The following is a 53,240-nucleotide window of genomic DNA, read 5'->3' on the forward strand; positions in this document are numbered from 1 at the left end:
ATGCGGCTCGCCCTGCGCGGCGGCGAGGCGGTACCATTCGAGCGCGCGCTTGGGGTCCTGCTTGGTGCCGAGGCCCTGGTTGTAGAGTTCGCCCAAGAGCGTCATCGCCGGGGCGTCCTTGGGGTTCGCCTCGATGCGCTTGGTCGCCTCGCGGAAGGCCGTGACGTAGCGCCCGCGCTGATAGGCGCCGTAGGCCGCATCCGGGTTCGGACTGGGCCGGGCCGGCAGCACCCCGTCGGATTTCGCGCTGTAGGGCGAGGGCAGCTCGCGATCGAGGCCCTGGCCGGGCTTTTTCGGTGCAGCCGCTTCCTTCGCGGGCGTCTCGGCGGGTTTAGGGACCGCGAGTGCCGTCACCGGCCATACAGCGAGGCCAGCAGTGAGAAGCGCCGAACGCCTCATCCCGCCGCCCCGCCCACACGAGGGTCCACCCAAAAATCCAATAAGAATCATCGAGCCTTGTCGAGAACCGCCTGTGCCGTGCGCACGCCCTCGGCATCGCCCAGCCAGAGGGCGCTTTCGAGGCCGACGAACTCGGCCCCCGTCGCGGCGAGCGCCTCGACTTCCCCGGCCTCAGCGGCGACCGCGATGCAGGGTGTCTCGAAGATCTCGGCCCACCACGTCGCGCGCTCGCGCACTTCTTGCGGGTCGGGCGCGGCGCCGTCGGGAAACAGGCCGCCGAACAGCAGGTAGTCGGCACCGGCCTCGCCCGCGAGCATGGCGACATCGCGCGAGCCGAGCACGCCGCCGGCCCCGAGGATGCGGCCGTCGCGCAGGCGCCCGCGCAGGTCGCGCAGAGTCTCGTCGTCGGCGCGATCCACGTGCACGCCGTCGGCCCCGCCGCGGGCCGCGACCGAGACGAGGTCGCCGTCGAAGTCGGGCACCGCGACGACGACCGCCGCGCCCTGACCTTGCGCCGACGGGCAGAGCTTCTTCAGCAGCGCGACGAGGCTGCGCTCGTCGCTGGTCGCGAGCCGCAGGATCACCGCCGCCACGTCGCCCGCCGCGCAGGCGGCTTCGAGCGCCCGCGCGGTAGCCTCGGCCTGTTCGGCGCCGAGACCGTAGGGGGACAGGAGGGCGAGGCGGGGCTTGGGGCCCGCCGCTTGCGGCTCGCTCACTGACAAAACCTCAGGCGTCGATGCGGGGATCGAGAGAGCCGTTGGCGTAGCGCTTGGCCATCTCGGCGACCGAGATCGGGCGGATCTTCGAGCCCTGGCCGGCCGTGTTGAACTCCTCGAAGCGCTGCTTGCACAGCTTGGTCATCGCCTCCATGGCGGGCTTCAGGTACTTGCGCGGATCGAACTCTTCCGGGGTCTCGGTGAGGACGCGGCGGATCTGGCCGGTCATCGCCATGCGGTTGTCGGTGTCGATGTTGATCTTGCGCACGCCGTGCTTGATGCCGCGCTGAATCTCTTCCACCGGCACGCCCCAGGTCGGCTTCATCTGGCCGCCGAACTTGTTGATGATGTCCTGCAGCTCCTGCGGCACCGAGGACGAGCCGTGCATGACGAGGTGGGTCGTCGGCAGGCGGCGGTGGATCTCCTCGATCACGTTCATGGCGAGCACGTCGCCGTCGGGCTGGCGGGTGAACTTGTAGGCACCATGGCTGGTGCCCATGGCGACCGCGAGCGCATCGACCTTGGTCTCGCGCACGAACTTCACCGCCTCGTCCGGATCGGTCAGGAGCTGGTCGTGGGACAGCTCGCCCTCGGCGCCGTGGCCGTCCTCGGCCTCGCCCGTGCCGCTCTCCAGCGAGCCCAGCACGCCGAGCTCACCCTCGACCGAGACGCCGGCCCAGTGGGCCATCTTGGTGACGTTGCGGGTGATCTCGACGTTGTAATTGTAGTCGGCCGGGGTCTTGCCGTCGGCCTTGAGCGAGCCGTCCATCATCACCGAGGTGAAGCCGTACTGGATCGCGGTGGCGCAGGTGGCTTCGTTATTGCCGTGGTCGAGATGCATGCACACCGGGATGTGCGGGTAGATCTCGACGAGGCCGTCGATGAGTTTTGCCAGCACCACGTCGTTGGCGTAGGCCCGCGCCCCGCGGCTCGCCTGGAGGATCACCGGCGAATCGGTGGCGTCGGCGGCCGCCATGATGGCGAGCCCCTGCTCCATGTTGTTCAGGTTGAACGCGGGCACGCCGTAGCCGTACTCGGCGGCGTGGTCGAGGAGCTGCCGGAGGGTGATGCGTGCCATGGTCTCGTCTCTGTAGTTGGTAAAGCGGGACTGGTGGCAGCCTTAGCGTGGATGGGGAACGGAGCGAAGGCCCATAGAGGCCTGTCACCCGAAAACCGGGCCGTCACTGCAAGGCTGAACTCTGTGTCGCATGGCGCTTCGGTCGTGCGATCCACCAGAAGATCGCGCCACCGAGCATCCCGTATGTGAACGTTTTTCCCGTGTTGGCGGCGTAGTCGCGCCAGCCGTAGGCTGTTCGCGCACCGTCGAGGTAGATCGATCCGACGGCGTCGGCGAACGAGAATCGGCTCTCCGGCGCCGGACCCATCAGGTCACGTAGCCCGATCCAGATATCGATCGGTATGGCGGCCAGACCACCGGTCAGCAGACACGCGATAAGCAGCGCAGGGGAGTCACGATGAACTCGCCCAGCGAGGATCGCGTAGATAAGCCCGCCGACGAAGATGGCCGGAACGATGCGCGTCAGCCCCGCCGTCATCCAGAATGCGAACAGGACAACGAACCGACCGAACGGCATGTCGCTGTGATGCCGAATGGGCAGCAGGAACAGACTGACGAACAGGGCGGTCGGAACCAGGGCGGCGACGAGCAAGGCGATGGCGACGCGCTTCCGCGACGGCTTGGCCCAGAGGGGCTCGGCCGCCGCTTCGATCACTTGCGCCGTCATCGCCCGACCACGCCTCAGCCCTTGCCTCAGCCCTTCGCCCGCAGCGCCTCGACGCCGGGCAGCTCCTTGCCTTCCAGCCATTCGAGGAAGGCGCCGCCCGCGGTCGAGACGTAGGAGAACGCCTCGCCCACGCCCGCATGGTTGAGGGCCGCCACCGTATCGCCGCCGCCGGCCACGCTGACGAGCTGACCGGCCTTGGTGCGGGCCGCCGCGTGCTTCGCGACCGCGACCGTGCCGGTGTCGAAGGGCGTCAGCTCGAAGGCGCCGAGCGGACCGTTCCAGACCAGCGTGCGGGCTTCGTCGATGGCGCCGTCGATGGTGGCCATGGAGGCGGCGCCGACATCGAGGATCATCGCATCCGAGGGCACGGCATCGACCGGCACCGTCTCGTTCTCGGCGTTGGCCTTGAACTCGCGCGCCACCAGCGCGTCGGCGGGCAGGATGATGGTGCAGTTCTTCTCCTTGGCCGCCGCCATGATGCGGGTCGCGGTCTCAGAAAGATCCTTCTCGCACAGCGACTTGCCGACATCTTTCCCTTGCGCGTGCAGGAAGGTGTTGGCCATGCCGCCGCCGATCACCAGCATGTCGACCTTGGCGACGAGGTTTTCGAGGAGATCGATCTTGGTCGAGACCTTGGCGCCGCCGACGATGGCGATGACCGGACGCGCGGGAGCTTCGAGCCCCTTGGTGAGCGCGTCGAGTTCGGCCTGCATTAGGCGCCCGGCATAGGCCGGCAGCACGCGGGCGAGGCCCTCGGTCGAGGCGTGCGCGCGGTGGGCCGCCGAAAAGGCTTCGTTGACGTAGAGGTCGCCGTTGGCGGCGAGTGCCTTGGTGAAGTCAGGGTCGTTCTTTTCCTCGCCCGCGTGGTAGCGGGTGTTTTCGAGAAGAAGCACGTCGCCGTCCTTCAGGGTGTTGACGGCGGAGGCAGCAACCTCGCCGATGCAATCCTCGCCGAAGGCGACCGGCTTGCCGACCTTTTCCGAGAGCGTCGCCAGGATGGGCTTGAGCGAATCCTTCGGGTCCAGCTTGCCCTTGGGACGGCCGAAATGGGCGAGCAGGATCACCTTGCCGCCCTGATCGGCGATTTCGCGGATCGTCGGCACCACTCGCTCGATGCGGGTCGCGTCGGTGACGCGGCCGGCTTCCATCGGCACGTTGAGGTCCACGCGCAGGAGCACGCGCTTGCCCTGGAGCGGGCCGGCATCGTCGAGGGTGCGGAAGTCGGGCATGGCGCTCTTACGGGTTGGAGGTCGTCTGCGGCTGGCCGCCGAGGCTCGGCGGGAGCAGCTTGTCGAGGTTCGCCCGCTGCACCGCGACCATCAGGGCGACGGTGAGCACGGCGGTGATGAGGGCGGTGAGCACCAGGGCGCCGGTGCCGGGCAGCCGGTTGATGCGGTCGGCCATGCCGCGGACTTCGCTGCGCAGAGAGGCGAGATCGGCCTGACGCGCGGCCTCGTTCATGCGGGAGGACGCGTTCTCGACCTTGTCCTCGACGCGCGAGAGCAGCGCCTCGGAGCGGGCGTACTTGTCCTCGATCCGCGCCGCCTTGTCCTCGATGCGGGCGAGCTGGTCGGAATGGTTGACCGGCGCGGCGGGCCCTTCCGCCTTGGCGAGCGAGGGCGCCGGGGCAGGCGCGGGCGCCGCAGAGACCGGCGGGGTGGTCGGGATGAAGTCGGTCCCGGACGACTTGGTCGGCGAGGTCTCGGTCATCGCGTGCACACCGTTTTTTCTGAAGGGAGGCGCAAGGCCCCGTTCATGCGTGAGGCGGCCAGCAAGCCGGCCGCCTCGTTCAGGCTGATCTAGGCGATCAGATCAGCTTGGCCATGGCCACCGCGGTGTCGGCCATGCGGTTCGAGAAGCCCCACTCGTTGTCGTACCACGACAGGATGCGCACGAAGGTGCCGTCCATGACCTTGGTCTGGTCGAGGTGGAACGTGGACGAGTGCGGATCGTGGTTGAAGTCGATCGACACGTTCGGCCGGTCGGTGACGCCGAGCACGCCCTTGAGCGGGCCGGCCGCCGCCGCCTTGATCGCGTCGTTGATCTCCTGAACCGAGGTCGCGCGCTTGGCGGTGAAGACGAGATCGACCGCCGAGACGTTCGGGGTCGGCACGCGGATCGCGGTGCCGTCGAGCTTGCCCTTCAGCTCCGGCAGGACGAGGCCGACGGCCTTGGCCGCACCCGTCGAGGTCGGGATCATGGACAGAGCCGCGGCGCGGGCCCGGTACAGATCCTTGTGCATCTGGTCGAGCGAGGGCTGGTCGTTGGTGTAGGAGTGGATCGTCGTCATGAAGCCGCGCTCGATGCCGACGGTCTCGTTGAGCACCTTGGCGACCGGAGCGAGACAGTTCGTGGTGCAGGAGGCGTTCGACACCACGAGATGGTCGGCGGTGAGCCCGTCGTGGTTGACGCCGTAGACGACCGTGAGGTCGGCGCCGTCGGCAGGCGCCGAGACGAGGACGCGCTTGGCGCCCGCGTCGAGATGGGCCTTGGCCTTGTCCTTCGAGGTGAAGATGCCGGTGCATTCCAGCGCGACATCGACGCCGAGGTCGCGGTGGGGCAGCTCGGCCGGGTTGCGCACGGCGGTGACGCGGATGTGCTTGCCGTTGATCACGATGGCGTCGCCCTCGACGGCGACTTCGGCCGGAAAGCGGCCGTGGACGGAATCGTAGCGCAGCAGGTGGGCGTTGGTCTCGACCGGCCCGAGATCGTTGATCGCCACGACCTCGATGTCGGTGCGGCCGGCCTCGACGATGGCGCGCAGCACGTTGCGGCCGATGCGGCCGAAGCCGTTGATGGCAACCTTGACGGTCACGGCGTGACTCCTTGGTTCTGAGGCGCGCCTTCGCGCCGACGGGGAAGCGGGGATGCGGCGCGAGAAGACCGCGCGGACGAGTGCCGGACCGGTCCAAGCGGGGCCGCACTGAACCTGGGATGAACCGCGACGCGACCCGCGCTCGTCCGGACGGCGGACGGTCTGCGCGGGGAGCCGGAGAGAGGCAAGGTCGGGTTTCCGGTGGGCGGCGGCGCGCGGAGGGCGCGCGAGGGGCCGGGCGCGGGCTCTCTAACATGGCCGTGGGGGCTGTCAAAGATCGTGGGTGCACCTGCGAACAGGCTGGAATTTCGAATGCGCTTGGCTGAAACTTTTTCGGATTTCTCCGGGCGGGCCCTCGCTCGAACTAGTTGAGTGTGCCGTATGTCCGGGTGCGACGGGCGGCACGAGGCGGCGGACGCGGTCGCCGGCATCCGAGGTCCAAGAGGAAGTAGTCCACAGGCATGGCGAAGGCGGGTGACAGAGTGGCGGCGGTGTCGCTGGAAGAGGCGATCGGCCGGCTCGATGCGGCGCTGGCGCTGCTGGAGACCGCAGTGGCGCGGCGGCTCGAGGCGGAGCGCAGCCGCGGTGATCGCGAGACCGAGTTCGCCCTGTTGGAGGAGGACCGGGCGCGGCTCGCCACTGAGCTCGACGCCGCGGGCGCCCGGCTCGCGCGGATGAACGTCACCACCGGCGAGGTCGGGCGCCGCCTCGATCGCGCCATCGAGACCGTCAAGGATGTCCTGTCCGGCCCGTCCGGCTCGTGAGGAAGAACAGCGTCCCATGCCCCATGTCAGCGTCACCATCGCGGGCAAGAGCTACCGGATGGCCTGCGGCGAGGGCGAGGAGCGCCATCTCGAAGCGCTCGCGGGCGATCTCGACAGGCGCGTCGCCGACATGCGCGGGGCCTTCGGCGAGATCGGCGACATGCGCCTGCACGTCATGGCGGCGCTGACGCTCGCCGACGAGTTGCAGGAGGCCCGCCGCCGCATCGGCGAGATGGAACGCGACGCCGCCCGCGAGGCCGGCGAACAGGCCCGCCTCGCCGCGGGCGTCGGCGTGGCCGCCGAGCGCATCGACCGGCTGGCGCGGGCGCTGTCGGGGCATGCGGCGGGCTGAGCGCCCCCGCTTCCCTACGCCTCGACCACGGCTGCGAGCGCCGACTCGATCAGCCCCGAGCGCGTCAGCCCGCGAGACTCGGCGGCCTCATCAGCCAGACGCAGCAATCCCTTGTCGATGGTGATGTTGACCCGCACGCGCTCGCTCGGGATCAGGCGCGGCGTGACGAGGTGGATGTGCGCGCCGCGCGCGTCCGCCATGGCCTCCGCGTCCTGTTCCAGCGCCTGTAGCGAGCGCGGAACCGGCATGGGGTCGCCGTCCGCCCGGAGCGCCGCGAGATGCCCGGACAGGGCCTCGCGCGCCGCCTCGGCGGCTTCCTCGAAGCTGTCGCCGACCGAGATGCAGCCGGGCACATCGGGGAAGGTCACGCCCCAGGTCGAGCCGTCTTCCGGCGGATGGAGAAAGGCGATGTAGGCGGTCATGGTTTGCCGCGTCCCCTGTCGTTCAGCATCGGCGCCTCACAGCCCTGCGGCCTTCCGAATGGACTGCACGGTCTTCGGATGCATGTCCTTGCGCGGATGAGGAACCGTCACCTTTCCGGGCTTCGACGGATGCTTGAAATGGCGATGGCTGCCTGTCGTCGAGTGCCACTGCCAGCCGGCCGCTTCCAGCTCGCGGATGAGGTCCCTCGAATCCATCCGCGGCATGGCTCGTTAGAAAGGTGCTTGCGATCGAAGTGTGTATGACATGCACACCCTGTCAAGCACTCCCTGCCGCAGCGTCGTTACGCCCCGCCGGGCGTCGACCGCGCGTTTTCCCCCTAGCGCCGGAGCCGTGCCGGCTCTACATCTCTCGGGCGGGGCTGCAGGGTTCGTCAGGAGAACTTTCCCCGGGGCCTTATCGACTCCCTAGGGAGCTGTTCCTGGCCTCGTCCGTGGACTTGGCCAACACGGCGCCCACCTACTCTGTAGGTTTCCCGGGATCGACACTCCGACGGCTCAGGTGGCTCCGCACTCTTCCCCCCTTCGCGCCCACAAGGCGCAACTCCGCGCCGAGGTTCTGGCCCGGCGCGACGCGCTCTCGCCTGAGGCCCGCGCCGCCGGCGCGCAGGCCGTCGCCGAGACGATCGTCCAAAAAATTCCCGAACTGGCCGAGGCGCCGCTCGTCGGCGCGTTCTGGCCGATCCGCAGCGAGATCGATCCGCGCCCGCTGATCGAGCGGCTCTTTGCCCGCGGCCAGCGCGTGGCGCTGCCGAAGGTGACGAAGGAGGGCCTCGTCTTCCGCGAGTGGCGGGCCGGCGAGGCGCTGGTTCAGGGCCGCTTCGGCCTGTCGGAGCCGCGCGACGACCTGCCCCCGCTCGATCCGACCGCCCTGATCGTGCCGCTCGCCGCCTTCGACCGGGCCGGCCAGCGCATCGGCTACGGCGCGGGCTACTACGATCAGGCGATCGAGCGGCTGTCGCGGAACGGCCCGGTGCTGACCGTCGGCATCGCCTTCTCGGTGCAGGAGATTCCGGAAGTCCCGGCCGAGCCGCACGACCGGCCCCTCGACCACATGGTCACCGAGGCAGGCCGCGTGCCGCTGCGACAGAGCTAGACGCATGCGCATCCTCTTCCTCGGCGACATCGTCGGACGCCCCGGCCGCCACGCAGTTGCGGAGCGCCTGCCCCGCCTGCGCGAGCGCTGGCGGCTCGATTGCGTCGTCATCAACGGCGAGAACGCGGCGGGGGGCTTCGGCATCACCGAGTCGATCTGCGACGAGATTCTTCAAGCCGGCGCCGACGCGGTGACGCTCGGCAACCACTCCTTCGACCAGCGCGAGGCGCTCGTCTTCATCGCCCGCCAGCCCCGGCTGATCCGGCCCGCGAACTACCCGCCGGGCACGCCGGGCCGGGGCGCCACGGTGATCGAGACGGCCCGCGGCGCCCGCGTCCTCGTCGTCAACGTGATGGGCCGCATCTATCTCGACCCGCTCGACGACCCCTTCGCCGCGGCCGACCGCGAGTTGGAGGCCTGCCCGCTGGGCGCGGCGGCCGACGCCGTGATCGTCGACATGCATGCCGAGGCCACCAGCGAGAAGCAGGCGATGGGCCACTTCCTCGACGGGCGCGCGAGCCTCGTCGTCGGCACCCACACCCACGCGCCGACCGCCGACCACCGCGTCCTGCCCCACGGCACCGCCTACCTCTCCGACGCCGGCATGTGCGGCGACTACGATTCGGTCCTCGGCATGCAGAAGGAGGAGCCGGTGCGCCGCTTCCTCCAGAAGACGCCGGGCTCGCGGTTAGAGGCCGCCACCGGCCCCGGCACGCTCTGCGGCGTCGCCGTCGAGACCGACGATTCCACCGGGCTCGCGAAAAGGGTCTGGGCGGTTCGGCTCGGGCCGCATCTGGAGGAGAGTTGGCCGCGGGAGTGGGATTAGTGCCGAATGTGTCGGCGCATCTTCTGATCGTCCTCGGCCTCACGCTCTCGGCAACGAGCCCGTCGCTTGGTCAGGAGCATGCCTCCGCGCAAGCCCCCTTCGACGCCGGCGTCAGGGGCGCTACGGCAGAGGTTTCCTTCACAGTCCCATCGAAGGCTCGATATTCGTTCTATCTCGATCTCTACTTTCAGGATGGCGATGCACGCGATCCGGATCGCCGGGAGGATCGTGCCCGTGTCGGAGCCCTGGCCGGAAGCGGTGCCTACGACAGCAACACGATGCGCCGCCGCGACAACGGCGTGCCGATCCCGGTGCGCTTGACCGTGACCAGAATCGGTGGCGCGGATCGGGACATCGTTTTCTCCGAAGTGTTTCGCGAGCATGTCAGAGAAGGTTTCACGGCGAATTACTTTTCGAAATTGATCGTGCGCCGCGAACTCACCGAGGGCCGGTATCGAGCGAAGATCGAAGCCTTGGAAGACGTGCCATCGTTGCGGACGACACCGATCCGCTTCGACGTCCATGTCGCCTTCGATCGATCGTGAGGTGTCTCGGCTGAAAGCGAGCTGAGCGCTGCGGAACCCCGCCCGCCTTCCGACTTGATCGCGCACGGCCAAGTCGCCAGAGTGCCGCCGCTGATCCCCCGCGCGGTGCCCTCCTCCCGGCGCGGCCGCAAACACGAGCTTGGACCCGATGGCGGCCCGTCCCGCGTCTTCCCCAGACAGCCCGCCGCTCGCCAAGCCCGGCATGACCATCGTGCGGATGCTGGTCTTCCTCGTGCTGGTCGGCTTCCTCGCCTTCGTGCTCTATCGGCAGATCACCCCGGCGTTCCTGGCCAATCCCGGCCTCAATGGGCTGATCCTCGGCGTGCTCTTGATCGCGGTGCTGCTCGCCTTCGGGCAGGTGACGCGGCTGTTTCGCGAGACGCGCTACGTCAACGCGCTCGCGGCGGGCGAGAAGCCGAAGGACAAGCCGGTGCTGCTGGCCCCCCTGGTGCCGGCGCTCGAAGCGCGCCGCGAGGGCGTGACGCTGACGGGCACCCGCGCGCTGCTCGATACCACCGCGGCGCGGCTCGACGAGGGCCGCGAGATCCTGCGCTACAGCGCCGGCATCCTCATTCTGCTGGGCCTGCTCGGCACGTTCTGGGGCCTGATCGAGACGCTGTCGGCGGTGGGCTCGGTGATCGGCGGGATGCGCGGCGGGGGGGACGCCGCGGTGATGTTCGACGAGTTGAAGAGCGGGCTCGCGGTGCCGCTGTCGGGCATCGGTCTGGCCTTCTCGGCCTCGCTGTTCGGCCTCGCCTCCTCGCTGGTGATCGGCTTCCTCGATCTCCAGGCGGGGCAGGCGCAGGCGCGCTTCCACAACGAGCTGGAGGATTGGCTGATCTCCGGCGAGGAGCAGGCGCCGGTCTCCGCCGCGCGGCCCGCGCCCGAGCACGATCCGGCGGTGGCCCGCGAACTTCAGGCGGCGGTCGAGCGCCTGAGCGGCGTCATCGCCGAGGGCGGCGGCGGGCGGGCCGCGACCCAGGCGATGACCAACCTCGCCGAGGGCATCCAGGGCCTCGTCCAGCACATGCGCGCCGAGCAGCAGATGATCCGCGACTGGGTCGAGGCCCAGGCCGCCCGCGAGCGCGAGCTGAAGCAGGTGCTGGATCGTTTGGCCGCCCGCGAGAAGACCCCGTAATGGCGTCCCGGCGCGTCCGCGCGCATCGCGGGCTCAACGTCTGGCCGGGCTACGTCGATGCCCTGGCGACCCTGCTGCTCGCCGTGGTGTTCCTGCTCACCGTGTTCGTGGTCGGGCAGTTCTTCCTGTCGCAGGAACTGACCGGGCGCGATGCGGTGCTCACCCGCCTCAACCGCCAGATCGCCGACCTCACCGACCTCCTGGCGCTGGAGCGCTCGAACCGGCGCGCCCAGGAAGAGGCGGTGGCCGGCATGCGCAACACGCTGACGGCGACGGAAGCCGAGCGCGACCGGCTCCAGGCGCTGGCGGACGCCGCCACGGCCTCGCAGGGCAAGACCGCCGACGTGGACGCGCAGCTCGCCGCCGAGCGCGGCGCCACGGCCCGCGCGCAGAATCAGGTCGAATTGCTCAACGAGCAGATCCGGGCCCTGCGCCGCCAGCTCGCCGCCCTGGAAGACGCGCTGTCGGCCTCGGAATCGCGCGACCGCGAGAGTCAGGCCCGCATCGCCGAACTCGGCAGCCGGCTCAACGTGGCGCTGGCGCAGCGGGTGCAGGAACTCGCCCGCTACCGCTCGGACTTCTTCGGGCGGCTGCGCCAGATCATCGGCTCACGCTCGGACATCCGCATCGTCGGCGACCGCTTCGTGCTGCAATCCGAGGTGCTGTTCGCGGCGGGCTCGGCCGCGCTCAAGCCCGAGGCCGGGCCGGAGATCGACCGGATCGCGGGCGCGATCCTCGACATCTCGAAGGAGATTCCCGCCGACATCCCCTGGGTGCTGCGGGTCGACGGCCACACCGACGCGCGGCCGATCCAGTCGCCGCAATTCCCCTCGAACTGGGCGCTCTCTGCGGCCCGCGCCATCGCCGTGGTGCAGTACCTGCGCACCAAGGGCATCCCGCCCCAGCGCCTGCTCGCGGGCGCCTTCGGCGAGTTCCAGCCGCTCGATTCGGGCACGAGCGAGGAGGCGTATTCGCGCAACCGCCGCATCGAGATGAAGCTGACGGAGCGGTGAGTCCGCTCCGAGTCGAGCCTGTCGGACCGGCCGATCCATTCAAATCCCCTCATCCTGAGGTGGGGAGCGAAGCGTAGCCTCGAAGGAGGGCTCCAGGGATCGCGCGCGAACTGGAGCCCTCCTTCGAGGCTGCTTCGCAGCACCTCAGGATGAGGGGGATGGGTGGGAAAATCGGCTCGCCTCACCATGACAGGGGTGAGCCGGACACCGAAAAGAAATCAGCGCATCCGGCGCCAAGTCTGGCGCTTGCAGATGACGCTCAGCACGCAGCCCGCGACCTCGACGGTGTCCGGGCCCTTCGGCGTCAGGCTGCCCGAATAGGTCTTGCCGTCCTTCGGGTTGTAGAGGCTGCCCTCGAACCCCTCCCCGCTCGGGGTGCCGGCCTGCATGATCTGCACGCCGACGAGCTTGCGCGAGCGCAGGGAAGCGTCGGGGTTCTGACTGTCGAGGCCGGGGCCGGGGGTGGCCGCGATGGTGCCGCAATAGCCGGCGCCGCAGCGGGCGATGCGGACGGTCGAGCCCGCCGTCTCGGTCTGCCACACGCCGGAGAGGTCGCCAGCCTTCTGGGCGAGGGCGGGGCCGCCGAGCGTGCCGAACAGGAGCGCGGCGAGCGCGGCGCGGCGGCGGGGTGAGGCGAGCGCGACCATGCGGACAACAACTCCGGATGAGGCCGCTTGCGGCGGCCGGGGCGGCAGCGGTATGGCCGCCGCGATCCCGGCGCAAGCGGCTCCCTCGCGCGATTTTTTAAGGGGCGCCGCCTTGACTTCGCCGCCTTGGGCCGTCTCAAGCGGCGTCAAACGCCCGCCATGCGGGCCGGCCGCGCGGCGGGGGGACGGAACGGATGCAGGTCATCGACACGGAGATTCCGGCGGTCAAGCGGGTGGTCCCGAAGCGCCACGGCGACGACCGCGGCTGGTTCTCCGAGACCTTCCGGGCGGACGTGCTGGCGCGTGCCGGCATCGCCAACGCGTTCATCCAGGACAACCAGTCGTTCTCGGCGCCCCAGGGCACCGTGCGCGGCCTGCACTTCCAGACGGCGCCGGCCGCGCAGGCCAAGCTGATCCGGGTGCTCGCGGGCGCGATCCTGGATGTGGCCGTCGATCTCCGCTCCGACTCGCCGAGCTACGGCAAACACGTCGCCGTGCGCCTCGATGCCGAGGGCGGCGAGCAGCTGTTCGTGCCGGCCGGCTTCGCCCACGGGTTCTGCACGCTGGAGCCGAACACGATGGTGGCCTACAAGGTCGACGCCTATTACAGCCCCGAGAACGACCGCAACCTGCGCTGGAACGATCCCGCCATCGGCATCGACTGGCCGGTGACCGAGTCCGAGGCGACGGTGTCGGGCAAGGACAGGACGGCGCCGCTGCTGGCCGATCTCGGCCGCGTGTTCTGATCGCGCCGCCCGCTGACTGAACGAAATCGACGGAGAGACCTCGCGATGCGCATTCTGGTGACCGGCGGCTGCGGCTTCATCGGCTCCGCGCTGGTGCTGCACCTCGTGCAGGACCTCGGCCACGAGGTGCTGACCCTCGACGCGCTGACCTATGCGGCGAACCCCATCTCGCTCGAGCCCCTGAAGGACGACCCGCGCCATCGGCTCGAACAGGCCGACATCTGCGACCCGGCCCGCGTCCACGCCCTCTACGCCGACTTCAAGCCCGATGCCGTGATGCATCTGGCCGCCGAGAGCCACGTCGATCGCTCGATCACCGATCCGGGCGCCTTCGTGCGCACCAACGTCATCGGCACCCAGGTGATGCTCGACGGCGCGCGCACCCACTGGGAGAGCCTGGAGGGCGAGGCGAAGCGGAACTTCCGCTTCCTCCACGTCTCCACCGACGAGGTCTACGGCTCGCTGCCGCCCGATGGGTTCTTCACGGAAGAGAGCCGGTACGATCCGCGCTCGCCCTACTCCGCTTCGAAGGCGGCCTCCGACCATCTGGCGCGGGCGTGGCACGAGACCTACGGCCTGCCGGTGCTGGTGACGAACTGCTCGAACAATTACGGGCCGCGCCACTTCCCGGAAAAACTGATCCCGCTGATGATCCTGGCCGCGCTCGACGGCAAGAACCTCCCGGTCTACGGCGACGGCATGAACGAGCGCGACTGGATCCACGTCGAGGATCACGCTCGCGGCCTCGTCGCGGTGCTGGAGCGGGGGCGGCTCGGCGAGACCTACCTGCTCGGCGGACGCTCGGTGCGCAACAACCTCGCCGTGGTCAAGGCGCTCTGCGCCGCCTTCGACCGGGTCCGCCCCGAGCACGGCCCGCACGAGCGGCTGATCACCTTCGTTGCCGACCGCCCCGGCCATGATCGGCGCTACGCCATCGACCCGTCGAAGGCGGAAGCCGAAGTGGGTTGGGCACCCACCAAGGTGTTCGAGGAGGCGCTGGTCGAGACCGTGCAATGGTATCTCGACAACGAGTCGTGGTGGCGCCCGATCCGCGAGGGCCGCTATTCCGGCGAGCGCCTCGGCCTCGCGAAGTCGACCGCCTGATGGACATCCTCATCCTCGGCGGCGCCGGGCAGGTCGGCACCGAGCTGCAGGCCTATCCCTGGCCGGACGGCGTGCGGGTGCATGCCCCCGACCGCCAAAACCTCGACATCACCGACGAGGCGGCGATTGCCGCCGCGCTCGACGCCCGCGCCTACGCGGCGGTGATCGTGCCGGCTGCCTACACCGCGGTCGACAAGGCCGAGAGCGAGGTCGCGGCCGCGTGGCGGCTGAACGCGCTGGCGCCCGCGATCCTCGCCGCCGAGACCAAGCGGCGGGGCATCCCGCTCGTCCACGTCTCGACCGATTACGTGTTCGAGGGCACAGGCGAGGGTTTCTACGCCCCCGACGCCCCCGTGAACCCGACCAGCGTCTACGGCGCCAGCAAGGCCGCGGGCGAGATGGCGGTGCGCACCGGCAACCCGCGCCACGTCATCGTCCGCACCGCCTGGGTGGTCAGCCCGCACCGGGGCAACTTCGTCAAGACGATGCTGCGGCTCTCGGCCGAGCGCGATGGGCTGACGGTGGTGGACGACCAGCACGGCTGCCCGACCTCCGCCGCCGACCTCGCAGGCGCGCTCGCCGTGATCGCCCTGCGGCTGGCGCAGGACGCGGCGGCGCCGACCGGCACCTTCCACTTCGTCAACGACGGCGCCACCACGTGGTGCGGCTTCGCCCGCGCCATCGTCGAGGGCTCGGCCCGACGCGGCGGGCGCAGCATCCCGGTCGAGGGCATCCCGACCTCCGCCTACCCGACGCCGGCCCGGCGCCCGGCCAATTCGCGGCTCTCGACGCAGAGCCTCACCGACGCCTACGGGATCGCGCCGCGCCCCTGGACGGCGGCGCTCGACGACATCCTCGACCGTCTGGTCGGGCCGGCGCATTGAACGAATAGGGTTATTCCGATGAAGGGCATCGTGCTCGCCGGCGGCTCCGGCACCCGGCTCCATCCGGCCACGCTGGCGATCAACAAGCAGCTGCTGCCGGTCTACGACAAGCCGATGATCTACTATCCGATCTCGGTGCTGATGCTCGCCGGCATCCGCGAGATCCTGATCATCTCCTCGCCCGAACACCTCGGCAACTACCAGCGCCTGCTCGGCACCGGCGAGCAGTTCGGCGTCACCTTCACCTACGCGGTCCAGCCGCGGCCGGAGGGACTGGCCCAGGCCTTCATCATCGGCCGCGATTTCGTCGGCACCGACGACGTGGCGCTGGTGCTCGGCGACAACCTGTTCTTCGGCAACGGCATGAGCGCGCTGCTGGAGCGGGCGCGCGTGCGGAAGTCCGGCGCCACGGTGTTCGCCTACCACGTCGATCACCCGGAGGCCTACGGCGTCGTCACGCTGGACGGCGAGGGCCGCCCGGTGCGCCTCGTGGAGAAGCCCAAGACCCCCGAGAGCCCGTGGGCGGTCACCGGCCTGTACTTCTATGACAACCAAGTGCTCGACATCGCCGCCGAGGTGAAGCCCTCCGAGCGCGGCGAGCTGGAGATCACGAGCGTCAACCAAGCCTATCTGGAGCGCGGCCAGCTCCACGTGGAGCGGATGAGCCGCGGCTACGCGTGGCTCGACACCGGCACCCACGACAGCCTGCTGGAGGCCGCCGAGTTCGTCCGCGTGCTCCAACACCGCCAGGGCCTCCAGGTCGCCTGCCTCGAAGAGATCGCCTATCTCCAGGGCTTCATCGGCAAGGAACAGCTCCAGGCCCGCGGCGAGCTTTTTGCGAAGACCCATTACGGCCAGAACCTGCTGCGCCTCGCCCGCGAGGGTCGGCGGGTGGATCAGGCATTCTGATTTCTCTCGTCGTAGCGCTCCTCCACCCCTCATCCTACCCAATCCCCTCATCCTGAGGTGGCCGCGTCAGCGGCCCTCGAAGGAGGGCTCCAGCGGATCGCGCGATCCCTGGAGCCCTCCTTCGAGGCCTCCGCTGCGCTCCGGCACCTCAGGATGAGGGAGTGGGTGGGAGAGGCCGGCAGCGAAGGGCCGCACCCCACAAGCCTTTCGCCGCAGCCCGCGCAACCGGCCCTCCGCGCGCCATATCCCCGGCATGGCCGCCCCCGCGCTCCTCGACATCGACCGCATCTTCCTCGAACCGGCGGTCGCGGATTATCCCCGCGGCCGAGAAATCCTGGCGCGCTTCCCCGAGGCGGAGCGCATCGAAGTCCCCTCGCACTGGAACATCCCCTCGCTCCACGGCAACGCCGGCTCGGTCGAGGATTGGGTGCGGATCAAGCGCTCGACGCTTGTGCTGGGAGTCAAGAAGGGGCTCGCGATGCGCCCCAACGGGCGCTCGGCCCACTTCATCGCCCCGTCGATCTCCAACGGCTGCGCCATGGCCTGCGCCTATTGCTACGTGCCGCGGCGCAAGGGATTCTCGAATCCGATCTCGCTGTTCGTGAACGTCGAGGCGGTGGCCGCCGCGATCACCCGGCACGCCGCCAAGCAGGGCCCCCTCCCCCGGCCCGATCAGGTCGACGACACGGCCTGGGTCTACGATCTCGGCGAGAACGGCGACCTCTCGGTCGATGCCGGCGTCTGCGACAACGTCCGCGACCTCGTCGCCCTGTTCCGGGACTTACCCAACGCCAAGGCGTCGTTCGCCACCAAGTGGGTCAACCGCGACCTGCTCGACTACGACCCGCAGGGGCGCACCCGCATCCGCTTCTCGCTGATGCCCGCGAGGATCGCCAGGATCGTCGATGTCCGCACCGCGCCGATCCCCGAGCGCATCGCCGCCATCGACGACTTCCTGGCCGCTGGCTACGAGGTCCACGTCAACTTCTCGCCGGTCATCCTCTACGAGGGCTGGGAGGCGGATTGGGCCGAGCTGTTCACCGAGATCGACGACCGGCTCTCGGACGCGGCCAAGGCCCAGCTCAAATGCGAGATCATCCTGCTGACCCACAACGCGGGTCTGCACGCGGTCAATCTCGGCTGGCACCCCAAGGCCGAGGCGCTGCTGTGGCGCCCCGACATCCAGGAGGCCAAGCGCTCCGAGGGCGGGGGCGACAATCTGCGCTACCGCGCCGGCTGGAAGGGGCAATGGCTGACCCGCTTCCGCGCGTTGCTCGCCGAGAGGCTGCCGTATTGCACGGTACGCTACGCCTTCTGATTCACGGCAAAGGATCGAGCATGAGCGAGCATGAAGGCTACCTGCGCGAGGCGGTCGAGATCGCGCGGGCGAACGTGGCCGAGGGCGGGCGGCCCTACGGCGCCGTCATCGTGCGGGGCGGCGAGGTGGTGGCGCGCGCTGCCAACGGCATCCATGTCAGCCACGACCCCAGCGACCACGCCGAGATGGCGGCACTGCGCGCGGCGAGCCGCAAGCTCGGCACGCCGAAGCTCGACGGCTGCATCGTCTATGCCAGCGGCCAGCCCTGCCCGATGTGCCACGCGGCGATGCGGCTCGCCGGCGTCGAGCGCGGCTACTACGCCTTCACCGCCGTCGAGGCCGAGGCCGAGGGGCTGTTGAGCGCCGGCATCTACGCCGAACTGTGCCGCCCGGCCGAGGAACAGCCGATGCGGGTGAGCCACCTGCCCCTACCGAATGAGGCGAGCCCGCTGCGGGCCTGGGGCGAGCGGCAGCGGGGCGGCTGAGGGAAGCCTGGCGGGAAGGATCACGCCTTCCCGCCGCATGCTCAGTGCGTCCAGGGCGCGGTGCGGTTGAACTTGAAATTGTCCGAGTAGGACAGGCCCTTGCGCAGCACCGGGGGCTTGGCCTCCTCGACCCGGTAGGCGATGCCCTGCGACTGCGCGTAGGCCACCGCCTCCTCGGCGGTGTCGAATTCGAGCCGCACCTGCTGCAGCATGTCGGACGAGCCGGTCCAGCCCATCAGCGGGTCGGTCTCGCGCGGGGCGGTCTGGTCGAACTCCAAGAGCCATTGCTTGGTGCGCGCGAGCCCGGACTGCGACGGGTCCTTGGCGGGGCGGTAGATGCGGGCGCTCGACATCGGACGGTGTACGACTCCGGGAAGGGCATGGTCGGGGCGATAGGATTCGAACCTACGACCCTCTGCTCCCAAAGCAGATGCGCTACCAGACTGCGCTACACCCCGACACCCTGACGGGCCCGATGGAGATACGATCTTAGGCCCGTTCCAGCAAGCGGCGGTGGGACACCAACGGCATTGCCGATGCGTCGTCTTTAGACTACTCTGCGATATGCTGACGGTCCAACGCACTGCCCGCTTCCAAGCCTGGATCGACGGCCTGCGCGACATCCGGGCCGTCGCCCGCATCGCGAAGCGGATCGACCGGCTTGCGCTGGGACAATACGGCGACGTCAAGCCGGTGGGCGACGGCGTGAGCGAGATGCGGATTGATGTCGGCCCCGGCTACCGGGTCTACTTCACACAGTGGGGTCCGGAGATCGTGCTGCTGTTGTGCGGTGGGGACAAGGACTCGCAGGATCGCGACATCCGCACGGCCAAGACCATGGCGAAGGAGCTTTGACGATGCCGCTCGAAACGTTTCCCTACGACAGCGCCGAGCATCTGAAGACGCCCGAGCACATCGCGGCCTATCTCGATGCCGTGCTGGAGGACAACGATCCGGCGTTGCTCGCCCACGCCCTCGGCGTGGTGGCCCGCGCCCGCGGCATGGCGCAGATCGCGCAGGATGCCGGCCGCTCTCGGGAACAGCTCTACCGAACCCTCTCGGACAAGGGCAATCCGCAGCTCGACACGCTGATGAGTGTGTTGAAGGTGCTCGGCCTGAGGCTCAGCGTCCAACCCATTGAGGCGTGACGCCGGTCGCTCGCATGCCGACACGTCGCGGCGCCCGTCGAGCTTGACCGGAGGCACCGCGGTTCCCACCTCGCCGCCACCGAACCCCGCGCAGATGCGAGGCACATCCATGATCGACCTGCACTACTGGCCGACACCGAACGGCCACAAGGTGACGCTGTTTCTCGAAGAGACCGGCCTGCCCTACCGCATCCATCCGGTCGATATCGGCAAGGGCGCGCAGTTCGAGCCGGCCTTCCTGAAGATCGCGCCCAACAACCGCATGCCGGCCATCGTGGATCACGAGCCGGCGGATGGCGGCGCCCCGGTCTCGCTGTTCGAGTCGGGTGCGATCCTGCTCTATCTCGCGGAGAAGACCGGCCGCTTCCTGCCGGGCGATCTGCGCGGGCGGGCCGAGACGCTGCAATGGCTGTTCTGGCAGATGGGCGGCCTCGGGCCGATGCTCGGCCAGAACCACCACTTCTCGCAATACGCCCCGGAAAAGATCCCCTACGCGATCGAGCGCTACGTCAAGGAGACCAACCGGCTCTACGGCGTGCTCGACCGGCGGCTCGCCGACCGCGCGTACGTCGCGGGCGCCGACTACACCATCGCCGACATGGCGGCCTATCCCTGGATCGTGCCGTGGGAGAAGCAGGGCCAGAGCCTCGACGACCACCCGCACCTGAAGCGCTGGTTCGACGCCATCGCCGAGCGCCCGGCGACGAAGGCGGCCTACGCCCGGGCCAAGGAGGCCAATCCGAATTACGGTCAGCCGATGAGCGAGGACGCCAAGAAGGTGATGTTCGGCCAGGACGCCGCGAACACGAAGCGGTAGCCGCCGCGCGAGCCTGTGTCCTGCGCGCCACCATCGGGAAACGGTGCGCGGGGCACCCCGGCGACCGGGTTGTGTGCCCCGCCGCACGCTGCATAGTGATTGTGTTGAACGAACACCCTCCCGTCACGAAGGCCCCGCGGCTCACGGGGCTTACGGCGGCGTAGCCGACCGCCGTCATCCGAGTAGGCAGACGGGAAGGGGGTGAGCGATGTGCTGATGTTTCCGCTTCTGCGGATCACCGTCACGAAAAACCCGAGCGGTGAGTGGTCGATGACCATCACGCTCGGGCTGATGCTGTAGTTCAACAAGAGGGGCCGCAGGTAGCCGCCTGCGGCCCCTCACCACGAATATGGAGCGCCCATCGCGCGATTGCAATCAGCGCGCGTCGCCCGTCCTCATCGCCCGCTGCGCCGCGCCGCCACCGTGGCGAGCGCGGCGAAGTCCCGGTCGCCGTCGCCGTGGGCGATGGCGTCGAGGAGGTTGTCGCGCAGCACGCTGGCGAAGGGCATCGGCACGGACGCCGCCTCGCCGGCTTCGAGCGCGAGGCGCACGTCCTTGAGGCCCAGCCGCAGAGTGAAGCCCGGCGGCTCGTAGCGGTTCTCCATGATCATCGCGCCGTAGTTCTTGTAGACCGGCGCGGCGAACAGCGTGCCGGTGAGCATGGCCAGCACGTCGGCGCCGGGGATGCCGTGGCCCTCGGAAAAGGCAGCGACCTCGCCCATCGTCTCGATCGCCGAGACGATCATGAAGTTGCCCGCGAGCTTGACCGCGTTGGCCTTCTCCGGCTCCGTGCCGAAGCGCCAGGTCTTGCTGCCCATGGCGTCGAGCAGCGGCTGGACCCGGCCGATCGCCCCGTCGTCACCCGCGGCGATGATGTTGAGCGCGCCGCTGGCCGCCGCGTCCGGTCGACCGAAGACCGGGGCGGAGATGTAAGGAACGCCCGCCCGCTCGTGCACGGCGGCCAATTCCCTGGCGAGCGCCACCGAGACCGTGGACATGCCGACATGCACCGCCGGGCGCGACGGCCCGTCGAGCAGCCCGCCCTCGACGATCACGGCGCGCAGGGCCGCGTCGTCGGCAAGCATCGTGAAGGCGGCGTCACCCGAGAACGCCTCCGCGGCGCTGCCGACCGGCTCCGCCCCCTCGACGGCGCGTGCGGCCTCGGGCGAGCGGTTCCACACCCGGACCCGATGGCCCGCGGCGACGAGGCGAGCCGCCATCGCCCGGCCCATGCGGCCGAGCCCGATGAATCCGACGTCCATATCCGTCTCCCGATTCGGAGTGCCTCACGAAACGCCGGTCACGCCGCCGCGTTCGATCGGACGTTTCGTGAGCGGCACTCAGTTGCGGTCGAGGAAGTCGAGCATCAGCCCGTTGAACATGCTGGTCGCCTCCATGTGGACGAGGTGGCCGACATTGTTGATCACCTCGGCGCGGCCGTTCGGCATGCGCGCGGCGAGCGCGCGGGCGTGGCCGGTGTTGTCGCCCATGGTGGCCCGCAGCTCCGGCGGCGCGAAGGCCTTGCCCGGCGCGTTGCGGTCGTTGGCGCCCATCACGAACAGGGTCGGGGCTTTGACGAGCGGGATCTCGTGGACGACCGGTTGCCCCCAGATCGCTTGATACGATTGCACGAACGAGCGCAGCCAGCGCGGATACTCGCCCGAGCCCTTCACCCGCTCGCGGATCTGCACGAACGGCTCGATGGCGGAAGCCGGCAGCGACAGCGAGTAGCTCGTCATCAGCTGCTTGCGGTAGGCGTCCGCGGTCAGCTCGCCCTCACGCGTGAGTAGCAGGTCGTCGGTGACCGGCGGCACGGTGAAGCGGTAATCCTCCAGCCCGATCGGCGCCTCCAGCACCAGCGCGTTGACCCGCTGGGGGAAGTTGCGCGCGATCCGCACCGCCAGCATCCCGCCCATGGAATGGGCGACGATATCGAAGCGCTGCAGCCCCAGCGCGTCGGCCAGCGCCATCGTCTCGGCGGCCATCCGGTCGAACGTGAACGGCTTGACCGGCTTCGAGGACTTGCCGAATCCGAGCTGATCCGGGACGACGACCCGGTACCCGCCCTCCGCCAGCGCGCGGATCACCGGCTCCCAGTAGCTCGAAGGAAAGTTGCGCCCGTGCAGCAAGAGGACGGTGCGGCCGTTGCCGCCCTCGGTCGGGGCGACGTCCATGTAGGCGAGGCGCTGCGCCTCGTGATCGCGCGTCAGCGGCAGGAACTTCACCGGATAGGGATAGGTGAAGCCTTCCAGCCCGATGCCGAGCGGCGTCATCGTGCCCTCCTGGGCGGGGGCCGGCGCGGCGGTCAGGGCCAGCGCCAGCAGCGCCAGGATGGGGGCGGATCGCATGGGAACTCCTTGGTCGACCGTATAAGGATAGGACAGCGCGGCCGCCTGCGCGCCCCTGTAGCGCATTTCAGCGGAGCGCGACCGTAATGGCGCCGGTCGGGCCCGACGGGCTGCCGCCGCGGGAGCGGGCGCTGGCCTTCTCGGCGATGGCGCTCGCCATGGCGATGGCGGTGCTCGACGGGGCCATCGTCAACGTCGCGCTGCCCGTGGTCGCCCGCGACCTGAACGTCCCGGCTTCCGAGGCGATCTTCGTCGTCAACGCCTACCAGATCGCGGTGACGGCGGCCCTTCTGCCGCTGGCCACGCTCGGCGAGAGCCTGGGCTACCGCCGGGTCTATCTGTGGGGGTTGGCGGCCTTCACCGCGGCCTCGCTCGCCTGTGCGCTCGCGCCCGACCTGCCGAGCCTGATCGCGGCGCGGATCGTCCAGGGGCTCGGCGGGGCCGGGATCATGAGCGTCAACACCGCGCTCGTGCGCTTCATCTACCCCAACCGCCTGCTCGGGCGGGGCGTCGGCAACGTGGCGCTCGTCGTCGCGGTCTCCTCCGCCGCCGGGCCGACCCTGGCGGCGGCCGTGCTGACGGTCGCCGACTGGCCGTGGCTTTTTCTCGTCAACCTCCCGGTCGGGCTGGCGGCCCTCGCAGTCGGCGCCCGCACGTTGCCGGAGACGCCGCGCTCGGCCCGCGCGTTCGACTGGACCAGCGCCGCCCTCAACGCGCTCACGGTCGGCCTGCTGATCGTCGGGCTCGACGGGCTGGGCGATCCGAACCGGCGCCCCTACGCGCTCGCCGGGCTGGCGGCGGCGCTCGTCGTCGGCGCGGTGTTCGTGCGCAGCCAGCTCGGGCTCGCCCGGCCGCTGCTGCCGCTCGATCTCCTGCGGATTCCGGCCTTCGCCCTGTCGATGATCTCCTCCGTCTGCGCGTTCGCGGCGCAGATGGCCGCCTACGTCGCCCTGCCGTTCCACTTCCACGACGGGCTCGGCCTGTCGGTGGCCCAGACCGGCTTCCTGATGACGCCCTGGCCCCTCGCCATCGCGGTCGCGGCGCCGCTCTCCGGGCGGCTCGCCGACCGCTACCCGCCGGGGCTGCTCGGCGCGCTCGGCCTGCTGCTGCTGGCCTTCGGCATCACGGCGCTGGCGCTGCTGGGGCCCGAGGCCTCGACCCTCGACATCGTCTGGCGGCTCACGCTCGCCGGGCTCGGCTTCGGCCTGTTCCAGTCGCCCAACAACAAGATCATCATCACCAGCGCCCCGCGGGACCGCAGCGGCGGCGCCAGCGGCATGCAGTCGAGCGCCCGGCTCGTCGGGCAATCGCTCGGCGCGGCGCTCGTCGCCGTCGCCTTCGGCCTCAGCGCCGGAGGGCCCGCCGCCGCCTTCGCCCCGACGCTCTGGTGCGCCGTGGCGCTCGCGCTCGTCGGCGCGCTGGCGAGCGGCCTGCGCCGGACGAAGCCGTGAGCGGTTTCGCGCGTTGACCGCACGGGGCGCACACGACGGACGACACCCATGGACATCGACCTGAAGGGGCGCAGCGCCCTCGTGACCGGCTCGACCGGCGGCATCGGCTACGCCGTCGCCAAGGCGCTCGGGCAGCTCGGCGCCACGGTGGCGGTCAACGGGCGCACGGGCGAGCGGGTCAACGCCGCCATCGAGCGGCTGCGCGGCGAGGTGCCGGGCGGGGGCTTCATCGCGGGCATCGGCGATGTCGGCACCGAGGAAGGCGCGGCCGAACTGGTCGCGGCGCTGCCCAAGGTCGACATCCTGATCAACAACGCCGGCATCTTCGAGCCCAAGCCCTTCTTCGAGATTCCCGACGGGGAATGGCGCCGGTTCTTCGAGGTGAACGTGATGAGCGGCATTCGGCTGGCCCGCGCCTACGGGCCCGGCATGGTCGAGCGCGGCTGGGGCCGCATCGTCTTCCTTAGTAGCGAGTCCGGCATCAACATCCCCGTCGAGATGGTCCATTACGGCATGACCAAGACGGCCCAGCTCGCCGTCTCCCGCGGCCTCGCCGAGACGGTCGGCGGCAGCGGCGTCACCGTCAACAGCGTGCTGCCCGGCCCGACGCTCACCGAGGGCGTGGCGGACTTCCTGGAATCCATGGGCGGCGCCGGCGGCGACCTCGAAGAGAAGGGCCGCGCCTTCATCGCCGAGAACCGCCCGACCTCGCTGCTCAAGCGCCTCGCCCAGCCGGAGGAGGTGGCCAGCATGGTGGCCTATCTCTGCACCCCGGCGGCCAGCGCCACGACCGGGGCGGCCTTGCGGGTCGATGGCGGGGTGCTGCGCAGCATCGCGTGAGAAACAGCCATCCCACCCATACCCCTCATCCTGAGGTGCCGCGAAGCGGCCTCGAAGGAGGGCTCCAGTTCGCGCACGATCCCTGGAGCCCTCCTTCGAGGCTCCGCCTTCGGCTGCGCACCTCAGGATGAGGGGGATGGGTGGGAGGGGCCGGTGGAACGATCGTAGAGGCCTCCGCCTCACACCGTCATTGCGAGGCGGAGCCGAAGCAATGACGGCGAGGGTCCGCCGGACCGGGCGTGCCTTACGAAAAACAAAACCCGGTCCGCACGAGCGAACCGGGCTTGAAACCTCGGCGCGTCATGCACGCCGGAACCGTCTCGAAAAGAAGTCAGCCCTTCAGATGGGCGGCCAGGTGCTTGTTCATCTCGAACATCGAGCACTTGTCCTTGCCGAAAATCTTCTTGAGCTTGTCGTCGGCGAGAATCTCGCGCTTGTTCTCGGGGTTCTGGAGGTTGTGCTTCTTGATGTGTTCCCACACCTTGCTGACCACCTCGCCGCGGGGGAGCGGCTTGTCGCCGACGATGGCGGCGAGGTCGGCGGAGGGCTTCAGCGGCTGCTGCAGGGCGTTCGGCTTGGCGCCGGCTTCGGCCTTGGTGGCGGTGGCCTTCTTCGGGGCGGCCTTGGCGGCGGGCTTCTCGGCCTTGGCCTCGTCCTTCTTGGGGGCGGCCTTCTTCTCCGTCGTCTTCGTTGCCATGGTGTCCCTCCGTTCTGCGATCCGGCAGCAATTTCGAAACGAGCCCGGGGGTTCCGGGGCGCTAGGGAGCAACAACTAAGCGGTACCGCGCCCGTTCCAAGAGCTCGAGCGCGCCGTTCGCGTGTCCATCCACAGATCAGGAGCGGTTTTCGCCAGCTTGTGCAAGCCTTCGCGCCCCGAGGGCGTCGTTCGGGGGCCGGCATGCACAGGCGTTTGCCGTGGGGAACCGCTCACGCTGCACCGCATTCAACGCAGGATCCCGTGTCGAGGGAGCAAGCGAGGAGACCCGGATGCCGACGGACCTGCCCGCCGAGCGCAGCTTGCGCAAACCCGGAAGCCTGGAACTCGACCCCGCGGGCGGCGAGGGCGTCGCCATCGACGAGACGCCGCGCCTCATCGCCTCGGACAAGGTCGAGGGCACGCCGGTCTACGACGGCACCGGCCGCCATCTCGGCACCGTGCACAACTTCATGGTCGACAAGGTCTCGGGGCAGGTCGCCTACGCGGTCCTGTCCTTCGGCGGCTTTCTGGGGATCGGCGAGACCTACCATCCGCTGCCGTGGTCGGCGCTGACCTACTCGGTCGAACTCGGCGGCTACGTGGTCGATATCGACCCGGCCGATTTGGAGGGCGCGCCGAGCCAGGGGCCCGGCGAGGATCCGTTCTCCGATCCGAGCTTCGGCGGTCGGCTCGACGACCACTGGGGCGGTCGCAAGGCGCCGACCGCCTGAGCCAGCCTCAAGTGTCAGAACTTGCCGCCGAGGCCGACGCCGCCGGCCCCGACCGACGGGGACAAGCCGCCCGACGACGAGCGCCCGCCCTGGCCGGCGCCCTCGAGTTCGTCGCGGCTGATCCGGCGGGCGCCGGCATCGGCGGCGCGGGCCTCGCCGCGCACGTTCTTGGGAAGGTCGAGGCGCCGGGTCGGGGTCGAGGGCAGCGGCGCGCCGTCGTCATCGACCTGCGCGGTCCGGGCGGCGCGGCCCGGAAGGGTGCCGCGGGCCGAGGGCGGCGGGCCGATCTCGGTCTCGGGCATGACGCCCGCGCCGCCGCTGAAGAGCTGGCAGCCGCCGAGGCTCGCGGCCAGCAGCGCCGCGGCGGTGAGTTTCGGCAAGGAGTTTGCGAAGGCCGCGGTGCGGAACATCGGCGGAAGGGGCATCGGTGTCGTCCTCGTCGCGGCCGCGTCCAGCGGCGGCCCCGCTTCACTCGCGTCTTCTCCTGCACGGCTCTAAGGCAGGGTTGGGGCGAAAACCAGACGGCGGGCGGGAGGGGTGGAGCCGCGATCCACCGCCCATCCTGCGCCGGCTCTGCGGTTTGCGGTTCTTCACCCCGCCCCGGCGGGTCCATAACTTCGCCGCGGTTGCCGCGCATCGCTGCGACATCCGCGCGCTTCGCTCCGACCGGCCGCGGCCCGTCCACGGTACGACGATGACGATTCCAGGCGGCGAGAGGGTTTTTGGGGTGCGCAGACTGATCCGGACGATCGTGGCCTCGGCGATCGCCCTCCTGCCGACGGTGGCTCTGGCCGGAGACGCCAGCCCCAACGGCTCCGGTGAGGCGCCGCCCGCGGCCCCGGCCCCCGCCCCCGCGGCGCCGCCGCCGGTCCAGGGCGGCACGCCCGCGACCGTGCTCGACACCCAGGATTACGAGAGCCTGCTCGGAAAGAGCGTGCGCGCCATGAACGGCGACGACCTCGGCCGGATCATCGACGTGATCATCGACCGGGAGGGCCGCCCGCGGGCGGCGGTGATCGATTTCGGCGGCTTCCTCGGCGTCGGCTCGCGCAAGATCGCGGTGGACTGGCGCGTGCTGAAGTTCACCACCGAGGGCAAGGTCGGCCGCCTCGTGCTCCAGCTCAACCGCAATCAGGTCCGGGTCTCGCCCGAATACAAGGCCGGCGAGCCGATCGTGGTGCTGGGCGCCGCGAGCCCCGCCACCGCCGCCGCGCCGGAGGCCGATCCGGCCGGCACCACGCCTGCCGCGACCCCTGCTCCTGCGCCGGCTCCCACGCCCGCGGCGGCGCCCGCTCCGGCCCCGGAGAAGCCGGCCGAGACGGCCAGACCTGCCGAGCCGGCGAAGCCCGCTGAGCCTGCGAAGCCCGCTGAGCCTGCGAAGCCGCAGGACAACAAGACGCCGGACGGTAAATGACGGCGATCCCGGTGACGGAGAGGCGGGCGGTCCTGCCCCGCGAGCGCGACGTCCCCCGGCCCGATCCGCGGGACCGGGCCGGCTGGCGCCCCTCCCGCCGCCCGGGTCCCGGCACGGGCGGACCGACACCGGCCGCGCCGCCGCCCAGCGCCGCGCGCGGGCTCGACGCCTTCACCTTCTTCATCGCCAACCTTCAGACCGGCTTCGGCCCGTTCCTCGCGGTCTACTTCACCCAGCAGAAGTGGACGCAATCCGACATCGGCCTCGCGCTGACGGTGGGCAGCCTCGTCAGCCTGCTCGGGCAGATGCCCGGCGGCGCCTTCGTCGATGCCTCGCGCTCGAAGCGCTTCGCCGCCGGCTTCTCGGCCTTCTGGGTCGGGATGAGCGCGGTGATGCTCGCGGCCTTCCCGACCTACCTCATCGTCATGCTCGCCATGGCGATCCACTCGGCGGCGAGCTGCGTGCTGACGCCGGCCATCGCGGCGATCTCGATCGGCCTCGTCGGCCACGCCAACGCGGGCGCCCGGCTCGGCCGCAACGCCAGCTTCTCCGCCATCGGCAACGCGCTGGGCGCGGCCAGCATGGGCGCGGTCGGCTACTACCTATCGAACGACGCGGTGTTCTACCTCGCGGGCGCGCTCGTCATCCCGGCGCTGATCTCGCTGCGCTTCATCCCCTCGCGGCGCACCGAGGCGGCCCGTCCTGCGGCTGCCGGAGAGGCACCGACGCCGCCCTCGGCCGGGGGCATGGCCGCGCTCCTCAAGAACCGCGCGCTGCTGTGCTTCGCCGCCTGCATGGTGCTGTTCTTCCTCGCCAACGCCGCGATGCTGCCGCTGGTCGGCTCGGTGATGACGCTGCGCGCGAGCGAGACCGCGACCGCGCTGGTCGCGGCCTGCATCATGGTCCCGCAGGCGGTGCTCGCCGTCACCGCGCCCTTCGTCGGGCGCCTCGCGCAGAGCTGGGGCCGCAAGCCGCTGCTCGTCATCGGCTTCGCCGCGCTCCCCGTGCGCGGCCTGCTCTTCGCCTTCGTCAGCGACCCCTACTGGATGGTGGCGATCCAGGTGTTCGACGGCATCTCGGCGTCCGTGCTCGGCGTCATGGTTCCGCTGATCGTCTCCGACCTCACCCGCGGCACCGGCCGCTTCAACACCGCGCTCGGCGCGGTCGGCACCGGCATGGGCATCGGCGCCGCGCTCTCGACGGCGCTCGCGGGCTTCATGGCGGACAACCTCGGCAGCCAGAGCACGTTTTTGGGATTGGCCGTGATGGGCGCGGTCGGCCTCGTCCTCGTGCTGCTGATCATGCCGGAGACGCGGGGCAAAGGCTCCGAAGATCGCGCAAGCGCTTGATGAGTCCCGACCCGGCGCGCAGGAGCCTTGACCTGCGCCCCTCGACGCGCTTGGAGTGCATGCTGCGCCGCACGGTCGCTCAAGTCCCGTTCAGCTTGGCCGCGATAGTTCGCGGGAAAGCGGCCCGTGCTTGAAACATAAGGCGACGCTTCGCGTTGCGGTTAACGGGCCCAGCCTGCGCCTGCCGCGCTGACGGCATGCGCCTCGCCGCCCTGCGGGTCTGATCGAATCGGGATTGACGGTCGCGATGGAAGATCTCTGCCAATACGCCAACCGGCCCTTCGCCTTCGTCGGGCGCTATCTCAAGCGCCGCATCATCCCCCACCTCGTCATCCTGTTCGCGGTTCTCGGCGCCGTCACCTTCTCGGTCTCGACGGATTACGCGCTGAAAGGTGTGGTCGATGCGCTGGGCAAGGGGCCGAGCGCCGGTCAGGTCTGGACGGCGCTCGCGGTGCTGATCGCCTTCATCGCCGCCGACAACCTGCTCTGGCGCGTGGCCGCGCTCGTCGGCGCCTTCACCTTCGTCGGCGTGACGGGTGATATCCGCCGCGATATGTTCCGCCACATGACGGGCCACGCCCCGTCCTTCTTCGCCGACCGGCAGCCGGGCACCCTGGCGTCGCGCATCACGGCGACCTCGAACGCGATCTTCACCGTCGAGAATATGTTCACGTTCAACGTGATGCCGCCCTGCGTCGCGGCGGTGCTCTCGATCATCTACATCGGCACCGTGAACCTCACGATGGCGCTCGTGCTCGCCACCATCTTCACCGCGGTCGTGGTGCTGATGTTCAAGATGGCGTCCGCCGGCAAGCCGCTGCACCACGACTTCGCGGCGAAAGCCGCGAGCGTCGACGGCGAGATGGTCGATCTCGTCGGCAACATGCCGCTGGTGCGCGCCTTCTCGGCCTTCAACCGCGAGTTCGTCCGCTTCGACGGCACCATCGGCACCGAGATGCGGGCGCGCCGCTCCTCGCTGATCTACCTCGAGAAGCTGCGCATCACCCACGCCATCCTCACCGTCGTCTCGATCCTCGGCCTGCTCTACTGGTCGATCAAGATGTGGGAGGCGGGGCAGGCCACCACCGGTCAGGTCGTGCTGGTCTGCACGCTCGGCATCCGCATCCTCGCCGCCACCCGCGACCTCGCCGTGGCGCTGGTGGACGCGACCCAGCACACCGCCCGCCTATCAGAGGCGCTGCACACCCTGCTTCAGCCGCACGAGCTGGTGGACCACCCGGAGGCCGAGACGCTGATCGGCCAGACCGGCGCCGAGATGCATTTCGACCACGTCGCCTTCAGCTACCCGGACGGGCGCACCGTCTTCTCCGATTTCGACCTGCTGATCCCGCCCGGTCAGACGGTCGGGCTGGTGGGCAAGTCCGGCGGCGGCAAGTCGACCCTGTTCTCGCTGATCCAGCGCTTCTACGAGGTGCAGGGCGGGCGCATCCTCATCAACGGCCAGGACATCAACCGGGTTACGCAGGAGAGCCTGCGCGAGGCCATCACGGTGGTCCCGCAGGACGTCTCGATGTTCCACCGGAGCCTACGCGAGAACATCCGCTACGGCCGGCCCGACGCCAGCGACGAGGACGTGTGGAAGGCGGCCGAAGCCGCGCATTGCACCGACTTCATCCAGGCGCTGCCCGAGGGCTTCGACACCATCGTCGGCGACCGAGGCGTGAAGCTCTCGGGCGGCCAGCGCCAGCGCATCGCCATCGCCCGCGCGATCCTGAAGGACTCGCCGATCCTGCTCCTCGACGAGGCGACCTCGGCCCTCGACGCCGAGTCGGAAGAAGCGATCCGCGCCGCGCTCGCCAACCTGATGAAGGGCCGCACCGTCATCGCCATCGCCCACCGCCTCTCGACGCTGAAGGACTTCGACCGGATCGTGGTGCTGGAAGGCGGCAAGATCGTCCAGGACGGCTCGCCGGAAAAGCTCACCCATCTCGACGGCTTCTACCGCGAGCTGATGAAGAAGGAATCGATGTCGATGGCGCTCGCGGCGGCGTGAGCCGGAGCGTTCGACACGATCCTTCATCCCCCTCGTCCCACCCAACCCCCTCATCCTGAGGTTCTGCGCAGCAGCCTCGAAGGAGGGCTCCAGGGATCGCCGAGACTTCTGGAGCCCTCCTTCGAGGCCTCCGCTTCGCTCCGGCACCTCAGGATGAGGGGATTGGGTGGGAGTGGCCGCCACCCACCAAAGCCCGAGCGTCCGGTTGCGGGAGGCCGGCCCGCTTCATAGGTTAACCCGCTTCAGGCGGCCCCACCGGTCCGGTCCCGCCCTCCCCCATGGCAGGAGCGAGCCGCACCGTGCCCGACCAGCAATTCGCCAGCGACAACTATGCCGGGATCTGCCCCGAGGCGATGGCAGCGATGGTGGCCGCCAATGCCGGTCACGCCCCGGCCTACGGCGCCGACAGCTGGACCCAGGCCGCCGCGGACGGCTTCCGGCGGCTGTTCGAGACGGACTGCGAGGTGTTCTTCGTCTTCAACGGCACGGCGGCGAACTCGCTGGCTTTGGCCTCGCTCTGCCAGTCCTATCACAGCGTCGTCTGCGCCGACTCGGCGCACATCGAGACCGACGAGTGCGGCGCGCCGGAGTTCTTCTCCAACGGCTCGAAGCTCCTCACCGTGGCGAGCCCGAACGGCAAGCTGACGCCGGAGTCGCTGCGCGCGATGGCGGGCAAGCGCAGCGACATCCACTTCCCCAAGCCCAAGGCGGCGACGATCACGCAGGCCACCGAGACCGGCCGGGTCTACCGGCCGGACGAGATCGCCCACCTCGCCGAGACCTGCCGCGCGCTCGGCCTGCACCTGCACATGGACGGCGCGCGCTTTTCCAACGCCTGCGCCTCGCTCGACGCCGCCCCCGCCGAGTTGACGTGGAAGGCCGGCGTCGACGTGCTCTGCTTCGGTGGCACCAAGAACGGCATGGCCATCGGCGAGGCGGTGGTCTTCTTCGACACCGCCTTGGCGGAGGACTTCGACTACCGCTGCAAGCAGGCGGGCCAGCTCGCCTCCAAGATGCGCTACCTCTCGGCCCCCTGGGTGGGGATGCTGGAGGACGACGCGTGGCTGCGCCACGCCCGCCACGCCAATGCCTGCGCCCGCCGCCTCGCGGCTGCCATCGCCGACGTACCGGGCGTTTCCTTCGCCGCCCCGGTCGAGGCCAACGGCGTGTTCCTCGACCTGTCGACCGACGCGCAGGAGCGCCTGCGGGCGCGGGGCTGGCACTTCTACGGCTTCATCGGCGGCGCATCCCGCTTCATGTTCGCGTGGGACTCGCACATCGAGCGGGTCGATGCGCTGGCCCGCGACATCCGCGCCTGCGCGATGGCGGCGGCGGCGTAGGGGAATCTACTTGGCCTGGCCGGCGACGGTGGCGACGTAGAGCGCGACGGCCTCGACCTGTTCCGGGGTCAGATCCTCGAAGGCCGGCATCACGCCGATGCCGTTGGTGACCGCGGCGGCGACGCGGGAGGCGTCCGGCTTCAACGCGTCGAGGACGGGTCCGACCTCCCCCTTCGTGCCCGCATCCGCCAGCGTATGGCACGCGCCGCATTGCGGCTCGGCGATCTCCGTGAAGACGCGCTTGCCCAGTTCGAGCCGGGCCGGATCGGCCGAAGCCGCCCCGGCGACGAGGAGACCGCCCAGCAGGGCAAGAGCGGGGAAGAGGGACATCGAGGCGGCCCGCGGCATCAGCCGATCTCCACGGTGATCGCCGGCCCCCGCCAGCCGTTGTAGCTGTAGCCGCCGCCGTTCGGGGGCGTGCTGTCGGGCTGGATGTTGCCGGCCGCATCGGTCGCCCGGCTCGCCAGGACGTGCGTACCGGGGCCGAGATCGATCGGCAGGGCGAAGACGCGCCACGCATAGGGCCCCAGGTCCGGGCCGACGAAGGGCGCGCGCGTCCAGGTCTTGCCGCCATCGGCCGTCACCTCGACCTGCGCCACCGCGTGCAACCCGCCGAACGCGACCCCCGAGACGACGGTGCGGCCCGCGGACATCCCCGTCAGCGGCGCGTCGATCCACGATCGCACCGGCTGCTCCCAGACCGACGGCTGGCTCGGCGCGGCCTTCTCGCCGACGCCGTGCATGCGGTAGCTCGTGGCCTGGATCTTGGCGTCCGTCTCGGCCTCGGTGAGCGCCACCGTCTTCACGTACTTGATGTTGTTCACGCCGGAATAGCCCGGCACGATCATCCGGAGCGGCCCGCCATGGGCAAGCGGGATCGGGGCGCCGTTCACCCCCCAGGCCAGAATCACCGTGTCGAGGGCGGAGAGCGGCACCGAGCGCTCGACGACGATGTCCCTGGGCTTGAGCCCGGGGGGGAGACTCTCCCCGCCGGTGCCGGTGACGAACTTCACCCCCGCGGCCGGCCCGCCGAGGGACTCGACCACCGCCTTCAGCGGCACGCCGGTCCAGATCACGCAGCCCGCGGCCCCCACGGTCCAGGGCGTGCCGGAGATCTTCTGGCCGGGTTGCAGCATGTCCTGCATGTACCGGCGGCCGTTGCCCGAGCATTGCAGGACGGTGGCGACGCTGGCCAACCCGATCCGCTTCAGGTCGGCCACGGTCAGGGTCGCGGGCTTGGCGACGCCCGCGATCTCGACCTGCCACGCGTCCCGGTCGGCCACGATGGATTCGGGCGGCGGGGCGACGTTGTTGCGGATGAACAGGCGGTCGATGGGCGTGATCACCCCCTCGGCCAGCCCGCGCTTGGTTTCGAGCGTCTGGTTCGAGTGGACGGTGAACGCCTCGGCATCCTTCCAGGCGACGTAACCCGGCAGCTTCGATCCCGCCTTGGGCGGTTCCGCCCCGGCCTTGTTCGGCTCCGTCCCGGGCTGTCCCGTCTCGAAGGCGGAAGCCGTCGAGGTCAGACCGGCGGCGACCGCGGTCGCGCCGACGGCGAGGAGGTGACGGCGATGCAGAATCGTCGGCTCAGACACGCAGGACGTCCCCCCATTTCGGTATTCTTGAGAAGAATCTTCTGCCGAGCGGGCACCCCGTGGTCAAGCGTTCCAACGTCACGATGACTTTACGGCGAGGGAGGGCGCGTGCGGATCGCGGAGCGGCAAGGGTGTGCGACGCCACGGGTCATACCGGTCGACATCGCGTTCGTGACGACCCGGCTCGGCCTAGAGCATCGTCCTTTTCAGACAGCCGGAAACCACCTTTCGGGACGATGCTTCAGAACGACGGTGTCCGGTCTGCGAGTTCCGCCGGCTGCACGGCTCCGCTGCGAACGACCGTCCTGCGCTATGCGCTTGCCGGGTCCGACGCACCGCGCGCATTGCGCCGGATGACCTGCGGCGGCTGGCCGAACGCCCGGAGGAAGGCCCGGCGCATCCGGTTGCGGTCGGCGAAACCGGTCTGGTCGGCGACGGCGTCGATGGGATGGCGGCTGCGCTCCATCAACACGCGGGCCGCCTCGACGCGCAGGTTCTCGACCGCCTTGGCCGGCGATTGTCCGGTCTCGGCATGGAAGACGCGGCTGAACTGGCGCGGGCTGAGACGGGCGGCCTCCGCCAGTTCCTCGACCGAGAGCGGGCGGTGGAGGTTCTGCTTGGCGTAGGTCAGGGCGGCCTGGATGCGATCCGACTTCGCGTCGAGGTCGAGCAGCGTCGAGAACTGCGACTGTCCGCCCGCCCGGCGGTGATAGAGCACCAGTTTCTTGGCGACCGCCTTCGCCACCTCTTCGCCGAGATCGGCTTCGATCAGGGCGAGCGCGAGGTCGATGCCGGCGCTCATGCCCGCCGATGTCCAGATCGGCCCGTCGTTGACGTAGATCCGGTCCGCCTCCGCCGCGCAGTTCGGGAACCGGTCCTGCAACTCACGCGCATGCATCCAATGCGTCGTCACCCGCCGGCCGTCGAGCAGGCCGGCCTCGCCGAGGATGAAGGCTCCGGTGCAGATCGCGGCGACGCGCCGGGCTTCGGTGGCTGCATGCCTGACGAGGGCGACGAGACCCGGCGTCGTCGTCTGGACGAAGCTGCCACCGCCGACGACGAGCGTGTCGAAGGCCGTCTCGCCGAGCGCCTGCGTCTCCATCGTCATGCCGGCCGAGGTGCGGACCGGCCCGCCCCGTTCGGAGACGAAATGGATGTCGTAGGTCGCCTCGTCGGCCACCGCGTTGGCGATCTCGAAGGCCGAGACGGCCGCCAGCGCCATGACCGAGCAATCCGGATAGACGACGAAGCCGAGGCGCTGCATGACCGTTTCCCGATGTCTTAAATCGACGCAACTATGACATTTGCGTCGCATCCCGGCAACGGTAGCTTTTCTCCACCGAACGCCGCCGGCTTCCGGCGCTCAGCGAGGACAGCGACGATGACCACGCATTCCAGCAGCATCCCCGCCACCAAGGGCCTCGCCGTCGTGACCGGCGCATCCGCCGGCATCGGCGCGGTCTACGCCGACCGGCTCGCCAAGCGGGGATACGATCTCGTACTGGTCGCCCGCAGCGAGGAGCGCCTGCAGGCGCTCGCCGACCGTCTCACCCGCGAGACCGGGCGCCACGTCGAGCCGTTCGTGGCGGATCTCGGCCGAAAGGACGATCTCGCACGTCTGGAGGCACGCCTGCGCGAGGACGCGCGCATCACCCTGCTGGTCAACAACGCCGGCATCGGCTCCGTCGCCTCGATCCTAAAGGCCGACGTGGACGAAATGGACGCCATGATCGGGCTCAACATCACCGCGCTGACCCGCCTGACATACGCGGTCGCGCCGGCCTTCGCGGCGCGCGGGTCGGGGACCATCGTCAACATCGCGTCCGTCGTCGGCATCGCGGTCGAGATGCTCAACGGCGTCTACAGCGCCTCGAAGTCCTACGTCCTCAGCTTCGGCCACTCGCTCCAGAAGGACCTCGCGGACAAGGGCGTGCGGGTCCAGACCGTTCTGCCGGGCGCGACGGCCACCGAGTTCTGGGATGTCGCGGGCTACGCGGCGCAGAAGACGTCGGCGATCACCATGTCGGCGGCCGATCTGGTCGATGCCGCGCTCGCCGGCCTCGACCAGGGCGAGATGGTCACGATCCCGGGCCTGCAGGATGTCGGCGACTGGACGCGCTGGGAGGAGGACCGCCGCGCCATCTCCGCCAAGTTCAACAACGCCAAGCCCGCGCCGCGCTACGGCCTCGACACGGCAAGCGCGGCCTGAGCCTCAAGGAACGCCCATGCCGTATCTTCAGCTCGACGTCACCGGCACGTATTCCGTGGCCTCCAAGCAGCGCCTCGCCGCGCTGATGAGCCGGACCTACGCGGAGATGATGTCGGTCGATATCCGGCGGATCAGCGTCGCCATCCGCGAACTCGGCGCGGGCGGCGTCTGGCGGATACCGGAGACCGGCGGTGAGCCGGTTCCGGTCTCCGTGATGATGCTGGACATCCGCAGGGGGCGCTCCGCCGAGTTGCGGATGGCGGTCGCCAAGGCGCTCTGCGCCCATTGCGTCGCGGTGCTCGGCCTGTCCGAGGACCGCCTCAACGTGGAGTTCACGCAGCACACGGGCGACGAGATGTATCATCCGGCCCTCGGGGGATCAGTCCCGAATGGTCGCCGGATGAGCGGTGACCCGCGATACGGACGATCCTGAGGAACCGACCCTTCACCGCGGCGTCGAGGACACCCCCGAGGCGTCGATCGAACCCGGCAGCCACGCCACCGGCTCGCCCGCGGTCACGGATGCCATGCCGGTCACCCGCCCCTGATGCAGCTCGGCCAGTTCCACGGCCTGCCGGGTGTCGTCCTCGGTGAGGAAGAGACCGCGGGCCTTGGAGCCGAGGCCGAGGCGGGTCGAGCTGGTGAGCACGCTCTGGGCCGGGCTCGTCAGCAGGGCGAAGGCGACCGGGGCCATCCAGGCGGCAAGCCACGGGAATCCGGCCACCGCGACGAGGACGGTGAGCGCGAGCCCGGCGGCCACCGCGTCGCTCTGGAGGCGGCAGGCCTCGCCCCACGGCACGCTGCGGTCGTCGCGGGATTGCGCGTCCCAGCGCACCACCCGGCCGAACAGGGTCGAGACCACGGCGCCGGCGCTGAACAGCGCCATCACCGGCCACAGCAGCACCCAGATCGCCTGCTCGATCGCGGCGCTCACGAGTAGGGAGCCGGTGCCGCCGAAGGCCGCGCGGCGCTGAGGTGAGGTCAGCACGTAGCCGAGGCTGAGGAGCTTCGGCAGCGCCATCACGGCGACCACGAGGGCGGCGAGGCCGTAAGCCGCGGGGTTGCCGCCGTCGAAGCCGTAGCCGAGGAGGCCGAGTTCGCCCTGGCTCGCCGCCTGCCACGTGCCGAGGCCCAGGAAGGCGATCCAAAGCGGATAGACGCAGTAGCCGAGGATGCCGACGCCGAGATGCCAGCGGCTGGCGCCGCGCAGGCCCTTCATCGGCAGCACGCGGACATGCTGGAGGTTGCCCTGGCACCAGCGCCGCTCGCGCCCGAGCAGGTCGATGAGGTTGGTCGGCATCTCCTCCCAGGTGCCGCCCATCTCCGGCAACAGGCGCACCTCCCAGCCGGCGCGGCGCAGGAACGCGCCCTCGACGATGTCGTGGCAGAGGATCTCGCCGCCGAGCGGCGCCTTGCCCGAGAGCACCGGAAGCTCGGCGTTCTGCGAAAACGCCGCGATCCGCAGGATGGCGTTGTGGCCCCAATACGAGCCGTCCGGCCCCTGCCACGTCTCCAGGCAGCGCAAGCTCAGCGGCGCGTAGAGCCGCACGGCGAATTGCTGGATGCGGGCGAACAGGGTGTCGCGCCCGGCCGCATACGAGACCGTCTGGATCAGGCCGACGCGGGGGTTCTCCTCCATCAGGCGCGCCAGCTTGCGCATGGCCGCACCCGTCATCAGGCTGTCGGCGTCGAGCACGATCATGAAGTCGTATTCGCCGCCGTAGGTCTCACAGAACTCGGCGATGTTGCCGGCCTTGCGGCCGGTGTTCCTGGCCCGGCGGCGGTAGCGGATGCGCGGCATGCCGCGGCCCTCGCGCTCGGCCCAGGCGACCGCGCGGGCGAATTCGTGCTCCTCGATCGCCGAGATCGCGCCCTCGCGGGTGTCGGACAGGACGAAGATGTCGATGTCGGACCCGTCACCGCCCTCGCGCTGGAGCGAGCGGGCCATGACGCGGATGGCGGAGAACACCGCGATCGGGTCCTCGGCGTGGATCGCCACGACCGCCGCCGTGCGGCTCAGGCCCGTGGGGCGCGACGAGATCGTGGCGGCGCGCCGCTCCAGCGGCGAGAGCACGCGATCCCCTAGTCCCGTCGCGATCAGCCCGTAGAGGTACTGCCACGCCGTGAACGACTGCCACGCCATCAGCACGGCGAACAGGCCGAGCACGATGCGCCCGAGCCACGTCTCCGGGATGCCGTAGGCGGCGAGCGCCAGCGCGAGGATCGCTCCCGCGGTCGCGAGCGTTGGGACGACCAGCGCGAGGCGGCGCAGGCCGAACGAGGCCGGGCGAGGCGCCGGTCCCGTCCCGGCTGGCCGGGCCGGGGTAAGGCCCGTCTCGACGGGCGCATCGACCTGCGGCAAGTCTGGGCTGGACATGGTCGGCGTCGACACTCGCGGGAGGGATCAGCGGATGAAGGGACCGTCGGGGGAAGACGGGGATGCGCGCGCGGATGGCGATATCTCGCGGCGGCAGGTGGTGCGGCTCGGGCTCGCCGGGGCATCCGGCGTTATCGTTCCTAGCCTCTTCGACCTGAATGCCGCCAGAACGATGGCCCAGACCGCTTCCCCACCACAACCCGGAGCACCGTCGCAGGCGGAAGCCCGCCCCGTGACCCTCGACGACGTGGCGGCCCGCGCCGAATCGCTCGCCCGCTCGGCCTATCGCCCGCACGACGACGACCTGCCGGCCGAACTGAAGAGCCTGAGCTACGACGACACGCAAGGAATCCGCCCTCGCCCGGAGGCGACCGTGGCGCTCGGCCCCGGCTTCTCGCTGCAGCCGTTCCACCGCGGCGGGCTGCAGCCCCGGCGCGTCGACATCTTCTTCCAGCGGCCCGGACAGGCGCCCGAGCCGTTCGGCTACGACCCAAAACTGTTCGATCTCGGGCCGGCCTTGAAGGACCGCACCTACCCCGCCGCGCTCGGCTACGCGGGCTTCCGCATCGCCCACGCCTTCGACGCGGCGAAACCCGACGCCCAGGAAGAATTCCTGGTGTTTCTCGGCGCCTCCTACTTCCGGCTGCGCGGCAAGGGTCAGATCTACGGCCTCTCGGCGCGCGGCATCGCGGTCGATACCGGAGCGCCGACCGGCGAGGAATTTCCCGACTTCACCACCTTCTGGATCGGCCCGGTCGAGGGCGGCTCCATCACCGTGCTGGCGTTGCTGGAGGGCCCGAGCCTAACCGGCGCCTACCGCTTCCGCGTCACGCCGGGCGATCCCTCGACGCTTGCGGTCACCGCCGCGCTGTTCCCGCGGAAAAACATCGCCAATCTCGGGCTGGCGCCGCTCACCAGCATGTTCATCGACGGCGAGAACGGCCCCGGCGCGCGGGGCGCCCTCCCCTTCGACGATTTCCGCCCGCAGGTGCACGATTCGGACGGGCTGCTGGTGCAGACGCCCGGCGACCGGCTCTGGCGCCCGCTCACCAACGGCCGGTCCGCCCCGCAGACCTCGGCCTTCCGCGCCGCGCCGCTCGAAGGGTTCGGGCTGCTCCAGCGCGAGCGGCGCTTCGCCGCCTATCTCGACGTCCAGGCCCGCCACGAGGATCGGCCCGGCCTGTGGGTCCGGCCCGAATCGGGTTTCGGACCCGGCGCGGTGCGGCTGTTCGAGATCCCGTCGCGGGAGGAGGCGACCGACAACATCGTCGCGGCCTTCGTGCCCGAGGCTCGTGTCGAGGCCGGCCGGCGGATCGACCTCACCTACGCGCTCGTCACCGTCGGGGCGGAGCCCGTGGCGGCGATTTCACCGCCTTTGGCGCGGGTCGTTTCGAGTAGGGTCGGGTCAGCCGAACGGTTGCGCCCGACCAACCCGCCGAGCCCGAAGCGCCGCCTCTACGCCATCGACTTCGAGGGACCGGGCCTGCCCGACGACCCGAAGGCGCCCATCGACGTCGCCCTCTCGGCCAGCGCCGGCGCCTTCGTCGAGCCCTACGCCGAGCGCGTCCCCCAGACCGGCGGCTGGCGCCTCTACGCCGAGTTCCGCCCGCCCGAACCGATGCCCCCCGGCGACGTGGTGCTCCGCGCCCGCCTCAGCCACGCCGGCCAAGTGATTACGGAGACCTGGGACGGAGTGGCGTAACGCGTCACCCGCTCACCCGGCCCCTCCCACCCAACCCCCTCATCCTGAGGTGCTGGAGCGAAGCGGAAGCCTCGAAGGAGGGCTCCAGCGGATCGCGCGATTCCTGGAGCCCTCCTTCGAGGCCGCTTCGCGGCACCTCAGGATGAGGGGGTTGGGTGGGAGCGAAGGCGCTCAGCGGCCGCGCCCGGTCGGCGTCTCGGGGCGGCGCTGTTGCTCGATCCGTGCCACGCTCGGCGGCAGGCCGCGCTCGTCCCGGTCGGCGCCCGTCGGCGGCAGGGGCGCGGCGGCGTCGCGGCCGCGCTCGAACGCCCAGCCGGCGTTCACTCCGGCATAGAAGCCGGTGAAATCCTCGGCCGCGGCCGGGCCGGTGCCGAGCAGCAGGCCCAGACAGAACGCCGTCGTCCCACGCATCCGCTGCTCCTCCTCACCGGCATCCCGACAAACGAAAACGGCGGCCCTGAGGCCGCCGCTTCGTCAATCAGTTGAACCGTCGATCAGTAATCGACGCTGACGCTGGAGGCCTCGCGGCCCTTCTGGCCCTCGACCACGCCGAGGGTGACCTGCTGGCCTTCGGCCAGGGAGTCGAGGCCGGCGCGGGACAGGGCGGAGCGGTGCACGAACACGTCCTTGCCGCCGTCGTTGACGGAGACGAAGCCGAAGCCCTTGGCCGGGTCGTACCACTTCACGGTGCCGGTCATCTCGACCGACGGGCCGGAGGCGAAACGGCCACCGCCGCCGCCACGATCGCCGCCGCCGAAGCGGTCACGACCGCCACCGCCGAAACGGTCGCCGCCGCCGAAGCGGTCGCCACCACCGCCGAAGCGATCGCCACCACCGCCGAAGCGATCGCCGCCGCCGAAGCGCGGGCCCTCGCGCCGGGGCGGAGCCGCCTCGGCCGTCGACGTGTCGACGCTGTTGACCGCAGTGACCTGCGGACCCTTCTGGCCCTGGGCGGTCTGCACCGTGAGGCGCGTGCCGGGCAGGAGGTCGTCGTGGCCGGCGGCCTCCACCGCGCGGATGTGGAGGAAGGCATCGCCGGAGCCGTCGCCGAGCTCCACGAAGCCGAAGCCCTTCTCCTTGTTGAACCACTTCACAGTGGCGTCACGCTCCGGGCCCGTAGGCGCCGCAGCCGCGGGGCCGCCCCGCGACGGGCCGCGGTCGAAGCCACCGCCGCCGCCACCGTAGCCGCCGCCACCGCCACCGAAGCGGTTGCCGCCGCCACCGTACCCACCACTGCTCGGGGGCAGCTGGTCCGGCCACTGAGGCTCGGCACCGCCCTCGTCGAAGCCGCGCTTCTGCGGCCCCCGAAAATCACGACCACGTCCCATTGAAAGCTCGCAAAAACCGTCCGCCCGCCACGTCTCGAATACCGCGTGCGCGCTATCCCGAGACAGCCCACGCCTCGCACTATCATCCCCTCGGCAGCGGATACCGAGATCGATGCCTCAGGTCTGACGCAATCGGGGCCGAACCGCAAGGAACTTCTAACCCGCCCGTGCCTTGGCCCGCCGATTTTCGGTGTGAACTGCGTAGCGGCACGGTTTTTAGGCGTTTTCGCCGGCCTCCACGAGAATCGTTCCAAGTCCAGCGATGTTGCGCAAGTCTCCTTAGGGAAGCGCAAACCGGCCGCCGCTAGACTCGCGCCCCGAGACCGGCCGCATTCGCGCGCCGGCCCCGAGCCGCCGATGATCGCCACCCCGACCTTCCCGGACCTCTCGGCCCTCGTCGTGGACGAGAGCCTCTACATCCGCCGCATCGTGCGCGACATGCTGATGCGCGTCGGCATCAAGCGCGTGCTGGAGGCGCCCGACGGGGCCGAGGCGCTGGGCGTCCTGGCCGAGAGCAAGCCGGACCTCACCATCCTCGACTGGGATCTGGCGATTCTCTCCGGCGAGGAGTTCATCCGGCTGGCCCGCACGCCGACGACCTCGCCCTCGCCGACCGTGCCGATCATCCTGATGCTGGCCCAGCCGCGGCGCAACGTGGTGGACCGGGCGATCTCGCTCGGGGTCAACGAGATCATCGCAAAACCCTTCTCGCCCAAGACGTTATGGTCGCGCCTCGACGAGGTGATCAACCGGCCTCGCCCCTTCTCGCAGGTGAAGAGCCTGCTGCGCCCGCTGCCGCGCACGAACGGGATTTCGAAGGGGATGGGGCTGAACTGACGCCGCGCGTCTCCCACCCGTCCCCCTCATCCTGAGGTGCCGCGTGAGCGGCCTCGAAGGAGGGATCCAGAAGTCTCAGCGATCCCTGGAGCCCTCCTTCGAGGCTCCGCTTCGCGGAGCACCTCAGGATGAGGGGGACTGTTGGGATGAGCCGGTCGTGAAGTCCCTCAGTGCCGCCCCCTTTTCGGGGCGGGGCCGAGCCGGTCGGCAGGGGGCGTGCGGATGTCGAAGGCGGAGAGCTCGGCGATGCCGCCCTCGGCGTCGAGGCCGCGCTCGACCACGGCGATGTGGTGGCCGGCCGCCTCCGGCGTGATCGTGTAGAGGTAGTACGACGCGCGCCGGTTCAGGAGCAGCGAGCGGGCCGAGGCCGAGGGGGCGCCGACCACCGGCACCGGGCGCCCGTCCGGCCCCGGAATGCCCGCCACGCTGCCCACGTGATTGTGACCGTGCAGGATCAGGTCGGCCCCGGCCTGGCCGATCATCGCCGCGAAGGCGGCGGCGTCCTTCAGTTCGCGGCCCGCGGCCGCGCCGCCGGGATGGGGCGGGTGATGGATCATCACCACGCGGCAGGGCCGCTCCGGGTCGTCAGTGAGGTCGCGCAGCAGGCGCTCCGCCGCATCGATCTGCGCAGGCCCGAGCCGCCCCGTCGCAGCGAAGGGCTTGGTCGGGATCGCCGAGGACAGGCCGACCAGCGCCAATGGCCCGCGGCGCCGAAGATAGGGAAACAGGCCGCAGCGGCCGTCGTCGGCCGCGGTCCAGCCGCCGCAGGTGCCGAGCAGGCCCTCCAGCGAGCCGCGGACATAGGCGTCGTGGTTGCCCGGCACGAAGCTCACCCGGTCGGCCGGGCCTAAGGCTTCCAAGAAGATGCGGGCGGTGTCCCACTCGTCGGGCAGGCCGAGATTGCACAGGTCGCCGGTGCAGGCGACGTGGTCGCTGCCCTGCGCCCGCAGGTCGGCGACGAGGGCGCCGAGCAGGTCCATGTCGTGATGGCGTCCCCGCCCGCGGTGCCAGTTCACGTAGCCGGTCGCGCGCTTGCTCAGGAGCTGGCGCAGCCGGAGCCGCGGCAGCGGCCCGACATGGGGATCGGTGAGATGGGCGAGCCTGAACATTGCGGGGCTCCGCATCGGGGTATCGCGCGTGCGCGTCAACACCTGCGCGGCATGAGAACGCCCGAACTCCGCCGCATTGCGGCACGACTCGGCGGGTCGTGCGTCCGGCCGCGTTGCCACCCGGCGCGGGCCGGGGCTAGACACCCGGCCCGGGCGGCGCCCGATTCGATCATTCGAGGCAAGAGGCGGAGCGGTCCGAGCCCATGGGCCTGATCAAGACCATCGGCCGCAAGCCCGCGGTCCAGCGGGTGCTGAGCCGGATCGCCTACGGCTATCTCCGGCTGGTGAAGCGCACGAACCGCTTCACCCTGGAGCCGGGGAACGTCTACGAGCGCCTCGACGCCCACGGCCCGTTCATCGCCGCGATGTGGCACGGCCAGCACCTGATGATCTCGTTCATGAGCCGCCCGCAGGACCGGGTCGCCACGATCATCTCGCGCTCCCCCGACGGCAACATCAACACCATGGCGCTGGAGCGGATGGGGGTGCGGGTGATGCGGGCGTCGGGCGCCCGCGGCCGCACGGTGCGCGACGCCCGCGCCAAGGGCGGCGCCGAGGGGCTGCGCGCCATGGTGAAGGCGCTCAAAGGCGGCGAGACCGTCGCCTTCTCGGCCGACGTGCCGAAGGTCTCGCGGGTGTGCGATGCCGGCATCATCATGCTGGCGCGGTTTTCCGGCTGCCCCATCGTCCCCGTCGCCGTGGTGACGGGCCGCCACATCCGCTTCAACTCCTGGGACCGGGCCTGCCTCGGCCTGCCCTTCGGCCGCGGCGCCATGGTGTTCGGCGAATCGATCTTCGTCCCCCGCGAGATCGAGCCGGAGGCGGTCGATGGCTACCGCGCCCGCGTCCAGGCCGAGCTGAACCGCGTCCACGACCGCGCCTACGCCCTCGTCGGCCGGCCCGACCGCGTGGTCGGCTCCGCTGTGGAGCAGGCCGCGTGAGGGTGCCGCCGCTTCCCGCCGCGCTCCGGGTCTACCGCTACGGGCTCTATCTCGGCGAGCCCGCGGTGGCCGGCCTGCTGGCGTGGCGCTCCCGCCGCGGCAAGGAGGACCCGGCCCGCCTGCCCGAGCGGCGCGGCTGCCCCGGCCGTGCCCGGCCGGTCGGGCATCTGGTGTGGATGCACGGGGCCAGCATCGGCGAGGCGCTGTCGCTGGTCGGCCTCATCGAGGGCATGATCGCCCGCGGCTGCTCGGTGCTCGTCACCACCGGCACCCGCAGCGCCGCCGACCTCTTGAGCCAGCGCCTGCCCGCGGGCGCGGTGCATCAATACATGCCCCTCGACGCGCCGCGCTGGGTCGAGCGCTTCCTCGCCCATTGGCAGCCCGACCTCGCGGTGGTGGCCGAATCCGAGATCTGGCCCAACACCGTCGTCGCCCTGCACGAGCGCGGCATCCCACTGGTGCTCGTCAACGGGCGGATGTCGCAGCGCTCCTACCAGGGCTGGGCCCGCTCGCCGCGCACCGCCCGCGCGCTTCTCTCGCGCATCGCCGTGTGCCTGTGCCAGACCCGGGCCGATGCCGAGCGCTACGCCCGCCTCGGCGCCCCGCGCATCAGCGTGGTCGGCAACCTCAAATACGATTCCGCGATTCCCCCGGCGGATGCGCAGCAGCTCGCATATCTGCGCGACATGGTCGGGGATCGCCCGATCTGGGTCGCGGCGAGCACGCATCCCGGCGAGGACGCCGTGGTCGCCCGCGTCCACGCCCGACTCAAGGATCGCTTCCCGCGCCTCCTCACCATCGCGGTGCCGCGCCATCCCCGCCGCGGCGAGGAGGTGGCGCAGGTGGCGGCGGAAGCGGGCCTGCGCACCAGCCGGCGCTCGAAGAACGGGCGCCCCGGGGCGAACGTCGACTTCTACGTCGCCGATACGCTCGGCGAACTCGGCCTGTTCTACCGGCTCTGCCCGCTGGTGTTCCTCGGCGGCTCGCTGGTGGAGCATGGCGGCCAGAACCCGATCGAGCCGGTTCGCCTCGGCAGCGCCGTGCTGCACGGGCCCCACATCTTCAACTTTTCGGAATCCTACGGCGCGCTGGACGAGGCGGGCGGTGCGCGCCTCGTCTCCGACGAGGAGGATTTGGCCGCCGCCGTCGCCGACCTCGTGGCCGGTCCCGGCCGCACCGCCGAGATGGCGCGGCGGGGGCAGACGGCGCTCGCCGCCTTCGAGGGCGCGGTCGGGCGTACGCTCGCGGTGCTCGACCCCTACGTCGCGCAGATGAAGCTCGCCGCCCGCGAACGGGCCTGATGCGCCCGCCGGATTTCTGGCACCGTTCGCCCGCGCATCCGCTCGCCCGGCTGCTGGCACCGGCCGGCGCGCTCTACGGCGCGCTGACCGCCCGGCGGATGGACCGGCCCGGCGAGGCGGCCCCCTGCCCGGTCCTGTGCGTCGGCAACTTCACCCTCGGCGGCGCCGGCAAGACGCCGACCGCCCTGGCGCTGGCCAGGATGCTGCGGGACGATCTCGGGCGCCGCCCGGCCTTCCTCAGCCGCGGCTATGGCGGGCGACTCGCCGGGCCGGTGGCGGTCGATCCCGCCTCGCACTCCGCGGCGGAGGTCGGCGACGAGCCGCTGCTGCTCGCGCAGGCCGCGACGACGGTGGTGGCCCGCGACCGGCCGGCGGGGGCACGGCTCTGCGCCGACCTCGGCGCGGACGTGATCGTGATGGATGACGGGCTTCAGAACCCGAGCCTGCGAAAAGACCTCTCGCTCGCCGTGGTCGATGCAGGCGCAGGGATCGGCAACGGTCTGCCCTTCCCGGCCGGCCCGTTGCGGGCACCGCTGGCGCGGCAATGGCGGCACTTGGGCGGGCTGGTGCTGATCGGCGACGGCGCGCCGGGCGAGGCGCTGGCACGGGAGGCGGCGGCACGGGGTCTGCCGGTGCATCGCGCCCAGCTGGTGCCGGAGGCGCCGGAGGGCTGGAAGGACCGGCCGGTCGTCGCCTTCGCCGGCATCGGCCGGCCGCAGAAATTCTTCGACACGCTGGCCGGGCTCGGCGCGCGGATCGTCGCCGCGAAAGGTTTTTCGGATCACCATCCCTACCGGGCCGGCGATCTCGACGCCTTGCGGGTGCTGGCGCAGCGCGAGGGCGCGCACCTCGTCACCACCGAGAAGGACGCCGTGCGACTCCCCGCGGGCGAGCGCGTGGACGTGCTGCGGGTCGCCCTCGCCTTCGACGATCCCGCGCGCCTGCGGCATCGATTGGCGGCGCTTACGGCGCCCGGCCGATCTCCTTGAGCCGCTGCATCGCGGCTTCCGGCGTCGCGTAGGCCTCCTGGCGATCGACGTTCCAGTAGCGCAGCGCGTCGAGGTGGATCGCCTCACCGGTCACGGCGCAGCGCACGAAGGTGCCGGGCTTGAGCACCCGCATGGTGCCGTCGCCGAACTCGACCTTGGCCTCGCCGTTGTTCGAACCCCGATCGTAGCGCCCGAGCATGTCCCCGGCTCCCTGCCGTCCCCGCAAGGGTTCGGCATAGAAGGCGTCCCTCCCGCTGTCGAGACTGGGGCACCGATCCTTCGTAAAGACAACTCCCGTCATTCCGGGGCCGCGTAGCGGAACCCGGACCCGAAGGGGCGCGCCGGAGGCGTGCAATCCACGACTGGCCGCAACGAGGCAGCTTGAACCGGGCATCCCGCATCACGGGTGGATTCCGGGTTCGCCTGCGGCGACCCGGAATGACGGGAGTGGTGAATGGGGGGCGATGTCAGGTCGGCCGAAGTCCGGAGCGATCCATGCCGACGGACCGCCCCTCGACACGAGCCCCGGCCTCGGGCCAAACGGTGTCATGACCGCACCCGCCGCCCCCGCCAAAAATCCCGATCTCGACGCCCTGTTCGCGGCGGCCTCCGCCGTGCGCGCGCGGGCGCATGCGCCCTATTCGGGGTTCTCGGTCGGGGCGGCGCTCGCCGACGAGGCGGGGCGCGTGCATGCCGGCTGCAACGTCGAGAACGCGGCTTATCCGGTCGGCACCTGCGCCGAGGCCGGGGCCATCGCCGCGATGATCGCGGGCGGCGGGCGGCGCATCCGGGCGATCCTGATCCTGGCCGATAGCCCCGCCCCGGTCACGCCCTGCGGCGCCTGCCGCCAGCGCATCCGCGAATTCGCCGGGCCGGACACCCCGATCCTCGCCGCCGGCCCCGAGGGCATCCGTGCCCGCTTCACCCTGGAGGCGCTGCTGCCGGCTTCCTTCGGCCCCGAGCATCTGCCGGAGCACACGTTCGATGCCGAGTGAGGACGCTGGCGTCGCCACCTTGCGCGAAAAGGGCTTTGCCGGCCCCGTCGCCCTGGCGATCGTGACCGGGACCGGGCTCGGCGCCCTGGTCGAGGCGGTGGAAGGGCGCATTAGCCTCGACTACCAAAGGATTCCAGGCTTCCCGGCGCCGGGCGTGTCCGGCCATGGCGGGCGGCTGCATCGCGGCACGCTCGGGGGGCGGCCGGTGCTGGTGCTGGAGGGCCGGGCGCATGCCTACGAGCGCGGCGATCCCGCCGCCATGCGGGTGCCGCTCGCCACCGTCGCGGCGCTCGGGGCGAAGCGGGTTCTTCTCACCAACGCTTCCGGCTCGCTGATGCCGAAGGCCGGCCCCGGCAGCCTCGTGGTGCTCACCGACCACATCAATCTCTCGGGCCTCAACCCGCTCATCGGCGAGGCGAGCGACGCCCGGTTCGTGCCGATGACCAACGCCTACGCCCCCCGTCTGCGCGCCGCGCTCCGTGCCGCGGCCGAGTCGGAGGGGATCATCCTGCACGAGGGCGTCTACGCGTGGTTCTCCGGCCCGAGCTTCGAGACGCCGGCGGAGGTGCGCATGGCGGGGCGTCTCGGGGCCGACCTCGTCGGCATGTCCACCGTGCCGGAGACGATCCTGGCCCGCTTCCTCGGCCTCGATGTCGCCGCCGTCTCGGCGGTGACGAATTTTGCCGCCGGCATCGCGGGGGGCGATCCGCACCACGCCGAGACCAAGGCGGTGGCGGCCCGCGCCGGAGCCGACCTCGCCCGCCTCGCCGCCGCCTTCGCGGCGCGCCTTCCCGAATCGTGAGCTTTTTTGCGATGACAGCCGCCGATCCCCTGCCCCAGGACGTGGCCGCCCGCGCCATCGCGCTCCTTGACCTCACCGACCTCAGCGAGGGCTCCACGGAAGAGGCGGTTCGCGGGCTCTGCGAGCGCGCGCAACGCCACGCCGTGGCGGCGGTCTGCGTCTGGCCGCGCTTCGTCGCGGGGGCCGCGCAGGCACTGGCCGGCAGCGGCGTGCGGATCGCGACCGTGGTCAACTTTCCCGATGGCGGCGAGGACGTGGCCGGCACCGTGGCCGAGACTCGCGCAACGATTGAGGACGGCGCCGACGAGATCGACCTCGTGCTGCCCTACCGCGCGCTGCTGCGGGGCGATTCAGAGACCGCCCGCGCTATGGTCGCGGCCGTGCGCGAGGCCTGCGGCGCGAAGGGGCTCAAGGTGATCCTGGAGACCGGCATGCTGCCCGACACCGAGACGGTCACGCAAGCGAGCCGGCTGGCGCTGGAGGCAGGCGCCGACTTCCTCAAGACCTCGACCGGCAAGACTCCCGTTTCCGCGACGCCGGAGGCCGCCGAAGCCATGCTTCTCGCGATCCGTGAAAACGGCGGTCGGGTCGGCCTGAAGGTGTCCGGCGGCCTGCGCCGGGTCGAGGATGCCGCGCGCTATCTCGCGCTCGCCGACCGCATCATGGGGCCGGACTGGGTGAGCCCGGACACGTTTCGCATCGGCGCCAGTTCGCTCCTCGACGACCTGATCCGCGCCGTGGAGACCGGAGCATGAGGCTCCCCCAAGAAATCATCCGCGACAAGCGCGACGGGCGGGCGCTGTCGGAGGCCGACATCGCCGGCTTCATCGCCGGGCTGACCGCGGAGCGCGTCACCGAGGGGCAGGCGGCGGCCTTCGCCATGGCAGTGTTCTTCCGCGGGCTGAGCCTGGACGAACGGGTCGCGCTCACCCGCGCCATGCGGGATTCCGGCACGGTGTTGGACTGGGACCTGCCCGGCCCGGTCCTCGACAAGCACTCCACCGGCGGCGTCGGCGACACGGTGAGCCTCGCGCTCGGCCCCCTGGTCGCGGCCTGCGGCGGCTACGTGCCGATGATCTCGGGCCGCGGCCTCGGCCATACCGGAGGCACGCTGGACAAGCTCGCCAGCATCCCCGGCTACGACGTGACGCCGGGGCTCGACCGGTTCCGCGCGGTGGTGCGGGAGACCGGCTGCGCCATCATCGGCCAGACGGCGGACCTCGCGCCCGCCGACCGGCGCCTCTACGCCATCCGCGACGTGACCGGCACGGTCGAGTCGCTGGACCTGATCACCGCCTCGATCCTCTCCAAGAAGCTGGCGGCGGGCCTCGGCGGCCTCGTCATGGACGTGAAGGCCGGCTCCGGCGCCTTCATGGCGCGGGACGAGGAGGCACGGGCGCTGGCGACAAGCATCGTCACGGTCGCGAACGCCGCCGGCCTGCCGACTCGCGCGCTGCTGACCGACATGGACGCGCCGCTGGCCTCCGCCGCCGGCAACGCCGTCGAGGTGGCCTACGCCGTCGATTACCTCACCGGCCGCGCCCGCGAGCCGCGCTTCCACGCGGTGACGATGGCGCTCTGCGCCGAGATGCTGATGCTCGGGGGTCTCGCCGCCGACCGCGCGGAGGCGGAAGCGCGGTTGCAGGTGGCGCTCGACACGGGCGCCGCGGCCGAGGTTTTCGGCCGGATGGTGAGCGCGCTCGGCGGCCCGTCGGATTTACTGGAAACGTCGGAGCGGCATCTGCCGGCGGCGCCGGTGGTGCGGCCGGTGGCGGCGGAGCGCGCCGGCACGGTCGAGGCGGTGGACACCCGCACTGTCGGCCTCGCGGTGATCGGGCTCGGCGGCGGGCGCACCCGGCCGCAGGACGACATCGACCCGCGCGTCGGGTTTTCCGGCTTGGCCCGGCCCGGCGACCGGCTCGGGAGCGGCGATCCCCTCGGCACCGTCCACGCCGCGGATGAGGCCGCGGCGGAGCGGGCGGCGGTGGCCTTACAGACGGCCTACCGGATCGGCGAGACGGCGCCGGTGGCGCGGGCGGCGATCATCGAGCGCGTGGGCTGATCGCGGCCCCGGCCTGTCCCACCCCACCCCCTCATCCTGAGGTGCTGAGCGTCAGCTCAGCCTCGAAGGAGGGCTCCGGAAGTCGCGCGATCCCTGGAGGGCTCCTTCGAGGCTTCGCTTCGCTCGCACCTCAGGATGAGGGGGTGGGGTGGGACGAGGCGAGGGCAAAAAAAGGGACCGCGCGCCGGTCTCCCTGCGCGCGGTCCCTCGAACCCGTCGGCTCAGTAGAAGTGGTGCCGGCGGTGGCCCCAGCCGTGGTGGTGGCCCCAATGGCGGTGGCGATGGTGGCCCCAGTGGTGGCGGCGGTGATGGCCCCAGCCGTGGTGATGATGGTGGTGATGGCGGCGCCAGCCGTGGTGATGGCCCCAGTGATGGCGGCGGTGGCCCCAGCCGCCGTGACCGTGCCACTGCACGGTCTCGACCGCGGTGTCGGCGGCGAGCGCGGCGCCGGGCGGGGCCGCGAGCGGGGCGGCTTGCGCGGCTTGCGCGCCGATCAGCCCGCCGGCGAGCACGGCGAGAGCGGCGAGCGTGCGGCGGAAGCGCTTCGTCGAAGGGGTATCCGACATCGGTGAACTCCTTGTCGTCCGGCCGCCCGGTGGCGGCCTCGGATCGAGACTCTGGGAGTTCGGCCATGAACGGAGCCTGAGACGGATTCCGACAAACGGAAACAATTCCGAGCCGGATGAAGACCCCGCCGGAAGCGTGTCAGGCGGTCGGTTTGGCCGGCCGGCGATAGACCCACACGCGGGCCGGCGGCAAGTTGAGCCACACCCGGTTGGAGCGGCTGGCGGTGTAGCTGCCGGCCTCGCAGCGGGCCGGGATCGGCGGCACCACCGCGTAGGTGAACTGCACGAAGGGCGCGCCCGGCTGCATCACGTCGTGGGCGTCCTGCAGCAGTTCCATCCGCTTCTCCAGCGGCTTGGTGAACAGCGGCAGCGAGGAGATCGTGGCGGCGCAAGGCTCGGTGAGGAGGCTGCCGAGCGTCTCGCGGATGCTGTAGGCGTCGCCGCGGATCACCGTGGTGCGGGGGAAGCGGCGGCGCAGCAGCGCGCAGAAATCCGGATTGTACTCGACGAGGATCAGCCGCTCCTGATCGAAGCCGCGCCGGATCAGCGCCTCGGTGACCGGGCCGGTGCCGGGACCGAGTTCGATCACCGGGCCCGGTACCGACGGGTCGGCATAGGAGGCCATTGTGCGGGCGAGCATCTTGCCCGAGGGGGTGACGGCGCCGGTGACGAGGGGGCGCTCGAACCACGAGCGCAGGAAGCGGGCCTCGTCCTCCAGCGGGTCGCGCCCCTCCCGGAGGCGGGTCGCGGCGACGGCTCGGGCGCTGGAACGGCGAAGCGGCGGCACGACCGATGATCCTCGGATCAGGAGTGGAAGGACGGGGTGAAACCGCTCGCGGACCGCGTGCGGTGGCGAGAACCCGGCGAAGAACCCGACGACATGCCGAGCGCGACGCGCAAGCGCGCCGGGTCGGAGCACGACCCGGCGGGGAGCGTTCTAGACGATGAAAACCCGCACCCCGTCAAGGCCGGCCTTCCTGTAGGGCGGAGACGCCCCGCGTGGCCGCCGAGGGCGGCAGCCGGGTGCATAACCGGGTTGCATGCGCGTTTGATCCCGGCCGATCGACTCACGGGCGCCCGGCGCCGCTCACGAAGAAGTCACGGACCTTCGAGAAGAAGCCCGCGCTCTCCGGGTGGTTCTCGTCGGAGGCCGACTGGTCGAACTCCTGCAGCAGCTCGCGCTGGCGCTTGGTCAGGTTCTGCGGCGTCTCGACCGAGACCTGGATGTAGAGGTCGCCGACCTCGCGCGAGCGCAACACCGGCATGCCCTTGCCCTTGATGCGGAACTGCTTGGCGGTCTGGGTGCCGGCCGGGATGCGCACCTGCGTCTGCGAACCGTCGATCACCGGCACGGTGATCTCGCCCGAGAGCGCGGCGGTCACCATCGAGATCGGCACGCGGCAGAACAGGTCGGCGCCGTCGCGCTGGAAGAAGGTGTGCGGCTTGATCGATAGGAAGACGTAGAGGTCGCCCGCCGGCCCGCCGCGCAGGCCGCTCTCGCCCTCGCCCGCGAGGCGGATGCGCAGGCCGTCATCGACGCCCGCCGGCACGTTGATCGACAGCGTGCGCTCGCGGTTGACCCGGCCGGCGCCGGAGCAGGCGGTGCAGGGATCGTCCACGACCTCGCCGCGGCCGTGGCAGTTCGGGCAGGTGCGCTCGATGGCGAAGAAGCCTTGCGCCGCCCGCACCCGGCCGTAGCCGCCGCAGGTCGGGCAGGCCCGCGGCTTCGAGCCGGCCTTGGCGCCGGTGCCCGAGCAGACCTCGCAGGCAATGGAGGTGGGGATGCGGATCGTCTCGGTCTTGCCGGAAAACGCCTCTTCCAGGCTGATCTCAAGGTTGTAGCGCAGGTCCGCGCCGCGCTCGCGCCCCGGCTGGCCGCGCCCGCGCTGGCCACCGCCGCCCGGCTGGCCGCGCCCGTCGCCGAAGAAATTCTCAAAAATATCCGACATGAAGTCGCCGAACTCGTTGCCGAATCCGGGTCCGCCCCCGCCGCCGCCCTGGCTGAAGGCCGCATGGCCGAAGCGGTCGTAGGCCGCGCGCTTCTGGCCGTCGGAGAGGCACTGATAGGCCTCGTTGACTTCCTTGAACTTGATCTCGGCTTCCTTGTCGCCGGGATTGCGGTCCGGGTGATGGACCATGGCGAGCTTGCGGAAGGCGACCTTGAGTTCGCTCTCCGTGGCGGTCTTGGCGACGCCCAAAACCTCGTAGTAATCCCGCTTGGACATTCCCAGCCTTCAAACCTCGTCCGCGCCCGACCAGGCGCAGCGGCCGATTCGCGATTCCGCTCGGACGAATCGTCTCTAGCGCATCATTCGGGTGTTCGTATCCGGGAAGAT

At 70.6% G+C, this 53,240-nt stretch carries 60 protein-coding genes, 1 tRNA gene and 1 other RNA gene (1 of these 62 running past the window's edge); 35 read left to right on the forward strand and 27 right to left on the reverse strand.

Features of this window, described 5'->3' with window-relative positions:
* From AAHG03_RS14305 to gap, 7 genes are all read right to left on the reverse strand, one after another.
* Nucleotides 1-399: the start of a tetratricopeptide repeat protein gene (locus AAHG03_RS14305; protein WP_342151344.1), read on the reverse strand. Its footprint begins 624 nt before the window's first position; only the first 399 of its 1,023 coding nucleotides appear in the window; its start codon is at nt 397-399; its stop codon lies off the left edge, out of view.
* A 47-nt stretch (nt 400-446) separates the two neighbouring features.
* Nucleotides 447-1,115: a thiamine phosphate synthase gene (locus AAHG03_RS14310; protein ID WP_342151345.1), complete on the reverse strand. Its 669-nt coding sequence runs from the start codon at nt 1,113-1,115 to the stop codon at nt 447-449.
* A gap of 10 nt (nt 1,116-1,125) precedes the next feature.
* Nucleotides 1,126-2,193: a class II fructose-bisphosphate aldolase gene (gene fba, locus AAHG03_RS14315; protein WP_342151346.1), complete on the reverse strand. Its 1,068-nt coding sequence runs from the start codon at nt 2,191-2,193 to the stop codon at nt 1,126-1,128.
* Between the two features lie 103 nt (nt 2,194-2,296).
* Nucleotides 2,297-2,860 carry a hypothetical protein gene (locus tag AAHG03_RS14320; protein WP_342151347.1) on the reverse strand — a complete coding sequence of 188 codons (564 nt, stop codon included), beginning with the start codon at nt 2,858-2,860 and terminating at the stop codon, nt 2,297-2,299.
* A 26-nt stretch (nt 2,861-2,886) separates the two neighbouring features.
* Nucleotides 2,887-4,089 (reverse strand): phosphoglycerate kinase, encoded by a 1,203-nt coding sequence (locus tag AAHG03_RS14325; protein ID WP_342151348.1) that lies wholly within the window; start codon nt 4,087-4,089, stop codon nt 2,887-2,889.
* A gap of 7 nt (nt 4,090-4,096) precedes the next feature.
* Complete coding sequence (locus tag AAHG03_RS14330; RefSeq protein ID WP_342151349.1) at nt 4,097-4,570, reverse strand: hypothetical protein; 474 nt, start codon at nt 4,568-4,570, stop codon at nt 4,097-4,099.
* Nucleotides 4,571-4,667: 97 nt separating this feature from the next.
* Entirely contained in the window at nt 4,668-5,675 is a 1,008-nt protein-coding gene (gene gap / locus AAHG03_RS14335; RefSeq protein WP_342151350.1) for a type I glyceraldehyde-3-phosphate dehydrogenase, read from the reverse strand.
* A gap of 461 nt (nt 5,676-6,136) precedes the next feature.
* Here gap and AAHG03_RS14340 point away from each other — a divergent pair, with 461 nt between their 5' ends.
* Both AAHG03_RS14340 and AAHG03_RS14345 read left to right on the forward strand, forming a co-directional pair.
* Complete coding sequence (locus AAHG03_RS14340) at nt 6,137-6,439, forward strand: DUF4164 domain-containing protein (RefSeq protein ID WP_342151351.1); 303 nt, start codon at nt 6,137-6,139, stop codon at nt 6,437-6,439.
* A 16-nt stretch (nt 6,440-6,455) separates the two neighbouring features.
* On the forward strand, nt 6,456-6,791 hold the full coding sequence (locus AAHG03_RS14345; RefSeq protein ID WP_342151352.1) for a cell division protein ZapA: 336 nt from the start codon (nt 6,456-6,458) through the stop codon (nt 6,789-6,791).
* 14 nt (nt 6,792-6,805) lie between these two features.
* Here AAHG03_RS14345 and AAHG03_RS14350 read toward each other — a convergent pair whose 3' ends face one another.
* The gene (locus tag AAHG03_RS14350) at nt 6,806-7,213 is read right to left on the reverse strand and encodes a type II toxin-antitoxin system HicB family antitoxin (RefSeq protein ID WP_342151353.1); all 408 of its coding nucleotides are present in this window, start codon (nt 7,211-7,213) and stop codon (nt 6,806-6,808) included.
* Nucleotides 7,214-7,249: 36 nt separating this feature from the next.
* Nucleotides 7,250-7,429, reverse strand: a complete 180-nt coding sequence (locus tag AAHG03_RS14355) for a type II toxin-antitoxin system HicA family toxin (RefSeq protein WP_342151354.1) — start codon at nt 7,427-7,429, stop codon at nt 7,250-7,252.
* Between the two features lie 158 nt (nt 7,430-7,587).
* On the opposite strand from AAHG03_RS14355, the gene ssrS reads away from it, so the two are divergent.
* From ssrS to AAHG03_RS14385, 6 genes are all read left to right on the forward strand, one after another.
* Nucleotides 7,588-7,744, forward strand: a non-coding RNA gene (gene ssrS / locus AAHG03_RS14360) — 6S RNA.
* The gene (locus AAHG03_RS14365; RefSeq protein ID WP_342151355.1) at nt 7,734-8,327 is read left to right on the forward strand and encodes a 5-formyltetrahydrofolate cyclo-ligase; all 594 of its coding nucleotides are present in this window, start codon (nt 7,734-7,736) and stop codon (nt 8,325-8,327) included. The genes ssrS and AAHG03_RS14365 overlap by 11 nt, the downstream gene beginning before the upstream one ends.
* A 4-nt stretch (nt 8,328-8,331) precedes the next feature.
* The gene (locus tag AAHG03_RS14370) at nt 8,332-9,153 is read left to right on the forward strand and encodes a TIGR00282 family metallophosphoesterase (protein WP_342151356.1); all 822 of its coding nucleotides are present in this window, start codon (nt 8,332-8,334) and stop codon (nt 9,151-9,153) included.
* Entirely contained in the window at nt 9,153-9,698 is a 546-nt protein-coding gene (locus AAHG03_RS14375) for a DUF5625 family protein (protein WP_342151357.1), read from the forward strand. Before AAHG03_RS14370 ends, AAHG03_RS14375 begins: the two co-directional genes overlap by 1 nt.
* A gap of 148 nt (nt 9,699-9,846) precedes the next feature.
* Nucleotides 9,847-10,836 (forward strand): flagellar motor protein MotA, encoded by a 990-nt coding sequence (locus AAHG03_RS14380; RefSeq protein ID WP_342151358.1) that lies wholly within the window; start codon nt 9,847-9,849, stop codon nt 10,834-10,836.
* Complete coding sequence (locus tag AAHG03_RS14385) at nt 10,836-11,849, forward strand: peptidoglycan -binding protein (RefSeq protein ID WP_342151359.1); 1,014 nt, start codon at nt 10,836-10,838, stop codon at nt 11,847-11,849. The genes AAHG03_RS14380 and AAHG03_RS14385 overlap by 1 nt, the downstream gene beginning before the upstream one ends.
* A 218-nt stretch (nt 11,850-12,067) precedes the next feature.
* Here the strand turns inward: AAHG03_RS14385 and AAHG03_RS14390 are convergent, their stop codons facing one another.
* A complete protein-coding gene (locus AAHG03_RS14390) occupies nt 12,068-12,496 on the reverse strand; it encodes a DUF2147 domain-containing protein (RefSeq protein ID WP_342151360.1) in 429 nt (142 codons plus the stop codon).
* A gap of 194 nt (nt 12,497-12,690) precedes the next feature.
* Here AAHG03_RS14390 and rfbC point away from each other — a divergent pair, with 194 nt between their 5' ends.
* The 6 genes from rfbC to AAHG03_RS14420 all read left to right on the forward strand — a co-directional run bounded on the left by rfbC (nt 12,691) and on the right by AAHG03_RS14420 (nt 17,942).
* Nucleotides 12,691-13,242, forward strand: coding sequence for a dTDP-4-dehydrorhamnose 3,5-epimerase (rfbC, locus tag AAHG03_RS14395; protein WP_342151361.1), 552 nt, complete (start codon nt 12,691-12,693; stop codon nt 13,240-13,242).
* 45 nt (nt 13,243-13,287) lie between these two features.
* Entirely contained in the window at nt 13,288-14,346 is a 1,059-nt protein-coding gene (rfbB, locus tag AAHG03_RS14400; RefSeq protein ID WP_342151362.1) for a dTDP-glucose 4,6-dehydratase, read from the forward strand.
* Nucleotides 14,346-15,230: a dTDP-4-dehydrorhamnose reductase gene (gene rfbD, locus AAHG03_RS14405; protein ID WP_342151363.1), complete on the forward strand. Its 885-nt coding sequence runs from the start codon at nt 14,346-14,348 to the stop codon at nt 15,228-15,230. Before rfbB ends, rfbD begins: the two co-directional genes overlap by 1 nt.
* Before the next feature lie 18 nt (nt 15,231-15,248).
* Nucleotides 15,249-16,139 (forward strand): glucose-1-phosphate thymidylyltransferase RfbA, encoded by an 891-nt coding sequence (gene rfbA, locus AAHG03_RS14410; RefSeq protein ID WP_342151364.1) that lies wholly within the window; start codon nt 15,249-15,251, stop codon nt 16,137-16,139.
* A gap of 253 nt (nt 16,140-16,392) precedes the next feature.
* Nucleotides 16,393-17,457, forward strand: coding sequence for a spore photoproduct lyase family protein (locus AAHG03_RS14415; RefSeq protein ID WP_342151365.1), 1,065 nt, complete (start codon nt 16,393-16,395; stop codon nt 17,455-17,457).
* Between the two features lie 20 nt (nt 17,458-17,477).
* Nucleotides 17,478-17,942 (forward strand): nucleoside deaminase, encoded by a 465-nt coding sequence (locus AAHG03_RS14420; RefSeq protein WP_342151366.1) that lies wholly within the window; start codon nt 17,478-17,480, stop codon nt 17,940-17,942.
* Nucleotides 17,943-17,983: 41 nt separating this feature from the next.
* On the opposite strand, the gene AAHG03_RS14425 is transcribed toward AAHG03_RS14420, so the two are convergent.
* On the reverse strand, nt 17,984-18,295 hold the full coding sequence (locus AAHG03_RS14425; RefSeq protein ID WP_342151367.1) for an ETC complex I subunit: 312 nt from the start codon (nt 18,293-18,295) through the stop codon (nt 17,984-17,986).
* A 28-nt stretch (nt 18,296-18,323) separates the two neighbouring features.
* Nucleotides 18,324-18,400: transfer RNA gene (locus AAHG03_RS14430), tRNA-Pro, on the reverse strand.
* 106 nt (nt 18,401-18,506) lie between these two features.
* Between AAHG03_RS14430 and AAHG03_RS14435 the strand changes: the two genes are divergently transcribed.
* The 3 genes from AAHG03_RS14435 to AAHG03_RS14445 all read left to right on the forward strand — a co-directional run bounded on the left by AAHG03_RS14435 (nt 18,507) and on the right by AAHG03_RS14445 (nt 19,907).
* Nucleotides 18,507-18,797, forward strand: a complete 291-nt coding sequence (locus tag AAHG03_RS14435) for a type II toxin-antitoxin system RelE/ParE family toxin (RefSeq protein ID WP_342151368.1) — start codon at nt 18,507-18,509, stop codon at nt 18,795-18,797.
* Between the two features lie 2 nt (nt 18,798-18,799).
* Nucleotides 18,800-19,090 carry an addiction module antidote protein gene (locus AAHG03_RS14440; protein WP_342151369.1) on the forward strand — a complete coding sequence of 97 codons (291 nt, stop codon included), beginning with the start codon at nt 18,800-18,802 and terminating at the stop codon, nt 19,088-19,090.
* 109 nt (nt 19,091-19,199) lie between these two features.
* Complete coding sequence (locus AAHG03_RS14445) at nt 19,200-19,907, forward strand: glutathione binding-like protein (RefSeq protein WP_342151370.1); 708 nt, start codon at nt 19,200-19,202, stop codon at nt 19,905-19,907.
* A gap of 395 nt (nt 19,908-20,302) precedes the next feature.
* Here AAHG03_RS14445 and AAHG03_RS14450 read toward each other — a convergent pair whose 3' ends face one another.
* Together AAHG03_RS14450 and AAHG03_RS14455 are read right to left on the reverse strand one after the other, a co-directional pair.
* Entirely contained in the window at nt 20,303-21,169 is an 867-nt protein-coding gene (locus AAHG03_RS14450; protein WP_342151371.1) for an NAD(P)-dependent oxidoreductase, read from the reverse strand.
* A 78-nt stretch (nt 21,170-21,247) separates the two neighbouring features.
* Nucleotides 21,248-22,255, reverse strand: a complete 1,008-nt coding sequence (locus AAHG03_RS14455; protein WP_342151372.1) for an alpha/beta fold hydrolase — start codon at nt 22,253-22,255, stop codon at nt 21,248-21,250.
* An 86-nt stretch (nt 22,256-22,341) separates the two neighbouring features.
* On the opposite strand from AAHG03_RS14455, the gene AAHG03_RS14460 reads away from it, so the two are divergent.
* Together AAHG03_RS14460 and AAHG03_RS14465 are read left to right on the forward strand one after the other, a co-directional pair.
* Complete coding sequence (locus AAHG03_RS14460; protein ID WP_342151373.1) at nt 22,342-23,706, forward strand: MFS transporter; 1,365 nt, start codon at nt 22,342-22,344, stop codon at nt 23,704-23,706.
* A 48-nt stretch (nt 23,707-23,754) separates the two neighbouring features.
* Nucleotides 23,755-24,546: an SDR family NAD(P)-dependent oxidoreductase gene (locus tag AAHG03_RS14465; RefSeq protein WP_342151374.1), complete on the forward strand. Its 792-nt coding sequence runs from the start codon at nt 23,755-23,757 to the stop codon at nt 24,544-24,546.
* 331 nt (nt 24,547-24,877) lie between these two features.
* Here AAHG03_RS14465 and AAHG03_RS14470 read toward each other — a convergent pair whose 3' ends face one another.
* Nucleotides 24,878-25,243, reverse strand: coding sequence for an SWIB/MDM2 domain-containing protein (locus tag AAHG03_RS14470; RefSeq protein ID WP_342151376.1), 366 nt, complete (start codon nt 25,241-25,243; stop codon nt 24,878-24,880).
* 290 nt (nt 25,244-25,533) lie between these two features.
* Between AAHG03_RS14470 and AAHG03_RS14475 the strand changes: the two genes are divergently transcribed.
* Nucleotides 25,534-25,974, forward strand: a complete 441-nt coding sequence (locus AAHG03_RS14475) for a PRC-barrel domain-containing protein (RefSeq protein ID WP_342151377.1) — start codon at nt 25,534-25,536, stop codon at nt 25,972-25,974.
* Between the two features lie 14 nt (nt 25,975-25,988).
* Here AAHG03_RS14475 and AAHG03_RS14480 read toward each other — a convergent pair whose 3' ends face one another.
* Entirely contained in the window at nt 25,989-26,399 is a 411-nt protein-coding gene (locus tag AAHG03_RS14480) for a hypothetical protein (RefSeq protein ID WP_342151378.1), read from the reverse strand.
* A gap of 302 nt (nt 26,400-26,701) precedes the next feature.
* Here AAHG03_RS14480 and AAHG03_RS14485 point away from each other — a divergent pair, with 302 nt between their 5' ends.
* The 4 genes from AAHG03_RS14485 (at nt 26,702) to AAHG03_RS14500 (ending at nt 32,091) form a co-directional block, all read left to right on the forward strand.
* Nucleotides 26,702-27,388, forward strand: coding sequence for a PRC-barrel domain-containing protein (locus AAHG03_RS14485; protein WP_342151379.1), 687 nt, complete (start codon nt 26,702-26,704; stop codon nt 27,386-27,388).
* A complete protein-coding gene (locus AAHG03_RS14490; RefSeq protein ID WP_342151380.1) occupies nt 27,385-28,737 on the forward strand; it encodes an MFS transporter in 1,353 nt (450 codons plus the stop codon). Before AAHG03_RS14485 ends, AAHG03_RS14490 begins: the two co-directional genes overlap by 4 nt.
* Nucleotides 28,738-28,984: 247 nt before the next feature.
* Nucleotides 28,985-30,751 (forward strand): ABC transporter ATP-binding protein, encoded by a 1,767-nt coding sequence (locus AAHG03_RS14495; protein ID WP_342151381.1) that lies wholly within the window; start codon nt 28,985-28,987, stop codon nt 30,749-30,751.
* Between the two features lie 299 nt (nt 30,752-31,050).
* Nucleotides 31,051-32,091, forward strand: a complete 1,041-nt coding sequence (locus tag AAHG03_RS14500) for a threonine aldolase family protein (protein ID WP_342151382.1) — start codon at nt 31,051-31,053, stop codon at nt 32,089-32,091.
* Nucleotides 32,092-32,097: 6 nt separating this feature from the next.
* Here the strand turns inward: AAHG03_RS14500 and sorU are convergent, their stop codons facing one another.
* The 3 genes from sorU to AAHG03_RS14515 all read right to left on the reverse strand — a co-directional run bounded on the left by sorU (nt 32,098) and on the right by AAHG03_RS14515 (nt 34,950).
* Nucleotides 32,098-32,421: a SorU family sulfite dehydrogenase c-type cytochrome subunit gene (gene sorU / locus AAHG03_RS14505; RefSeq protein ID WP_342151461.1), complete on the reverse strand. Its 324-nt coding sequence runs from the start codon at nt 32,419-32,421 to the stop codon at nt 32,098-32,100.
* Nucleotides 32,422-32,438: 17 nt separating this feature from the next.
* The gene (gene sorT / locus AAHG03_RS14510) at nt 32,439-33,668 is read right to left on the reverse strand and encodes a SorT family sulfite dehydrogenase catalytic subunit (protein WP_459558962.1); all 1,230 of its coding nucleotides are present in this window, start codon (nt 33,666-33,668) and stop codon (nt 32,439-32,441) included.
* 328 nt (nt 33,669-33,996) lie between these two features.
* Nucleotides 33,997-34,950, reverse strand: a complete 954-nt coding sequence (locus tag AAHG03_RS14515; protein WP_342151384.1) for a GlxA family transcriptional regulator — start codon at nt 34,948-34,950, stop codon at nt 33,997-33,999.
* Between the two features lie 117 nt (nt 34,951-35,067).
* Here AAHG03_RS14515 and AAHG03_RS14520 point away from each other — a divergent pair, with 117 nt between their 5' ends.
* Both AAHG03_RS14520 and AAHG03_RS14525 read left to right on the forward strand, forming a co-directional pair.
* Nucleotides 35,068-35,895, forward strand: coding sequence for an SDR family NAD(P)-dependent oxidoreductase (locus AAHG03_RS14520; protein WP_342151385.1), 828 nt, complete (start codon nt 35,068-35,070; stop codon nt 35,893-35,895).
* A gap of 16 nt (nt 35,896-35,911) precedes the next feature.
* Entirely contained in the window at nt 35,912-36,328 is a 417-nt protein-coding gene (locus AAHG03_RS14525; protein ID WP_342151387.1) for a tautomerase family protein, read from the forward strand.
* Nucleotides 36,329-36,340: 12 nt separating this feature from the next.
* Here the strand turns inward: AAHG03_RS14525 and mdoH are convergent, their stop codons facing one another.
* Nucleotides 36,341-38,272: a glucans biosynthesis glucosyltransferase MdoH gene (gene mdoH / locus AAHG03_RS14530; protein WP_342151388.1), complete on the reverse strand. Its 1,932-nt coding sequence runs from the start codon at nt 38,270-38,272 to the stop codon at nt 36,341-36,343.
* A 34-nt stretch (nt 38,273-38,306) separates the two neighbouring features.
* Between mdoH and AAHG03_RS14535 the strand changes: the two genes are divergently transcribed.
* Nucleotides 38,307-39,974, forward strand: a complete 1,668-nt coding sequence (locus AAHG03_RS14535) for a glucan biosynthesis protein G (protein ID WP_342151389.1) — start codon at nt 38,307-38,309, stop codon at nt 39,972-39,974.
* A 171-nt stretch (nt 39,975-40,145) separates the two neighbouring features.
* On the opposite strand, the gene AAHG03_RS14540 is transcribed toward AAHG03_RS14535, so the two are convergent.
* Nucleotides 40,146-40,385: a hypothetical protein gene (locus AAHG03_RS14540; RefSeq protein ID WP_342151390.1), complete on the reverse strand. Its 240-nt coding sequence runs from the start codon at nt 40,383-40,385 to the stop codon at nt 40,146-40,148.
* An 83-nt stretch (nt 40,386-40,468) separates the two neighbouring features.
* Complete coding sequence (locus AAHG03_RS14545) at nt 40,469-41,302, reverse strand: cold-shock protein (RefSeq protein WP_342151392.1); 834 nt, start codon at nt 41,300-41,302, stop codon at nt 40,469-40,471.
* A gap of 357 nt (nt 41,303-41,659) precedes the next feature.
* Here AAHG03_RS14545 and AAHG03_RS14550 point away from each other — a divergent pair, with 357 nt between their 5' ends.
* Nucleotides 41,660-42,139, forward strand: a complete 480-nt coding sequence (locus AAHG03_RS14550; protein WP_342151393.1) for a response regulator — start codon at nt 41,660-41,662, stop codon at nt 42,137-42,139.
* A 167-nt stretch (nt 42,140-42,306) separates the two neighbouring features.
* Here the strand turns inward: AAHG03_RS14550 and AAHG03_RS14555 are convergent, their stop codons facing one another.
* Nucleotides 42,307-43,248 (reverse strand): metallophosphoesterase family protein, encoded by a 942-nt coding sequence (locus AAHG03_RS14555; RefSeq protein ID WP_342151394.1) that lies wholly within the window; start codon nt 43,246-43,248, stop codon nt 42,307-42,309.
* Between the two features lie 203 nt (nt 43,249-43,451).
* Between AAHG03_RS14555 and AAHG03_RS14560 the strand changes: the two genes are divergently transcribed.
* Genes AAHG03_RS14560 through lpxK form a run of 3 tightly spaced genes read left to right on the forward strand, consistent with a single transcriptional unit; the run spans nt 43,452 to nt 46,479 of the window.
* Nucleotides 43,452-44,189, forward strand: coding sequence for a lysophospholipid acyltransferase family protein (locus AAHG03_RS14560; protein WP_342151395.1), 738 nt, complete (start codon nt 43,452-43,454; stop codon nt 44,187-44,189).
* The gene (locus AAHG03_RS14565) at nt 44,186-45,490 is read left to right on the forward strand and encodes a 3-deoxy-D-manno-octulosonic acid transferase (RefSeq protein WP_342151396.1); all 1,305 of its coding nucleotides are present in this window, start codon (nt 44,186-44,188) and stop codon (nt 45,488-45,490) included. Before AAHG03_RS14560 ends, AAHG03_RS14565 begins: the two co-directional genes overlap by 4 nt.
* Nucleotides 45,490-46,479 carry a tetraacyldisaccharide 4'-kinase gene (gene lpxK / locus AAHG03_RS14570; RefSeq protein WP_342151397.1) on the forward strand — a complete coding sequence of 330 codons (990 nt, stop codon included), beginning with the start codon at nt 45,490-45,492 and terminating at the stop codon, nt 46,477-46,479. The genes AAHG03_RS14565 and lpxK overlap by 1 nt, the downstream gene beginning before the upstream one ends.
* Here the strand turns inward: lpxK and AAHG03_RS14575 are convergent.
* Nucleotides 46,454-46,678, reverse strand: coding sequence for a DUF2093 domain-containing protein (locus AAHG03_RS14575; protein WP_342151398.1), 225 nt, complete (start codon nt 46,676-46,678; stop codon nt 46,454-46,456). The two genes, lpxK and AAHG03_RS14575, sit on opposite strands and share 26 nt — an antisense overlap.
* Nucleotides 46,679-47,027: 349 nt before the next feature.
* Here AAHG03_RS14575 and AAHG03_RS14580 point away from each other — a divergent pair, with 349 nt between their 5' ends.
* Genes AAHG03_RS14580 through deoA form a run of 4 tightly spaced genes read left to right on the forward strand, consistent with a single transcriptional unit; the run spans nt 47,028 to nt 50,338 of the window.
* A complete protein-coding gene (locus tag AAHG03_RS14580) occupies nt 47,028-47,474 on the forward strand; it encodes a cytidine deaminase (protein ID WP_342151399.1) in 447 nt (148 codons plus the stop codon).
* Complete coding sequence (locus tag AAHG03_RS14585) at nt 47,464-48,276, forward strand: purine-nucleoside phosphorylase (RefSeq protein WP_342151400.1); 813 nt, start codon at nt 47,464-47,466, stop codon at nt 48,274-48,276. Before AAHG03_RS14580 ends, AAHG03_RS14585 begins: the two co-directional genes overlap by 11 nt.
* A gap of 11 nt (nt 48,277-48,287) precedes the next feature.
* Nucleotides 48,288-49,031, forward strand: a complete 744-nt coding sequence (deoC, locus tag AAHG03_RS14590) for a deoxyribose-phosphate aldolase (RefSeq protein ID WP_342151401.1) — start codon at nt 48,288-48,290, stop codon at nt 49,029-49,031.
* Nucleotides 49,028-50,338 carry a thymidine phosphorylase gene (gene deoA, locus AAHG03_RS14595; protein WP_342151402.1) on the forward strand — a complete coding sequence of 437 codons (1,311 nt, stop codon included), beginning with the start codon at nt 49,028-49,030 and terminating at the stop codon, nt 50,336-50,338. Before deoC ends, deoA begins: the two co-directional genes overlap by 4 nt.
* 221 nt (nt 50,339-50,559) lie before the next feature.
* Here the strand turns inward: deoA and AAHG03_RS14600 are convergent, their stop codons facing one another.
* The 3 genes from AAHG03_RS14600 to dnaJ form a co-directional block, all read right to left on the reverse strand.
* A complete protein-coding gene (locus AAHG03_RS14600; protein ID WP_342151403.1) occupies nt 50,560-50,904 on the reverse strand; it encodes a hypothetical protein in 345 nt (114 codons plus the stop codon).
* Between the two features lie 139 nt (nt 50,905-51,043).
* The gene (locus AAHG03_RS14605; RefSeq protein ID WP_342151404.1) at nt 51,044-51,691 is read right to left on the reverse strand and encodes a class I SAM-dependent methyltransferase; all 648 of its coding nucleotides are present in this window, start codon (nt 51,689-51,691) and stop codon (nt 51,044-51,046) included.
* A gap of 280 nt (nt 51,692-51,971) precedes the next feature.
* Nucleotides 51,972-53,129, reverse strand: a complete 1,158-nt coding sequence (dnaJ, locus tag AAHG03_RS14610; RefSeq protein ID WP_342151405.1) for a molecular chaperone DnaJ — start codon at nt 53,127-53,129, stop codon at nt 51,972-51,974.
* Nucleotides 53,130-53,240: the final 111 nt, after the last annotated feature.

The sequence above is a fragment of the Methylorubrum subtropicum genome (assembly GCF_038442325.1).
Classification (GTDB): Bacteria; Pseudomonadota; Alphaproteobacteria; order Rhizobiales; family Beijerinckiaceae; genus Methylobacterium; species Methylobacterium subtropicum.

Bases quoted from the DNA above. Each gene is read 5' to 3' on its own strand.
- fba (WP_342151346.1), bottom strand. From the start codon at position 2,193: ATGGCACGCATCACCCTCCGGCAGCTCCTCGACCACGCCGCCGAGTAC.
- AAHG03_RS14320 (WP_342151347.1), bottom strand. From the start codon at position 2,860: ATGACGGCGCAAGTGATCGAAGCGGCGGCCGAGCCCCTCTGGGCCAAG.
- AAHG03_RS14325 (WP_342151348.1), bottom strand. From the start codon at position 4,089: ATGCCCGACTTCCGCACCCTCGACGATGCCGGCCCGCTCCAGGGCAAG.
- AAHG03_RS14330 (WP_342151349.1), bottom strand. From the start codon at position 4,570: ATGACCGAGACCTCGCCGACCAAGTCGTCCGGGACCGACTTCATCCCG.
- AAHG03_RS14340 (WP_342151351.1), top strand. From the start codon at position 6,137: ATGGCGAAGGCGGGTGACAGAGTGGCGGCGGTGTCGCTGGAAGAGGCG.
- AAHG03_RS14345 (WP_342151352.1), top strand. From the start codon at position 6,456: ATGCCCCATGTCAGCGTCACCATCGCGGGCAAGAGCTACCGGATGGCC.
- AAHG03_RS14350 (WP_342151353.1), bottom strand. From the start codon at position 7,213: ATGACCGCCTACATCGCCTTTCTCCATCCGCCGGAAGACGGCTCGACC.
- AAHG03_RS14355 (WP_342151354.1), bottom strand. From the start codon at position 7,429: ATGGATTCGAGGGACCTCATCCGCGAGCTGGAAGCGGCCGGCTGGCAG.
- AAHG03_RS14370 (WP_342151356.1), top strand. From the start codon at position 8,332: ATGCGCATCCTCTTCCTCGGCGACATCGTCGGACGCCCCGGCCGCCAC.
- AAHG03_RS14380 (WP_342151358.1), top strand. From the start codon at position 9,847: ATGGCGGCCCGTCCCGCGTCTTCCCCAGACAGCCCGCCGCTCGCCAAG.
- AAHG03_RS14385 (WP_342151359.1), top strand. From the start codon at position 10,836: ATGGCGTCCCGGCGCGTCCGCGCGCATCGCGGGCTCAACGTCTGGCCG.
- AAHG03_RS14390 (WP_342151360.1), bottom strand. From the start codon at position 12,496: ATGGTCGCGCTCGCCTCACCCCGCCGCCGCGCCGCGCTCGCCGCGCTC.
- rfbC (WP_342151361.1), top strand. From the start codon at position 12,691: ATGCAGGTCATCGACACGGAGATTCCGGCGGTCAAGCGGGTGGTCCCG.
- rfbB (WP_342151362.1), top strand. From the start codon at position 13,288: ATGCGCATTCTGGTGACCGGCGGCTGCGGCTTCATCGGCTCCGCGCTG.
- rfbD (WP_342151363.1), top strand. From the start codon at position 14,346: ATGGACATCCTCATCCTCGGCGGCGCCGGGCAGGTCGGCACCGAGCTG.
- rfbA (WP_342151364.1), top strand. From the start codon at position 15,249: ATGAAGGGCATCGTGCTCGCCGGCGGCTCCGGCACCCGGCTCCATCCG.
- AAHG03_RS14415 (WP_342151365.1), top strand. From the start codon at position 16,393: ATGGCCGCCCCCGCGCTCCTCGACATCGACCGCATCTTCCTCGAACCG.
- AAHG03_RS14420 (WP_342151366.1), top strand. From the start codon at position 17,478: ATGAGCGAGCATGAAGGCTACCTGCGCGAGGCGGTCGAGATCGCGCGG.
- AAHG03_RS14425 (WP_342151367.1), bottom strand. From the start codon at position 18,295: ATGTCGAGCGCCCGCATCTACCGCCCCGCCAAGGACCCGTCGCAGTCC.
- AAHG03_RS14435 (WP_342151368.1), top strand. From the start codon at position 18,507: ATGCTGACGGTCCAACGCACTGCCCGCTTCCAAGCCTGGATCGACGGC.
- AAHG03_RS14440 (WP_342151369.1), top strand. From the start codon at position 18,800: ATGCCGCTCGAAACGTTTCCCTACGACAGCGCCGAGCATCTGAAGACG.
- AAHG03_RS14445 (WP_342151370.1), top strand. From the start codon at position 19,200: ATGATCGACCTGCACTACTGGCCGACACCGAACGGCCACAAGGTGACG.
- AAHG03_RS14450 (WP_342151371.1), bottom strand. From the start codon at position 21,169: ATGGACGTCGGATTCATCGGGCTCGGCCGCATGGGCCGGGCGATGGCG.
- AAHG03_RS14455 (WP_342151372.1), bottom strand. From the start codon at position 22,255: ATGCGATCCGCCCCCATCCTGGCGCTGCTGGCGCTGGCCCTGACCGCC.
- AAHG03_RS14460 (WP_342151373.1), top strand. From the start codon at position 22,342: ATGGCGCCGGTCGGGCCCGACGGGCTGCCGCCGCGGGAGCGGGCGCTG.
- AAHG03_RS14465 (WP_342151374.1), top strand. From the start codon at position 23,755: ATGGACATCGACCTGAAGGGGCGCAGCGCCCTCGTGACCGGCTCGACC.
- AAHG03_RS14470 (WP_342151376.1), bottom strand. From the start codon at position 25,243: ATGGCAACGAAGACGACGGAGAAGAAGGCCGCCCCCAAGAAGGACGAG.
- AAHG03_RS14475 (WP_342151377.1), top strand. From the start codon at position 25,534: ATGCCGACGGACCTGCCCGCCGAGCGCAGCTTGCGCAAACCCGGAAGC.
- AAHG03_RS14480 (WP_342151378.1), bottom strand. From the start codon at position 26,399: ATGCCCCTTCCGCCGATGTTCCGCACCGCGGCCTTCGCAAACTCCTTG.
- AAHG03_RS14490 (WP_342151380.1), top strand. From the start codon at position 27,385: ATGACGGCGATCCCGGTGACGGAGAGGCGGGCGGTCCTGCCCCGCGAG.
- AAHG03_RS14495 (WP_342151381.1), top strand. From the start codon at position 28,985: ATGGAAGATCTCTGCCAATACGCCAACCGGCCCTTCGCCTTCGTCGGG.
- sorU (WP_342151461.1), bottom strand. From the start codon at position 32,421: ATGTCCCTCTTCCCCGCTCTTGCCCTGCTGGGCGGTCTCCTCGTCGCC.
- AAHG03_RS14515 (WP_342151384.1), bottom strand. From the start codon at position 34,950: ATGCAGCGCCTCGGCTTCGTCGTCTATCCGGATTGCTCGGTCATGGCG.
- AAHG03_RS14520 (WP_342151385.1), top strand. From the start codon at position 35,068: ATGACCACGCATTCCAGCAGCATCCCCGCCACCAAGGGCCTCGCCGTC.
- AAHG03_RS14525 (WP_342151387.1), top strand. From the start codon at position 35,912: ATGCCGTATCTTCAGCTCGACGTCACCGGCACGTATTCCGTGGCCTCC.
- mdoH (WP_342151388.1), bottom strand. From the start codon at position 38,272: ATGTCCAGCCCAGACTTGCCGCAGGTCGATGCGCCCGTCGAGACGGGC.
- AAHG03_RS14535 (WP_342151389.1), top strand. From the start codon at position 38,307: ATGAAGGGACCGTCGGGGGAAGACGGGGATGCGCGCGCGGATGGCGAT.
- AAHG03_RS14540 (WP_342151390.1), bottom strand. From the start codon at position 40,385: ATGCGTGGGACGACGGCGTTCTGTCTGGGCCTGCTGCTCGGCACCGGC.
- AAHG03_RS14545 (WP_342151392.1), bottom strand. From the start codon at position 41,302: ATGGGACGTGGTCGTGATTTTCGGGGGCCGCAGAAGCGCGGCTTCGAC.
- AAHG03_RS14550 (WP_342151393.1), top strand. From the start codon at position 41,660: ATGATCGCCACCCCGACCTTCCCGGACCTCTCGGCCCTCGTCGTGGAC.
- AAHG03_RS14555 (WP_342151394.1), bottom strand. From the start codon at position 43,248: ATGTTCAGGCTCGCCCATCTCACCGATCCCCATGTCGGGCCGCTGCCG.
- AAHG03_RS14560 (WP_342151395.1), top strand. From the start codon at position 43,452: ATGGGCCTGATCAAGACCATCGGCCGCAAGCCCGCGGTCCAGCGGGTG.
- lpxK (WP_342151397.1), top strand. From the start codon at position 45,490: ATGCGCCCGCCGGATTTCTGGCACCGTTCGCCCGCGCATCCGCTCGCC.
- AAHG03_RS14575 (WP_342151398.1), bottom strand. From the start codon at position 46,678: ATGCTCGGGCGCTACGATCGGGGTTCGAACAACGGCGAGGCCAAGGTC.
- AAHG03_RS14580 (WP_342151399.1), top strand. From the start codon at position 47,028: ATGACCGCACCCGCCGCCCCCGCCAAAAATCCCGATCTCGACGCCCTG.
- AAHG03_RS14585 (WP_342151400.1), top strand. From the start codon at position 47,464: ATGCCGAGTGAGGACGCTGGCGTCGCCACCTTGCGCGAAAAGGGCTTT.
- deoC (WP_342151401.1), top strand. From the start codon at position 48,288: ATGACAGCCGCCGATCCCCTGCCCCAGGACGTGGCCGCCCGCGCCATC.
- deoA (WP_342151402.1), top strand. From the start codon at position 49,028: ATGAGGCTCCCCCAAGAAATCATCCGCGACAAGCGCGACGGGCGGGCG.
- AAHG03_RS14600 (WP_342151403.1), bottom strand. From the start codon at position 50,904: ATGTCGGATACCCCTTCGACGAAGCGCTTCCGCCGCACGCTCGCCGCT.
- dnaJ (WP_342151405.1), bottom strand. From the start codon at position 53,129: ATGTCCAAGCGGGATTACTACGAGGTTTTGGGCGTCGCCAAGACCGCC.